The 57,671-nt window shown below is 70.4% G+C and carries 38 protein-coding genes and 1 pseudogene (1 of these 39 running past the window's edge); 27 read left to right on the top strand and 12 right to left on the bottom strand.

All coding sequences use genetic code 11. The features are described 5' to 3' along the window. Positions 1 to 801, bottom strand: partial view of an AMP-binding protein gene (locus tag ACFV9W_RS23350; RefSeq protein ID WP_385763915.1) — the 5' portion only. 831 nt of this gene lie to the left of the window's left edge; 801 of the gene's 1,632 nt are visible here — the first part of the coding sequence; it begins with the start codon at positions 799 to 801; the stop codon falls past the left edge of the window. A 166-nt stretch (positions 802 to 967) separates the two neighbouring features. On the opposite strand from ACFV9W_RS23350, the gene ACFV9W_RS23345 reads away from it, so the two are divergent. From ACFV9W_RS23345 to ACFV9W_RS23335, 3 genes are read left to right on the top strand one after another with little or no spacing between them, the layout of a single operon-like run. After that, positions 968 to 2,110 carry an acyl-CoA dehydrogenase family protein gene (locus tag ACFV9W_RS23345; protein WP_385763913.1) on the top strand — a complete coding sequence of 381 codons (1,143 nt, stop codon included), beginning with the start codon at positions 968 to 970 and terminating at the stop codon, positions 2,108 to 2,110. After that, a complete protein-coding gene (locus ACFV9W_RS23340) occupies positions 2,107 to 2,511 on the top strand; it encodes a RidA family protein (RefSeq protein WP_385763911.1) in 405 nt (134 codons plus the stop codon). The genes ACFV9W_RS23345 and ACFV9W_RS23340 overlap by 4 nt, the downstream gene beginning before the upstream one ends. Positions 2,512 to 2,538: 27 nt before the next feature. After that, on the top strand, positions 2,539 to 3,390 hold the full coding sequence (locus ACFV9W_RS23335; protein WP_385763909.1) for an alpha/beta fold hydrolase: 852 nt from the start codon (positions 2,539 to 2,541) through the stop codon (positions 3,388 to 3,390). Between the two features lie 18 nt (positions 3,391 to 3,408). Here the strand turns inward: ACFV9W_RS23335 and ACFV9W_RS23330 are convergent, their stop codons facing one another. From ACFV9W_RS23330 to ACFV9W_RS23320, 3 genes are all read right to left on the bottom strand, one after another. Beyond that, a complete protein-coding gene (locus ACFV9W_RS23330) occupies positions 3,409 to 4,896 on the bottom strand; it encodes an FG-GAP repeat domain-containing protein (protein WP_385763907.1) in 1,488 nt (495 codons plus the stop codon). 57 nt (positions 4,897 to 4,953) lie between these two features. After that, the gene (locus ACFV9W_RS23325) at positions 4,954 to 6,483 is read right to left on the bottom strand and encodes a helix-turn-helix domain-containing protein (protein WP_385763905.1); all 1,530 of its coding nucleotides are present in this window, start codon (positions 6,481 to 6,483) and stop codon (positions 4,954 to 4,956) included. A 72-nt stretch (positions 6,484 to 6,555) separates the two neighbouring features. Further along, positions 6,556 to 6,753, bottom strand: coding sequence for a DUF4236 domain-containing protein (locus tag ACFV9W_RS23320; protein ID WP_385763903.1), 198 nt, complete (start codon positions 6,751 to 6,753; stop codon positions 6,556 to 6,558). A gap of 326 nt (positions 6,754 to 7,079) precedes the next feature. Here ACFV9W_RS23320 and acnA point away from each other — a divergent pair, with 326 nt between their 5' ends. Beyond that, entirely contained in the window at positions 7,080 to 9,794 is a 2,715-nt protein-coding gene (acnA, locus tag ACFV9W_RS23315) for an aconitate hydratase AcnA (protein ID WP_385763901.1), read from the top strand. A gap of 64 nt (positions 9,795 to 9,858) precedes the next feature. On the opposite strand, the gene ACFV9W_RS23310 is transcribed toward acnA, so the two are convergent. The 3 genes from ACFV9W_RS23310 to ACFV9W_RS23300 all read right to left on the bottom strand — a co-directional run bounded on the left by ACFV9W_RS23310 (position 9,859) and on the right by ACFV9W_RS23300 (position 11,926). Next, positions 9,859 to 10,770 carry a phosphotransferase gene (locus ACFV9W_RS23310; protein ID WP_385763899.1) on the bottom strand — a complete coding sequence of 304 codons (912 nt, stop codon included), beginning with the start codon at positions 10,768 to 10,770 and terminating at the stop codon, positions 9,859 to 9,861. Positions 10,771 to 10,862: 92 nt separating this feature from the next. Further along, a complete protein-coding gene (locus ACFV9W_RS23305) occupies positions 10,863 to 11,105 on the bottom strand; it encodes a DUF397 domain-containing protein (RefSeq protein ID WP_385763897.1) in 243 nt (80 codons plus the stop codon). After that, positions 11,102 to 11,926 carry a Scr1 family TA system antitoxin-like transcriptional regulator gene (locus tag ACFV9W_RS23300; protein ID WP_385763895.1) on the bottom strand — a complete coding sequence of 275 codons (825 nt, stop codon included), beginning with the start codon at positions 11,924 to 11,926 and terminating at the stop codon, positions 11,102 to 11,104. Before ACFV9W_RS23300 ends, ACFV9W_RS23305 begins: the two co-directional genes overlap by 4 nt. Before the next feature lie 89 nt (positions 11,927 to 12,015). Here ACFV9W_RS23300 and ACFV9W_RS23295 point away from each other — a divergent pair. The 4 genes and pseudogenes from ACFV9W_RS23295 to ACFV9W_RS23280 all read left to right on the top strand — a co-directional run. Further along, positions 12,016 to 12,411 (top strand): annotated as a pseudogene (locus ACFV9W_RS23295) (ATP-binding protein); the annotation flags it as partial. A 76-nt stretch (positions 12,412 to 12,487) separates the two neighbouring features. Then, a complete protein-coding gene (locus ACFV9W_RS23290) occupies positions 12,488 to 15,676 on the top strand; it encodes an NACHT domain-containing protein (protein ID WP_385763893.1) in 3,189 nt (1,062 codons plus the stop codon). Between the two features lie 106 nt (positions 15,677 to 15,782). Then, entirely contained in the window at positions 15,783 to 17,942 is a 2,160-nt protein-coding gene (locus ACFV9W_RS23285) for an ATP-binding protein (protein ID WP_385763891.1), read from the top strand. Continuing rightward, positions 17,942 to 19,462 carry an ABC transporter substrate-binding protein gene (locus ACFV9W_RS23280; RefSeq protein ID WP_385763889.1) on the top strand — a complete coding sequence of 507 codons (1,521 nt, stop codon included), beginning with the start codon at positions 17,942 to 17,944 and terminating at the stop codon, positions 19,460 to 19,462. The genes ACFV9W_RS23285 and ACFV9W_RS23280 overlap by 1 nt, the downstream gene beginning before the upstream one ends. 31 nt (positions 19,463 to 19,493) lie before the next feature. Here ACFV9W_RS23280 and ACFV9W_RS23275 read toward each other — a convergent pair whose 3' ends face one another. After that, positions 19,494 to 23,351: a GH92 family glycosyl hydrolase gene (locus ACFV9W_RS23275; protein ID WP_385763887.1), complete on the bottom strand. Its 3,858-nt coding sequence runs from the start codon at positions 23,349 to 23,351 to the stop codon at positions 19,494 to 19,496. A 271-nt stretch (positions 23,352 to 23,622) separates the two neighbouring features. Between ACFV9W_RS23275 and ACFV9W_RS23270 the strand changes: the two genes are divergently transcribed. From ACFV9W_RS23270 to ACFV9W_RS23220, 11 genes are all read left to right on the top strand, one after another. Next, positions 23,623 to 24,690, top strand: coding sequence for a PP2C family protein-serine/threonine phosphatase (locus ACFV9W_RS23270; protein ID WP_385763885.1), 1,068 nt, complete (start codon positions 23,623 to 23,625; stop codon positions 24,688 to 24,690). A gap of 407 nt (positions 24,691 to 25,097) precedes the next feature. Next, on the top strand, positions 25,098 to 26,504 hold the full coding sequence (gene ngcE / locus ACFV9W_RS23265) for an N-acetylglucosamine/diacetylchitobiose ABC transporter substrate-binding protein (RefSeq protein ID WP_385763883.1): 1,407 nt from the start codon (positions 25,098 to 25,100) through the stop codon (positions 26,502 to 26,504). 7 nt (positions 26,505 to 26,511) lie between these two features. Then, the gene (locus ACFV9W_RS23260) at positions 26,512 to 27,576 is read left to right on the top strand and encodes a carbohydrate ABC transporter permease (protein ID WP_385763881.1); all 1,065 of its coding nucleotides are present in this window, start codon (positions 26,512 to 26,514) and stop codon (positions 27,574 to 27,576) included. After that, positions 27,573 to 28,463 carry a carbohydrate ABC transporter permease gene (locus ACFV9W_RS23255; RefSeq protein WP_385763879.1) on the top strand — a complete coding sequence of 297 codons (891 nt, stop codon included), beginning with the start codon at positions 27,573 to 27,575 and terminating at the stop codon, positions 28,461 to 28,463. Before ACFV9W_RS23260 ends, ACFV9W_RS23255 begins: the two co-directional genes overlap by 4 nt. Positions 28,464 to 28,660: 197 nt before the next feature. Continuing rightward, positions 28,661 to 29,872 (top strand): ROK family protein, encoded by a 1,212-nt coding sequence (locus ACFV9W_RS23250; protein ID WP_385763877.1) that lies wholly within the window; start codon positions 28,661 to 28,663, stop codon positions 29,870 to 29,872. Between the two features lie 121 nt (positions 29,873 to 29,993). Next, entirely contained in the window at positions 29,994 to 31,112 is a 1,119-nt protein-coding gene (locus tag ACFV9W_RS23245) for a sugar ABC transporter substrate-binding protein (RefSeq protein WP_385763875.1), read from the top strand. A 184-nt stretch (positions 31,113 to 31,296) separates the two neighbouring features. Further along, the gene (locus tag ACFV9W_RS23240) at positions 31,297 to 32,088 is read left to right on the top strand and encodes an ATP-binding cassette domain-containing protein (protein WP_385763873.1); all 792 of its coding nucleotides are present in this window, start codon (positions 31,297 to 31,299) and stop codon (positions 32,086 to 32,088) included. Then, positions 32,085 to 33,365 carry a sugar ABC transporter permease gene (locus tag ACFV9W_RS23235; protein ID WP_385763871.1) on the top strand — a complete coding sequence of 427 codons (1,281 nt, stop codon included), beginning with the start codon at positions 32,085 to 32,087 and terminating at the stop codon, positions 33,363 to 33,365. The genes ACFV9W_RS23240 and ACFV9W_RS23235 overlap by 4 nt, the downstream gene beginning before the upstream one ends. A gap of 412 nt (positions 33,366 to 33,777) precedes the next feature. Beyond that, a complete protein-coding gene (gene dxs / locus ACFV9W_RS23230) occupies positions 33,778 to 35,700 on the top strand; it encodes a 1-deoxy-D-xylulose-5-phosphate synthase (protein WP_385763869.1) in 1,923 nt (640 codons plus the stop codon). 195 nt (positions 35,701 to 35,895) lie between these two features. Continuing rightward, a complete protein-coding gene (locus ACFV9W_RS23225) occupies positions 35,896 to 37,413 on the top strand; it encodes an amino acid permease (RefSeq protein WP_385763867.1) in 1,518 nt (505 codons plus the stop codon). A 75-nt stretch (positions 37,414 to 37,488) separates the two neighbouring features. Then, positions 37,489 to 38,973 (top strand): ArnT family glycosyltransferase, encoded by a 1,485-nt coding sequence (locus ACFV9W_RS23220; protein ID WP_385763865.1) that lies wholly within the window; start codon positions 37,489 to 37,491, stop codon positions 38,971 to 38,973. A gap of 11 nt (positions 38,974 to 38,984) precedes the next feature. On the opposite strand, the gene ACFV9W_RS23215 is transcribed toward ACFV9W_RS23220, so the two are convergent. Further along, on the bottom strand, positions 38,985 to 40,079 hold the full coding sequence (locus ACFV9W_RS23215; RefSeq protein ID WP_385763863.1) for an LCP family protein: 1,095 nt from the start codon (positions 40,077 to 40,079) through the stop codon (positions 38,985 to 38,987). Positions 40,080 to 40,271: 192 nt separating this feature from the next. On the opposite strand from ACFV9W_RS23215, the gene galE reads away from it, so the two are divergent. The 7 genes from galE (at position 40,272) to ACFV9W_RS23180 (ending at position 51,791) form a co-directional block, all read left to right on the top strand. Then, a complete protein-coding gene (gene galE / locus ACFV9W_RS23210; protein ID WP_385763861.1) occupies positions 40,272 to 41,258 on the top strand; it encodes a UDP-glucose 4-epimerase GalE in 987 nt (328 codons plus the stop codon). A gap of 8 nt (positions 41,259 to 41,266) precedes the next feature. After that, the gene (locus ACFV9W_RS23205) at positions 41,267 to 42,379 is read left to right on the top strand and encodes a hypothetical protein (RefSeq protein WP_385763859.1); all 1,113 of its coding nucleotides are present in this window, start codon (positions 41,267 to 41,269) and stop codon (positions 42,377 to 42,379) included. A 211-nt stretch (positions 42,380 to 42,590) separates the two neighbouring features. Beyond that, a complete protein-coding gene (locus tag ACFV9W_RS23200; protein ID WP_385763857.1) occupies positions 42,591 to 44,480 on the top strand; it encodes a stealth family protein in 1,890 nt (629 codons plus the stop codon). After that, the gene (locus ACFV9W_RS23195) at positions 44,477 to 45,418 is read left to right on the top strand and encodes a hypothetical protein (RefSeq protein ID WP_385763856.1); all 942 of its coding nucleotides are present in this window, start codon (positions 44,477 to 44,479) and stop codon (positions 45,416 to 45,418) included. The genes ACFV9W_RS23200 and ACFV9W_RS23195 overlap by 4 nt, the downstream gene beginning before the upstream one ends. 9 nt (positions 45,419 to 45,427) lie before the next feature. Continuing rightward, positions 45,428 to 48,301 (top strand): stealth conserved region 3 domain-containing protein, encoded by a 2,874-nt coding sequence (locus ACFV9W_RS23190; protein ID WP_385763854.1) that lies wholly within the window; start codon positions 45,428 to 45,430, stop codon positions 48,299 to 48,301. Positions 48,302 to 48,344: 43 nt separating this feature from the next. Beyond that, positions 48,345 to 50,342, top strand: coding sequence for a PIG-L family deacetylase (locus ACFV9W_RS23185; protein ID WP_385763852.1), 1,998 nt, complete (start codon positions 48,345 to 48,347; stop codon positions 50,340 to 50,342). 60 nt (positions 50,343 to 50,402) lie between these two features. Further along, complete coding sequence (locus ACFV9W_RS23180; RefSeq protein ID WP_385763850.1) at positions 50,403 to 51,791, top strand: GDSL-type esterase/lipase family protein; 1,389 nt, start codon at positions 50,403 to 50,405, stop codon at positions 51,789 to 51,791. Between the two features lie 5 nt (positions 51,792 to 51,796). Here the strand turns inward: ACFV9W_RS23180 and ACFV9W_RS23175 are convergent, their stop codons facing one another. Continuing rightward, positions 51,797 to 52,153, bottom strand: coding sequence for an NTP pyrophosphohydrolase (locus ACFV9W_RS23175; RefSeq protein WP_385763848.1), 357 nt, complete (start codon positions 52,151 to 52,153; stop codon positions 51,797 to 51,799). A 51-nt stretch (positions 52,154 to 52,204) separates the two neighbouring features. Here ACFV9W_RS23175 and ACFV9W_RS23170 point away from each other — a divergent pair, with 51 nt between their 5' ends. Continuing rightward, entirely contained in the window at positions 52,205 to 53,242 is a 1,038-nt protein-coding gene (locus tag ACFV9W_RS23170) for a hypothetical protein (RefSeq protein WP_385763846.1), read from the top strand. Positions 53,243 to 53,332: 90 nt separating this feature from the next. On the opposite strand, the gene ACFV9W_RS23165 is transcribed toward ACFV9W_RS23170, so the two are convergent. Beyond that, positions 53,333 to 55,465, bottom strand: coding sequence for a 3-hydroxyacyl-CoA dehydrogenase NAD-binding domain-containing protein (locus tag ACFV9W_RS23165; protein ID WP_385763844.1), 2,133 nt, complete (start codon positions 55,463 to 55,465; stop codon positions 53,333 to 53,335). Further along, a complete protein-coding gene (locus ACFV9W_RS23160) occupies positions 55,462 to 56,688 on the bottom strand; it encodes a thiolase family protein (RefSeq protein ID WP_385763842.1) in 1,227 nt (408 codons plus the stop codon). Before ACFV9W_RS23160 ends, ACFV9W_RS23165 begins: the two co-directional genes overlap by 4 nt. Positions 56,689 to 57,671 lie beyond the last annotated feature (983 nt).

Raw genomic sequence — 57,671 nt, 5'->3', positions numbered from 1 at the left:
CGCCCGCAGCGGGAACAGCACGAGGCCGCCGAGCCCGAACGTGAAGCCCAGCGGCGGGCTCCCCGCGAACACGTCGTCCGGCCCGGCCCGCAGCACATGCTTCGCGAAGGTGTCCGCGACCGCGAGGACGTCCCGGTGGAAGTGCATGCACCCCTTGGGCCGCCCGGTGGTCCCCGAGGTGAAGGCGATCAGCGCGACGTCGTCGGCGGAGGTCTCCACGGCCTCGTACGCCGTCGGTTTCGGGGCCGCGCGGTGCAGCAGGTCGTCGGGCCCGTCCCCGCCGAACGTGGTGATGCGCAGGCCCGGCACCTCGGCCTTCGCCAGGTCGTCGACCGAGCGGATGTCGCACAGGGCGTGCCCCACCTGCGCGATCTCGCACACGGTGGCCAGCTCGCTCGCCCGCTGCTGCGCGAGCACGGTCACGGCGACGGCCCCCGCCTTCATCACGGCGAGCCAGCAGGCCGCGAGATGCCGGGTGGTGGGGCCGCGCAGCAGCACCCGGTTGCCGGGTACGACACCGAGGTCGTCGGTGAGGACGTGCGCGATCCGGTCGACGGTCGCCTTCAACTCACCGTACGACCAAGGCGCTTGGTCGGGGGAGTGGAAGGCCGGGCGGTCCGCGCCGTGCCGCTCCACGGTGGTGTCGAGGAGCTCGGTCCCGCAGTTGAGCCGCGGGGGGTAGTCGAGCTCGGGCAGGTCGAAGGTGAGGCCCGGCCACAGCTCGGCGGGCGGCAGATGCTCGCGGGCGAAGGTGTCGACGTGCCCGGAAGGAAGCAGTGGGCTGAGTGGGTGGTGGGTCATGGCCTGGCGCCCCCTCGTGGTGAGTGGCTCGCATGCCGTCGCCGGGTGAGGCGGCGCGCATCGAGCGTATCGTGATGGTGACGACAGTCAACGGGGCGCGATACGGTTCCTGTGTGCGGGCGGCGGGCAGTGTGGCCGGTAGGCAGTCGTGAGAGGAGCACCACGTATGGGGACATTCTCGCTCGAACCGGCGCAGCTCGCGTGGTGTGAGGAGCTGCGGGCCCTCGCGGCCGAGCGCCTGGCCCCGCTCGCCGAGAAGGGGGAACCGGGCAGCGTCAACCGCCCCCTCGTCGCCGAACTCGGCCAACTCGGCCTCCTTGAGCGCCTGTTCACGTCCGGCGCGCTCGATCTGTGCCTGCTGCGCGAGTCCCTGGCCCGCGTCAGTACGGAGGCCGAGACGGCGCTCGCGCTCCAGGGCCTCGGGGCGCATCCGATCCACGCGTACGGTGCCGATGCGATCCGTGAGCGGTGGATTCCGGAGGTGGGTGCGGGCCGGGCCGTGGCGGCGTTCGCACTGAGCGAGCCGGGGGCGGGGTCCGACGCGGCGGCGCTGTCGCTGCGCGCGGACCCGGACGGCGAGGGCTGGCGGCTCACCGGCGACAAGTGCTGGATCTCGAACGCGCCCGAGGCCGACGTCTACACCGTCTTCGCCCGCACCACCCAGGGCGCGGGCGCGCGCGGCGTGACGGCCTTCGCGGTCCCCGCCGACCGCGCGGGCCTCACCGGCGAACACCTCGACATGATCTCCCCGCACCCCATCGGGGCGCTCGCCTTCGACGGCGTCCCGGTCACCCGCGACGACCTGCTCGGCGAGGTCGACGCCGGGTTCCGCGTCGCGATGGGCACGCTGAACCTGTTCCGGCCCAGCGTCGGCGCCTTCGCCGTCGGCATGGCGCAGGCGGCCCTCGACGCGACGCTCGCGCACACCGCCGAGCGGGAGGCGTTCGGCGCCCCGCTGAAGGAGCTCCAGACCGTCGCGCACCAGGTCGCCGACATGTCGGTACGGGTCGAGTCCGCGCGCCTCATGGTCTACGCGGCGGCGTCCGCGTACGACGAGGGCGACCCGGACGTGCCGCGCCGCGCCGCCGCCGCGAAGCTCATCGCCACGGAGGCGGCCCAGCAAGTCGTCGACGCGGCGGTGCAGTTGCACGGAGCGCGGGCGCTGCGCCGAGGCCACGTCCTGGAGCACCTGTACCGCGAGGTCCGGGCGCCCCGCATCTACGAGGGTGCCTCCGAGGTCCAACGGGCCATCATCGCCCGGGAGTTGTACCGAAAGTTGTCCAAAGGGCAGACGAAGGAGTCCGTGTGAGCAGCGATCTGCGGCGCGTCAATCCGCCCGAACTCTCCCCGCCCACCGGCTTCTCCCACGCCGTCGTCGCCACCGGCGGCCGCATGGTGATGCTCGCCGGCCAGACGTCCCTGGACGCCGACGGCAAGGTCGTCGGCGACACCCTCCCCGCCCAGTTCACCCGCGCCCTGACGAATCTGCTCACCGCCCTGCGCGCGTCCGGCGGCACACCGGAACACCTGGCGCGCGTCACGGTCTACGCCACGGACGTCGCGGACTACCGGGAGAACGCCCGCGAACTGGGCCGTATCTGGCGGGAGTTGGCGGGCCGCGACTACCCGGCGATGGCCGTGATCGGAGTGAGCCGGCTGTGGGACGAACAAGCCATGGTGGAACTCGACGGGATCGCCGTCCTGCCCTGAGCGCCCACCGCGCCTAGGCTCGGCCGTATGACGCAGCAGACGGAACTCTCGGTGGACCTCTCCGTGGGCCCGATCGCGTACGAGGACTCCGGAGGCGACGGGCCGACCGTCGTCCTCCTCCACGGGCTCGCCCAGGACGGCACGGTGTGGCGGCACGTCGTCGACGAACTGGGCACGTCCGTACGGTGCATCGTGCCCACCCTCCCGTACGGGAGCAACCACGTGCCCGTGCGGCCCGGCGCCAAGATCACCCCGCACTCCGTGGCGCTGCTGATCGGCGAGTTCGCCGACGCGCTCAAGCTGGCCGACGACACGGTGTTCGTCGAGAACGACGGCGGGCGCCTCCAGCAGCTAGCCGCCGAGCGGCCCGACCGGGTGGGGCGCCTGGTCATCGCGGGCTGCGAGGCCTTCGACAACTATCCGCCGGGCCCGGCGGGCAAGCTCCTGGAGGTCATGTCCCGGGTCCCCGGCGGCATCACGATGCTCGCGCGCACGCTGTCCGTGCGGCCTCTGCGCCGCATGCCCGGCACGGGGTACGCGGTGATGTCGCAGCGCCCCGTCCCGCACGAGCTGATCGACCGCTGGATCGAGCCACTGCGCAAGGACCCGGCGGCCCGGAAGCTGCTGCTGCACTATCTCCGGTCCGGGGTGAAGACGGAGATGATGGAGGCGGCGGACGCGCTGCGGTCCTACGACCGGCCCGCGCTGGTGGTCTGGGGCAAGCAGGACCGCATGATGCCACTGGCCCACGGCCGCCGCCTGGCGGAACTGCTTCCGCAGGGGCGGCTGGTGGAACTGGACGACTGCGGCACGCTGATTCCGTTGGACCAGCCGCGTGCCCTGGCGGCGGCGATCCGGGAGTTCGTCGCGGCCACGTAGCGTTCTCGCTTGATCGGCTCAGGACGACGGCGACGCGTACGGGCGCCGCTTCAGCCACGCCGTCGCGTCGAAGGACGCCCGGTCCCGCCCCGATGTCCCCACCGTCACCCACCAGTGCGTCGGGTTGTTCCCGTACATCGCGAACATCGCGTCCGCGCTCCACGCGAGGACGAACTCGTCGCGCCCGTTCCCGTCGAAGTCGGCGGAGCCGTACGGCAGGGCGTGCCGGCGCTCCGAGCGGAGCTTCTTGCCGCGCACCCGCTCGGGGCCCCGCCGGTCGAACTCCACGACCTCGTCCGCCCCGTCGAGCAGCGCCACCCCACGGTCCGTGGGCACCAGGACCCCGTCCCGCCCGTCCCCGTCCGGGTCCCCGGCCGCGTACACGAGCGGGGTCTGGAAGCCCTGCCGGTGCCCGCTCGCCTCCGGCAGCTCGCGGCGGACGGGGGCGCCGCCGTCGCCGGGGTACATCGTCATGGCCCGGTGCACCTCGGGGGCCTCGGCCCCGGCCCCCGGTTCGTTGTTGCGGCTGCCGTTGTCGCCGACGACCACGTCCCGCCGCCCGTCCCCGTCGAAGTCGCCGAAGGCCTGTGCGCTGCCCGCGACGAGCTCCCGGCCGCTGCCGCCGCGCGCGGGCGCCGTGTAGAGCGTGTTGTGGGCCTGCTCGCCGTCGTCGCTCGCGCGCACGAGGAGCGGGGTCACCCGGGGCTTCTTCCCGGTCGGCTCGATGGCGTCGGCGTACAGCGTGCCGCCGCTGCCCGGCAGCGTCCCGGAGCGGGCGGGCGCCCCGGTGGCCCGGTCGAAGGGCCCGTAGAGCAGCCGCACGGTCTTGCCGGACTTCTCCAGTCCTGCCAGGTCGTGCCGTCCGTCGCCGTCGAAGTCGCCGCGCACCACCTTGTCGAGGCCGTGCACGGATGTGCCCGGGGGCATCCGTACCTTCGTCGGCCCGTGTTCCGCCGCGCCGAATCCGCTCGCCGAACCCCACACCACGTACAGCGCCGTCGGCCGGTCGTCGATCTGCCCGTCGGCCACGTTCTCGGCGCCGAGGACCGGTACGGCGAGGTCGGGGAAGCCGTCGCCGTCGAGGTCGGCGGCGGCCACCTGCCGGGCGTCGACGGCCTCGGGGCGGTCGACGCCCGAGCCGGACGGCCCGGCCTCGGCCAGCCCTAGGTCGCCGCGCCCGTACACGTGGCGGGTCACCGGGTCGAGGCCGCGCGCCGACCCGTACACCACGAGGAGCCGTTCGTCGGCGGGCTCCCACTGCGGCTCGCCGCCCGGCGTCTCGACGGGGAGCAGCAGGTCCCGGTGTCCGTCCCCGTTGAAGTCGTCCGGGTCCGCGGAGCCCTTGCCCGCGGCGGGGGAGCGGCTCGCGGTCGGCGCCCCCGAGGGCGCCGAACCTCCGTGCGGCGAGGGCGACTTGGGGTCCGGACCGGCTCCGCCCGTACCGCATCCGGAGAGCAGGACCAGAGCGGCGCACGTGGCGACCGCGACGCACGAGGAGCGCTTCATGCGCTCACTCTCACACCCTGCCCGCCCCTCGGGCAGGCAGGGTGCGAAGTCCCGCGATCAGATGTCCCGGAACGTCTCGATCTGCGCGCCCACGGAGTTGAGCCGCTCCGCCAGGTCCTCGTAGCCGCGGTTGATGACGTAGACGTTGCGGAGCACCGACGTGCCCTCGGCCGCCATCATCGCCAGCAGGACGACCACGGCGGGGCGCAGCGCCGGCGGGCACATCATCTCGGCGTGCCGCCAGCGGGTCGGGCCCTCGACCAGGACCCGGTGCGGGTCGAGGAGCTGGAGGCGCCCGCCGAGCCGGTTGAGGTCGGTCAGGTAGATCGCCCGGTTGTCGTAGACCCAGTCGTGGATCAGGGTCTTGCCCTGGGCGGACGCCGCGATGGCCGCGAAGAACGGCACGTTGTCGATGTTCAGGCCCGGGAACGGCATCGGGTGGATCTTGTCGATGGGCGCTTCGAGCTTCGACGGGCGGACCGTGAGGTCGATGAGGCGCGTGCGGCCGTTGTCGGCGGGGTACTCCGCCGAGCGGTCGTGGTCGAGGCCCATCTCCTCCAGGACCGCCAGCTCGATCTCCAGGAACTCGACCGGCACCCGCTTGACCGTCAGCTCGGACTGCGTGACGACGGCCGCGGTCAGCAGGCTCATCGCCTCGACCGGGTCCTCGGACGGCGAGTAGTCCACGTCGACGTCGATGTGCGGCACGCCGTGCACGGTGAGCGTGGTCGTGCCGACGCCCTCGACCTGGACGCCGAGCGCCTCAAGGAAGAAGCACAGGTCCTGGACCATGTAGTTGGAGGAGGCGTTGCGGATGATCGTCGTGCCGTCGGCGCGGGCCGCGGCGAGCAGCGCGTTCTCCGTCACGGTGTCGCCGCGCTCGGTCAGCACGATGGGGCGGTCCGGCGCGACGTCCGGGTGGACCTCCGCGTGGTACAGCCCCTCGGTCGCCGTGATGTCGAGGCCGAAGCGGCGCAGCGCGATCATGTGCGGCTCGATGGTGCGGGTGCCGAGGTCGCAGCCGCCCGCGTAGGGCAGCTTGAAGCGGTCCAGACGGTGCAGCAGCGGGCCGAGGAACATGATGATCGACCGGGTGCGGCGGGCGGCGTCCGCGTCGATGGCGTTCATGTCGAGCTCGGCGGGCGGCACGATCTCCAGGTCCGCGCCGTCGTTGATCCAGCGGGCGCGTACGCCGATCGAGCCGAGTACCTCCAGAAGGCGGTACACCTCCTCGATGCGCGCGACACGGCGGAGCACGGTGCGGCCCTTGTTGAGCAGCGAGGCGCACAGCAGTGCCACACACGCGTTCTTGCTGGTCTTCACTTCGATGGATCCCGACAGCCGGCGTCCGCCGACCACGCGCAGATGCATCGGTCCCGCGTACCCGAGGGAGACGATTTCACTGTCGAGAGCTTCGCCGATTCGGGCGATCATCTCAAGGCTGATGTTTTGGTTCCCGCGCTCGATGCGGTTCACCGCGCTCTGGCTGGTGCCGAGCGCCTCCGCAAGCTGCGACTGCGTCCAGCCCCGGTGCTGCCGGGCGTCGCGGATGAGCTTGCCGATGCGTTCGAGGTAGTCGTCTGCCATGGCGGCAGGTTATCTCAGATATGAGATGCCGCACGCCGGGGGGCCCGTTGGAGTGACGGGCCCGAAGCGGAGTCAGTGGCGCCTGTTCGTGCGCGTGCGGCGCCAGCCGAAGGGGCCGGGCAGATCCACCGATGTCGTGCGGCGTCCGGTGCTGCTGTGGGTGCGGCGCGGCCCGTGCCGGCCGCCCGTGGTGATGGACCAGGACCGGCGATTGATGTTGAGCCGGACCCCGGGGAGGATGCGGAAACTCTTACGGAATGTCAGCGGCATGCACTGCGTGTACCCGCAGGGCCCGCGATCAGGCGCGGCCCCGGCGGGTTCCGGCGGGTTCCGGCGGGTTCCGGGGCGTGCCGGGGCTCCGTGCGGCGGTCGCGGCGATGAGGGGGCACCATCGGGGGTACGCGCCCAGGCGTGAGCTCGGCGACACCGCTTGAAGGCATCGCGGGGCGATGTATTAGAGTTATCTCGACATCGAGATATCTGCCGAGGCGTGCCGCGGCGCACAGCTTCGACGGTCGGCTGATAAGGGTTACCTAACTAAGCCCTACCTTAGCTGATCGGCCGGTGGAACGCGCACATATATGAAGGAGACTGTCGTGTCGGCGAACAGCTTCGACGCCCGCAGCACGCTGCGCGTGGGCGACGAGTCGTACGAGATCTTCAGGCTGGACAAGGTCGAGGGCTCTGCTCGCCTTCCCTACAGCCTCAAGGTCCTTCTGGAGAACCTGCTCCGCACCGAGGACGGCGCGAACATCACCGCCGACCACATCCGTGCGCTCGGCAACTGGGACTCCCAGGCCCAGCCGGCGGAGGAGATCCAGTTCACGCCGGCCCGCGTGATCATGCAGGACTTCACCGGTGTGCCCTGTGTCGTGGACCTCGCCACCATGCGTGAGGCCGTGAAGGAGCTCGGCGGCGACCCGGCGAAGATCAACCCGCTGGCCCCGGCCGAGCTGGTCATCGACCACTCCGTCATCGCCGACAAGTTCGGCACGAAGGACGCCTTCGGCCAGAACGTCGAGCTGGAGTACGGCCGCAACAAGGAGCGCTACCAGTTCCTGCGCTGGGGCCAGACCGCGTTCGACGACTTCAAGGTCGTCCCCCCGGGCACCGGCATCGTGCACCAGGTCAACATCGAGAAGCTGGCCCGTACGGTCATGGTCCGCAATGGCCAGGCCTACCCCGACACGCTGGTCGGCACCGACTCGCACACCACGATGGTCAACGGCCTGGGCGTCCTGGGCTGGGGCGTCGGCGGCATCGAGGCCGAGGCCGCGATGCTCGGCCAGCCGGTCTCCATGCTGATCCCGCGCGTCGTCGGCTTCAAGCTGACCGGCGAGCTGCCGGCCGGCACGACCGCCACGGACCTCGTCCTCACGATCACCGAGATGCTGCGCAAGCACGGCGTCGTCGGCAAGTTCGTCGAGTTCTACGGCGAGGGCGTGGCCGCCACGTCGCTCGCCAACCGCGCCACCATCGGCAACATGTCGCCGGAGTTCGGCTCCACCGCCGCGATCTTCCCGATCGACGACGAGACGCTGAACTACCTGCGTCTGACCGGCCGTGACGCCCAGCAGGTCGCGCTCGTCGAGGCCTACGCCAAGGAGCAGGGCCTCTGGCTGGACCCGGCCGCCGAGCCCGACTTCTCCGAGAAGCTGGAGCTCGACCTCTCCACGGTCGTCCCGTCGATCGCCGGCCCGAAGCGCCCGCAGGACCGCATCGTCCTCGCGAACGCCGCCGAGCAGTTCAAGACGGACGTGCGCAACTACGTGGCGGACGACGAGGAGGCGGGCAAGGAGTCCTTCCCCGCGTCCGACGCCCCGGCCGCCACGAACGGCGTCCCGTCGAACCCGGTCACCGTGACCGCCCCCGACGGCTCGACGTACGAGCTGGACCACGGCGCCGTCACCGTCGCCGCGATCACCTCCTGCACCAACACCTCGAACCCCTACGTGATGGTGGCCGCCGCCCTCGTCGCGAAGAAGGCCGTCGAGAAGGGCCTGACCCGCAAGCCGTGGGTCAAGACCACCCTCGCGCCGGGCTCGAAGGTCGTCACCGACTACTTCGACAAGTCGGGCCTGACCCCGTACCTCGACAAGGTCGGCTTCAACCTCGTCGGCTACGGCTGCACCACCTGCATCGGCAACTCGGGCCCGCTGCCCGACGAGGTCTCGAAGGCCGTCAACGACCACGACCTGGCCGTGACGTCCGTCCTCTCCGGCAACCGGAACTTCGAGGGCCGCATCAACCCCGACGTCAAGATGAACTACCTGGCGTCCCCGCCGCTGGTCGTCGCGTACGCCATCGCCGGTTCGATGAAGGTCAACATCACCAAGGACGCCCTCGGCGTCGACCAGGACGGCAAGCCCGTCTTCCTGGCCGACATCTGGCCGACGGAGGCCGAGGTCAACGACGTCGTCGCCAACTCCATCGGCGAGGACATGTTCAACAAGTCCTACTCGGACGTCTTTGCAGGCGACGCCCAGTGGCAGGCCCTCTCGGTCCCCACCGGCAACACCTTCGAGTGGGACAGCGAGTCGACCTACGTCCGCAAGCCCCCGTACTTCGAGGGCATGGAGATGCAGCCGGCCCCGGTCGAGGACATCTCCGGCGCCCGCGTCCTGGCCAAGCTGGGCGACTCGGTCACCACCGACCACATCTCCCCGGCCGGTGCGATCAAGGCCGACACCCCCGCTGGCAAGTACCTGTCGGAGCACGGCGTCGAGCGCCGCGACTTCAACTCGTACGGCTCGCGCCGCGGCAACCACGAGATCATGATCCGTGGCACGTTCGCCAACATCCGCCTGCGCAACCAGATCGCGCCGGGCACCGAGGGCGGCTACACCCGCGACTTCACCCAGGCCGACGCGCCGGTGTCGTTCATCTACGACGCCTCGCAGAACTACCAGGCCCAGGGCACCCCGCTGGTCATCCTCGGCGGCAAGGAGTACGGCTCCGGTTCGTCCCGTGACTGGGCCGCCAAGGGCACCGCGCTCCTCGGCGTCAAGGCCGTCATCACCGAGTCGTACGAGCGCATCCACCGCTCGAACCTCATCGGCATGGGCGTCCTGCCGCTGCAGTTCCCGGAGGGCCAGTCGGCCGAGACGCTGGGTCTGACCGGCGAGGAGACCTTCTCGATCTCCGGCGTGACCGAGCTCAACAACGGCACCACGCCGTCCACGGTGAAGGTCACCACCGACACCGGTGTCGAGTTCGACGCGGTCGTCCGCATCGACACCCCCGGTGAGGCGGACTACTACCGCAACGGCGGCATCCTGCAGTACGTGCTGCGCAGCCTGATCAGCGAGTAAGCGATCCGGTAACGCAGTTGGGCCGCGACCCCCGGTGGGGTCGCGGCCCTTCGCCGTTGCCGCGTCAGGACCCGGGCGGCCGTTCCGCGGGCAGCGGGGCGAGCCCCGGCCAGCAGGTGAGCACGGCCGTACGCAGGTCCGCGGCCAGTCGCCCGAGAGCCGGAAGGCCGCCGCTCCCGTCGGCGACGATCCCCAGCCGGTGCGCGAGCCGCTGCCGCGCCGTCGCGGTGCCCCACTCCCAGTCGCCGTCCGGCACGCGGGCCAGGTGGTCGACGGTGCCGCGCTCCGCCCGCGGCACCAGCGCGTCGCCGCGCAGCAGCCATCCGGCGCACGCGTCCGTGACATCGCCCCGCACCTCGGTGCCGGTGGCCGCCCGCCACGCCTCCCGGTACGCGGCCTCCGCCTCGGCCAGTTCCTCCGGGGTCGCGGCCGTGGAGCACCAGCAGGTCGGGAAGCCGATCCGGAGGTAGGCGAGTTCGACGAGGCCGTCCCCGACGGCCGCCTGCTCGAAGTCGATGAACCGTACGCCGTCGGCGCCGTGCAGATCGTTGCCGGGACACGGGTCGCCGTGCAGCAGCGCCCGGTTGGCGGCCCCCGCGAGGCGGCCCACCAGAGCCTCCAACTCCGTTCGTACGCCGCCCGGTTCGGGCACGCCGAGCGTGGCGGCGAACCGGAGGAACGCGTCGACGTCCTCGCCGGTCGGCCCCGCCCACACCGGCAGCGCGCGGGCCTCGGCGTCCGTGGCGCTGTGCCCCGCCGCGTGCAGCCGCGCGAGCGCCGCCGCGTAGTCGACCCGCCAGTCCGGCCCCGGATGCCGGTGCTCCACGTACTCCAGGACCAGCACGCGTTCGTCCGCGTCGGTGTCGAGGAGGCGGGGGACGACGGGCGGGTCCACGCTCGCGGCGAGCCGCAGCGCCGCCACCTCGCGGGCGTACCGGTCGTCGGCCTCCGGGGCGTCGACCAGCTGCTTGACCATCACCGGGGTCCCGCGGAACTCGGCGCGCCAGAGCCGCGACCGGGGACCTTCCAGCTCCCGGACCCGCCGGACGGCGTCGAGCCCGAGCGGCTTCAGCCCCGGCCTCCGTCGAGGAACGCGGTCCACGCCTCGGGCGTGACAGTGAAGTGCGGCCCGCCGTCGGCGTTCTTGGAGTCGCGGATGTGGATGGCGGTGGGGTGGGCGGCGACCTCGACGCAGGCGCCACCTTCGTCGCCGCTGTAGCTCGACTTCCGCCAGTCGTAGGCGACTTCGAGGCACTGGCCACCTTCGCTGCCGCTATAGCTCGACTTGAACCAGTTCAGTGCGGTGCTCATCGTTCTCCTAGCAGCCGGTCCAGTAGGCCCATGGACTGCTCGGGCGTGAGGGCCTGTGATCGCAGCATCGCATACTTGCGCGCCAGCGAGGACACCTGGTCGGGGTCGGAAACCCACTGGCTGCCACGCTGGGATTCCGTGTAGGCGAGGTGCTGGTGCGTGGGGGTCTCCAGCAGGGTGAAGGCCCCATCGAGGCCCGCGTGAGTTGGGGAGTCCAGCGGCAGGAACTGGAGCGCCAGTCCCGGAAGTTCCGCGCACGCCCGCAGGTGCCGGAGCTGCTCCGCCCGTGCCAGCGGGGCGAGGTAAGCGAGCTTGAGCGCCGCTTCCCACACCACAAAGCTCAGCGTCGGCGGGCACTTGCGGTGCAGCACCTCCTGCCGCTGCACGCGCGCGGCCGTCTTCGTCTCGATCTCGTCCTCGTCGTACGCCGGGACGCGGTTGCGCAGCACCGTGCGGGCGCAGTCCTCGGTCTGGAGGATGCCGGGCACGGTCAGGACGTCGTACCAGGACAACGCGATGGCCTCGCGCTCGTGCGCCATGTACGACTCCGCCCACAACGGAAACTGGTCCACCTCCGGCATCGCCGCCACGGCCGTGACCAACGCCCCCTTGGTGTCCAGGAGTTGGTCCATCGACGCCGCCAGCTTCGGCACCAGCGGGCGCCGGGCCTGCTCGATCGCCGCGATCGTCGACTCGGCCACTATCAGCCGCTCCGCGAGTGCCGCCTGGGTGTAACCGGCGGCCTTCCGGAAGAGGGCGACGAGGTCGGCGACCAGCCTCATCGCCGACGGATTCTTCGGCGGATGTTGCGCAGGGCTCATGACGGGCAATCTCCCCGCCCCCGTTCCTTCTTGACCCCACTCGAACCCCGACAAAAAATCTGTCGGGGTCAGTTCACTGTCGTCAGTCAATCACTCTCCGCAACATTCCACTCGTGAACCACGAACCCCGCGAACGCTTCTTCCGTCGCGAACGCCAATCCGTCCCCGCCGCCCGGGGGTTCGCCCGCGCCGCGCTCGCCGACTGGGGCGTGGGCGGCGACCGGGCGGACGACATCACGCTGTGCGTCAGCGAACTCGCCACCAACGCCCTGCTGCACGGCGTGCCGCCCGGCCGCGGCTACCTGCTGTGTCTGCTGCCCTACGAGGACGGACTCCGCGTCGAGGTGCACGACAGCGGCAACGGTGTGCCACGGGTGGTGCGGCCGGACGAGGGGGGCCGCGGACTGATCCTCGTGACGGCGCTCGCGGACGCGTGGGGCGTGGGGGAGCGGGACCCCGGCAAGGTCGTGTGGTGCGAGTTCGGGCAGCTGTCGCCCCGGCCTCGTACACGTATGGTGGAGGACACGTGGGCGACGGGGGTGAGCGGTGGAACTGGGCGCAATGGGGCTGAGACTCGCGTCCTCGGTGGTGGTGCCGCTGCTGAAGCGGTTCGTGCTGCCGCCGGAGAAGGTGGCGGGCGCCGAGTTCCCCGGTGAAAAGCCCGTCCGCGTACGGTCGTTGCTGTCGTTCGTGGGCGATCATCCCGCTCTCAGCCGCGACGACATGCACCGGCTTTCGCGGGAGCTGGTGCGGCGTGCCGTGCGGGCCGCGCCGCCGCGCGAGGCCCGGCTGCCGGACGACGAGCACGACGCGGTGGGCCAGGCCCTGACCCGTACGCTCTTCGCGCTCGGCCAACTCGACATGAACGACGTGGACCTGGTGCTGCTCGGGCCGGAGGAGCTGGCCGCCACGCTGTCCAGCGCGGCGGAGCGGGACATCAAGGGGCTGCTCACCGCGGACGCGGCCCGCTTCCACGACGCGCTGCTCGTCACCGCCTGCGTGCACATCGTGCGGTTCTTCACCGAGCGGCCCGGGTTCGAGGCCCGCGCCCAGCTGTCGAACTCGCGCCAACTCCGTGAACAGAAGGAGCAGTTGGACCGCGTGCTGCGGATCGTCACGGGCGAGGACCATCAGGCCGCCGACCTCCGCTTCGAGGAGGCGTACGCCGACTATGTCGTCAAGCGGCACGGCCGGCTGACCATCTACGGCGTCGACCTGCGCGACCCCGCGGGCCCCGAATGGCCGCTGGACGACGCCTACTTGAGCCCCACCGCCGTACCGCTGACGGCGGCCGAGGAGGAGGACGGCGACTACGAGACCGTGCCCGAGGAGAGCGTCGAGACGGCGCTCGCCGGGCGCGGCAAGATCGTCCTGCACGGCCTCGCCGGTACCGGCAAGACGACGCTCGTGCAGTGGCTCGCCCTGACCACCGCACGCCAGGAGGCCGTGCCGGTCGCGCTGCCGCAGCTGATCGGGCGGGTCCCGTTCGTGCTGCCGCTGCGCACGCTCGCCCGGCAGGGCGCCGAACTGCCCATGCCGGAGCAGTTCCTGGAGTGGATGCGCTGCGGACTCAGCGGCAGCGAACCCGACGGCTGGGCCGTCCGCGTCCTCCAGAACGGCCGCGCGGTGCTGCTGGTCGACGGCCTGGACGAGATCCCCAAGGCGGACCGGCGCCGCGCCCGCCAGTGGCTGCGCGACCTCGTGAACGACTTCCCGGGCAACCTCTGGCTGTGCACCACCCGGCCCTCCGCCCTCGAACCGGGCTGGCTGCGCAGCGACGGCTTCTACGAGCTGAGCCTCAACCCGCTCAGCCCCGCCGATCTGCGCCGCTTCATCGCGCGCTGGCACATCGCGGCGGGGGCGCCCGAACGGCTCGCCGAGGAGCTCGTCGAATCCCTGCGCTCCAACCCCGAACTGAGCCGCCTCGCCACCAACCCGCTGATGTGCAGCCTCATCTGCGCCCTGCACCGCGAACGCCGCGGCTTCCTGCCGAACGGCCGGGCCTCCCTCTACCGGGCCGCCCTGTCCATGCTCCTGGAGCGGCGCGACGTGGAGCGCGATCTGTACGGGCGGGGCGACGACCGGCCCCGGCTCGACGAGGAGTCCGCGACCGAACCGCTCAAACGGCTCGCGTACCGGCTGATCCGCAACGACGACACGCAGATGGAGCGCGACGACGCCATCCACGAGCTGCGCAGGCTCCAGCCGCAGGTGCCGAGCCTGGAACGGCTCGGCGGGCCCGAGTACGCCCTTGAGTATCTGCTGGAGCGCTCCGGGCTGCTCCGCGAGCCCGCGCCGGGCGCCGTGGACTTCATTCATCGTACGTTTCAGGACTACCTGGGTGCCAAGGCTGTTCTTGAGGACCGTGACTTCGGCATGCTGGTGAAACACGCTCACATGGACCAGTGGGAGGACGTGGTGCAGATGGCCGTCGCGCAAGCCGATCACAATGGGCGGGCCGACCTGCTGATGCGCCTGAGCGACCGCGGAAAGCGCGAGAAGGACGTGACCGTCCAGGCCCGGATCCGGCTCCTGGCACTCGCCTCCCTCGAACAGGCCACCCGGCTCGAACCCGTCGTGCGCCAGACCATCGAGGCCGAGGCCGCGAGCATGCTCCCGCCGCGCAGCCTGCGCCAGGCCCGCGTCCTCGCCCGCACCGGGCCGCTGCTCCTCGGGCTGCTCCCGAGGGCCGACGAACTGGACGGGGACGCCGAGCTGGCGACCGCGCACGCCATCTGCCAGATCGGCGGCGACGCGGCCATCCCGCGGCTCCGCGAATTCCTCACCACCTCGCAGTCCACCGTCCGCGCCCAGCTCCTCGGGCACTGGGACCGCTTCGACACCGAGACGTACGCCCGCGAGATCATCGCCCCGCTCCTCGAAGCCGCGCCCGGCGAACCCGTCACCGTCCGCTCCCGCGCCGAACTCGATGCCCTGTCCCGGCTGCCCGGCTGCGAGCGCGTCGGCATCCACGGCGATTTCGACCCCGACGCCGTCCGTGCCGCACTGTCCCCCGAGCACCTGCGCGAGCTGCGGCTGCGCGGCGCGCTGGGGATCGACGACCTCTCGCTGCTGCACGACTTCCAGCACCTGGAGAGCCTCACCCTCCAGGGCTGCCGCAACGTCAAGGACCCGGAACCGCTCACGGGCCTGCCGCAGCTGCGCAGCCTCGTCCTGGAGAACGTGCCGCAGTTCGAACCGCTGGAGCAGCTCGACCAGTGCGCCCGGCTCGAAGCCCTGCACATCGGCGCGGGCGTCCCCTGGCGCGGCGTCGGCGAACTGCCCAGGCCCGGCCGGCTCAGGACCCTTTCGCTGCCGCCCGGCACCTCCGACCTCTCCGAGATCACCCGGTGCGTGGCCCTGGAGGAACTGCACCTCCAGGACGCGAGCAGCCGGCTGCTGCCCGACGGCTGGGGCGGACTGCTCGGCCGCCTTCCCGCGCTGCGCACGCTCTGCGTGTCCGCCGAGCAGCTCAGCACGCTCCTGTTCAACCCGGCCAGCCAGATCCCGCAGCTGACCAAGCTCTTCGTCTACGCCCAGCAGGGCACCCCGCTGCAACTGCGGCGCATGTCCCGTCGCCTGCAAGGCCTCGAGGAGCTGCATGTGACGCAGGGCGGCGACATCGACCTCTCCCCGCTCAAGGGGATCACGTCGCTGCGCCGGGTCCGGATCGCCTATCCGGGCGGTGTCGTCCAGGGCGTCGAAGAGCTGCCCGAGGGCGCCGAGCTGGAGATTTATCCGCAACCGTGAAGGGGTCCGCGGCCTTGCGGACCATCTGGCAAGAGATCGGCGCCACCGGTAAGTTCTAGGGTTCACGCAGAAGTTGACGATCCCTAGGGAAGCAGGACAGCCGAAGATGGCCAGGCCCAAGGCGCCCTTTCTGTACGGGCGCGAACCCCTGGTGGGATCGCTCGTTCCCTCGCTCACCGGGCTGGCGTTCCACGAACGCGCCCGTGCGAAGCGCGAGTTCGGGTCCGACGTACCCGTCGTGCTGCTCACCGGCGAGCACGGCACCGGACGCAGCGCCCTCCTCGACGCCCTCGCCCGCGGCTACCGGGGCCGCCTCCCGCTCGCCCACGTACGCGCCGTCGTGCCGGGCTCACCCGTCGCCTCCGGCCTCGCCGAGGAGGTCCCCGAGGGCAGCGTGCCGCCGCAGACCGCCGCGTCGCCCGCCGAGATCCTGGAGCGCCTCGTGTGCGCGCTCACCCCCACGTACGGCGTCTTCCGGACGCTGATGCCCGCCCTGTTCGCCGTGTCGGGCTGGCACCTGGGGCAGAGCGACGAACGCGACGAGGTGTGCCGTCGGCACGCCCGGATGCTCATCGCGAGCGGCCTGGCGCGCGGCACCGAGCGCGAGGTCGCCCGCGACTGGGCCACCCAGGTCGAGACCTCGCTCAGCGAGGCCGCCGCCCGCGACGGCGACCCCGACGACCCGGACGGGACACAGCCCGTCACCGCCGCCGTGCTGCGCCAGCTCGGCGCCCGGATGCCGCTCGCCGCCTCCCGCGCCTGGTTCCGGCAGCGGCACACCACGCCCGACGGCACCATCGCGGTGGAGGACCCGCTGTGGCTGCTGTCCCGCCGCTTCCACCGCGGCGGCGACTACCTGCACGCCGCGGAACAGGCCCTGACCGCCGCCTTCCTGGAGGAGACGGCGCACGCGCACGGCCTGGTGCGCCGGCTCAACCGCGAGCCCTGGCCGCTGATCCTGCTCGACGAGGCGCACACCCCGGCGGGCGCCCGCTTCCTGGAACTCCTCCTGGAGCAGCGGGCGGTGGGGGGCCGCAAGTACGACGACCGGATCGTGGTCGTCGCCACCCGGCTCGGCGACCTGCCGCACGAGGACGCGCCACACGCCGTGCGCCGGGAACTCGTCGACCTGCTGCCGCCCGGCGGCGTCAGACGCCCCGGACACGCCGCCACCCTGTGGAAACGGACCGGGCACGAGCCGTCCGAAGGCGTCCTCGTCCTCCCGCTCACCCCGCTGACCAGGGACGACATCCTGTCCATGCTGGACCGGGCGTCCTCGCGGCTGCTCCACCCGCACCTCGCCTCCGCGCTGCACGCGCTCACCGGCGGCCACCCCTCGGCCAGCACCGTCCTCGCCGACGCCGCCGTCGAGACCGCCCGGCAGAACCGCACCGTCGTCCCGCGCGACCTCCTCGACCTGCGCGTCGAGGGCGGCCGCGCCGTCACCGAGGTGCTGCTGCGGGACCTGCTGCCCGACCGCCGCCAGCGCGACCGCCTCGTCAAGCTGTGCCTCGCCCGGGACTCCAAGGCCGCCGAGGCGCTCGCCCAGGACCTCGGCCTGGTCGGCCCGGAGCAGCTGCCCGCGACGGCCGCCGCCCAGTACCTCGTCGAGCGCAAATGGCAGGAACTCCCGGACGCCGAGAGCCCGCTGGTCACCATCGGCCTGCTGCGCACCCTCCTCGTCCACGAGGCGCGGCGCACCCTGCCGCCGGGCGACGAGCCGCACAGCTGGCGCTCCATCCACGCCTTCCTGCACCTCCACCACGTCCAGCGCGCCGAGACCGAGGAGGCCGACGCCCTGCGCCACAATCTCGCCGCCGGAAACCCCCGGCAGGTCGTCGCGATGCTCGCCGACGAGTTCGACGCCGAGGAGGCCGAGCAGAGCGTCGAGCACTGGCTGCTGTGCCTCAAGCGGTGCGCGAGCGCGCCCGTGCCGCCCGCCGACGAGACCTGGCGCGACCAGCGCGTCGAGATCGCCGACGGCGAGCACGCCGCCCGCTACGCGGACCTCGACCCCTCGGGCCGCAGCATCAACCGCCTGCTGCACGCCCTGTGGTACCTCTCCGAGCCGTACGCGGACGCCGGCCTCGACCCGGACGCCGACCGGATGTGCCGGGCGGTGGGGGAGGAGCTCGGCTTCCTCGCGCGCCGCCACCCCACCTGGTACGCGGCCCTCGGGCAGGCGGCCCGCGACTGGCCGACGGCCGCCCGCAAGAGGCAGGAACTGCCCGTTCCCGCCAGCACCAACTCCGTGGAGGGAGGCTGATGTTCGGCAGCAGGATCAGGGAGTGGGGGCCGCTGGACTGGTGCGTCGCGGTGCTGGTCGTCCTCGCGCTCGTCGCGGGCGGGATCTACGGCGGCTCGAAGCTGCTGCGCAGATGCGACGACGGGCTCAGCGAGATCGGCGGCCAGTGCATCGGCGTGACCAGCCAGTCCTTCGAGGCGGACGACGACATCGGCTCGCTCCTCGACGCCATCGCCGACGAGAACGACCAGGTCGCCTCCGAGAGCGGCACCCCGTACGTCCGCGTCGCCCTGATGATGGCCTTCACCTCGGGCGACAAGAGCGCCATGACCGGCGACATGATCCGCCGCGCCCTCGCCGGCTCCCTCGCCGCGCTCAAGGAGGCGAACGCCGGGGCGGGCGGCCCGCAGGTCCAGCTGATGCTCGCGCCGGTCGGCCAACAACTCGACCAATGGAAGCCGGTCGTACGGCAGTTGGACGACCTGGCCGCCGACACCAAGCATCCACTCGTCGGCGTCACCGGCATCCCCAGCAGCCAGACGGACACCCAGGACGCGCTCACCGAACTGACCGCACGCAAGATCCCCACGGTGGGGCCGGTGATCAACGCCTCGTCGATGAACTTCGACTACTTCTTCAAGACCTCGCCGGACGACAAGGAGTTCGCGAACGCCCTGGAGCACTACCTCGACACCTACCCCCAGGGGAAGAAGAAGGGCCTGCTGCTCCTCGACCGGCACACCGGCGACGTGTACTCGAGGGACCTGACCAGCACCCTCAAGAAGCACTTCGGCAAGGACTACGGCCTCACCACCAGCTCGTCCCTCTTCACCGGCTCCTCCGGCAGCGACGAGGGCGAGCCGGGCATCTTCGTCGACGCGGTCAACAAGATCTGCAGCGAGGGCACCGACACGGTCTTCTTCGCGGGCCGCGACCAGGACCTCCCGGGCTTCATCGACGCCCTCTCCGACGCGGGAAGCTGCGACCGCGAAGGGCCGCTGCGCATCATGAAGACCGGCATCGGCCTGGAACCCACCCTCACCAGGCCTGAGGTCGAGCGGGACCTCGACAAGGCGCAGGCCACGATCGTCGACGCGGCCTCCTTTGACCCGCGCTGGGAGAAGCGGGGCTCCAGGGACCGGCCCGCGGGCGTCGACGACTTCCTCGACCAGTTCGACAAGCTCAGGACCGCGCACACGCTCGGCGAGAAGCCCCTGGCGGACGGCTACGCGGCCTCGTACTACGACGGCCTGCGGCTGCTCACCGAGGCGACGAAGCGGACCTTCGCCGAGATGAACCACGGCAAGAACACCGAGCTGCTCCCGACCCGGCAGGAGCTCTACACGACGCTGTCGCAGTCCACCGTCAACAGCGCGGGCATGCTCCAGGGTGCGACCGGCACGTACGGCTTCGCGGGCCAGGGCACCAACAACCGGTGGTCGACGTGCAAACCGGTCCCGGTCGTGGAGTTCCCCGCCCCGCGCCACGACCGCAAGCTGAAGCTGTACCGCACGTACGACAGCGGGGACTGCCCCGGGTGACGCGCCGCGAGGCACGCCACCCGGGACCGGGTCAGGACAGCAGCTCCACCTCCGCCACCGTCGCCGCCCCGCCGGTGAACACCAGCCGGTAGTGCTGGTGCGCCGCCGGGGACGGCACGGAGAACGCCCGGGTCTGCTTGTCCCAGGCGAACGACTCGCCGGAGCGTTCGTCGACGGTCTTCCAGTCCTTGCCGTCGTCCGAGGCTTCCAGGCGCCAGCCCTTCGGCGCCTTCGCCCTGTCCTCGGACGTCAGCGTGTACTGGACCGCCTTCGCGCCGTCCGCGCCGACCGGCAGCTCCACGGACTCCGCACTCGCGGACGTCGCAGAGGAGTTGTCGAACAGCGCGCCCGAGCCGGTGATCGCGTCGGAGCGCGGCGCGGGCACCTTGTCGTCGTTCGTGATCGACGTCGGCGCGGCGCCCGCACCCGTGCCCCACTTCGACGGCTTGTCGCCCATCGCGAACTCGATGACGCCGCCGTCGGCGATGGCCGAGTGCGGCAGCGACGTCTTGTTCCACGCCTTGCCGTTGACCTTCATGCCCTGCACGTAGATGTTCTTCGCGCTGTTCTTGGGCGCCTTGACGACGAGGTCCTTGCCGCCGTCGAGGTGCAGCGTCATCTTCGTGAACTGCGGGGAACCGATGGCGTATTCACCGCTGCCCATGACCAGCGGGTAGAAGCCCAGCGAGGAGAACAGGAACCAGGCGGACTGCTCGCCGTTGTCCTCGTCGCCGTGGTAGCCCTGCCCGATCTCGCTGCCGGTGTAGAGCCGCGACAGCACCTCGCGGACCTTCTCCTGCGTCTTCCACGGCTGACCCGCCGCGTCGTACATGTACGTGACGTGGTGCGCGACCTGGTTCGAGTGGCCGTACATGCCCATCCGCACATCGCGCGCCTCGGTCATCTCGTGGATGACGCCGCCGTAACTGCCCGCGACATCGGCGGAACCGGTCTCCGGCGTGTCGAAGTACGTGTCGAGCTTCTTGGCGAGACCGTTCCGGCCGCCGTACAGATTGGCGAGGCCGCGGCTGTCCTGGACGGCGGTGAACGCGTAGCCCCAGGCGTTGGTCTCCGTGTAGTCGTAGCCCCAGATCGCCGGGTCGAAGTCGGCCGACTTCACGCGCCAGTCGCCCTTCTTGTCCTTGCCCTGGAAGAAGCCGGGGCTCGAACTCCCGCCTGCCGCCTTGTCGTCGAACATGTTGACGTAGTCGCGGGCCCGGTTGAGGAAGTACTCGGACTCCTCCTTGTACTGCTTCTTCCCGGTCTTCTTGTAGAGCTTCTGTCCCATCTCCGCGATGCCGTAGTCGTTGAGGTAGCCCTCGAGCGCCCACGACATGCCCTCGTGCGTGTCCGAGGACGTGTAGCCGAGGAACGGGGACGTCTCCATGCCCTTGCGGCCGACACCCGCCGAGGGCGCCACCACGGTCGCGTTCTTCACGGCCGCCTTGTACGCCGACTCGACGTCGAAGTCGTCGACGCCCTTCACGTACGCGTCCGCGAACGCCACGTCGGACGAGGTGCCGGTCATCAGGTCGGCGTAGCCCGGCGAGGACCAGCGGGAGGTCCAGCCGCCGTCCCGGTACTGCTGCACGAACCCGTCGACCAGCTCACCGGCCTTCTTCGGCGTCAGCAGCGAGTAGGCGGGCCAGGTCGTGCGGTACGTGTCCCAGAAGCCGTTGTTCACGTACGGCTTGCCCTCGACGATCTTCGCGCCGGTGTGGGTGGGGCTGTCGGGGCCGGTCATCGGCGAGAACGGAGAGGCGTACTTGTACGTCGCCTTCCCCGCGCCGCCCTGCGAACGGACCTTCTCGAAGGCCGAGTTGGGGTACAGGTACAGCCGGTACAGCGAGGAGTAGAGGCTGGTGCGCTGGTCCTCCGTCGCCCCCTCGACCTCGACCTTCTTCATCAGCGCGTCCCACTGGGCGCGCGCGGCGTCCCGTACGTCACTGAAGGAGCGCTTGGCGGGAAGCTCCTGCGCCAGGTTGTCCTTCGCCTGGTCGACGCTGATCAGCGAGGTCGCCAGGCGCAGCGTGACCGTGCGGTCCTTGCCCGCGTCGAAGCTGAAGTGCCCCTTCACGCCGGAGGAGTCGGCGTCGGTCACCGGCTTGTCGAAGGTCCCGTAGACGAACAGCCGCGTGGCGCCCGCCGACAGACCGGACTTCACGTCCGAGTAGCCCGTGACGACCCCGTTCTCCTTGTCGAGCGTGAGGCCGCCCTGGTCGGAGACGTTGTCGAAGACCACGCTCGCGTCGTCGTCCGGATAGCTGAAGCGCAGCGCCGCCGCGTGGTCGGTCGGCGTCATCTCGGCCTTCACGCCGTTCTGGAACTTCACGCCGTAGTACGAGGGCGTCGCCGTCTCGTCGTCGTGCTTGAAGGGCAGCGCACGGCCGGAGCGAGAGGTGTCCAGCGCGTCGCCCGACTTCGCCGACGGCATCACCTGGAACGTCTGCCGGTCACCCATCCACGGGCTCGGCTCATGGCTCGCCGAGAACGCCTCAAGGGTGGGCAGGTTGTCCGCGTTGTTGTCGCGCGCGTAGTCGTACAGCCAGCTCAGCGAGCCCGCGTTGGTCACCGGCGTCCAGAAGTTGAAGCCGTGCGGGACGGCCGTCGCCGGGAAGGTGTTGCCGCGCGAGAAGCCGCCGGTGGAGTTCGTGCCGCGGGTCGTCGACGCGTAGTCGCTCAAGTGCGCCTTGGGCTTGGCGGGTCGGGCCTTCGCGATGCTGATGTCGTCGAGCCAGCCGCGGAACTTCGCCGGCCCCTTGGGGGAGTCGTATGCGACGAGCACCCGGTCGACGGTCTTGCCCGCGGCGACCGACCCGATGCCGGACTTCACGGCGTTCCACTGGTTCACGTAGAGCCGCTTGGCCGCGCCCTGCCCCTGCGGGGTGAGCAGCCCGCCGTAGGAGTCGACGGCCTTGAGGTCGCTCAGGTACGTGCCGTCGGTGAAGGCCAGGTCGACGGAGACGTTCGTGGCGTCGTAGTCGCGGTCGCGGTCCGCCATCGACGGGAAGATCTTGTACGCCAGCTCGGTGTCCTTGGCCACCGCCACGTCGACGTCGAAGACCTTGTTGTACGAGTACGCCCGGCCGTCGCCCTTGTGGCTGCCCGCGTAGCGCAGCGCACGCGTCCCCGTGAAGCCGACGCCCGCCTTGGCGGTGGGGGAGGCCGTCGGGCCGCGGTCCACCAGCGAGAGCATGTCCTCGGGGGCGGGCGTGGAGTCCTCGCCCGTCGAGAGCTGGAGGTCGGCGAGCTGCGTCGCGTCGCCCGCGCCGTTGTTCTTCGTGAACTCGACGCGGAAGTGGGCGTACTCCGCCGGGTTCTGGATGTCGTACGACTTCAGCTGCTGACGCTTGTCGAAGGTCTCGCCGGAGCGGGAGTCGAGCGTCGTCCACTCCTTGCCGTCCGTCGACCCCTTCAGCGTCCAGTCCTTCGGGTCGCGCTCGTCGTGGTCGTTCGCCGACGTGAGCGCGTACTTGGCGATCTTGACCGGCTCGTCGAGGTCGAACTCGACCCACGCGGTCGGCGTGAACGCCAGCCACTTCGTCGTCGGCTCGCCGTCGACGAGGTTCTCCTTGGTCTCCCCGCCGCCCTGGTTCTCGTCGCTGGCCCGGACCTCGGTGACATGGCCGTTCACATTGCCCGGCATGCCGCTGCTGTACGCGCCGTCGACGCCGCTCGCCCGCTTCTTGCCGTCGGCGCCGGTGTCGACGGTGTTCAGCCAGTCGGGGGCGGGCTGACCGGCCTCGAAGGAGGACCGGAACTCCGGCTTGCCCCCGGCGGCGTGGGCGGCCGTCGCGGGGGTGAGCCCCTGACCTGCCGCCGTGAGCACGAGTACGGCCGCGCCCAGCGCGGCCGTACCACCGAGTCTGTGTCTGGATCTGCCTCGCATAAAGGGGCTCACCCTCCCGCTACTGGACAACGTTGTCAGTTGCTGAGCAGAGTCCAGTAGGGGCTCAAGTGCCCGGTGGTGTCAAGGGTGTTGGACCCTTTGGGTGCTCCGGGTGGGGCGGGCGGGGCCGACACGCCGTGTGCACCCTGCCGGACGGGCTGTGAACGCCCGGCCGGGCGTCCGAATCGCCGATGTACAGTGGCAAATCTTGGCAAAAGAACCCAAAAGGCCCGATTCAGGAATCCTGCTTCAACGGCCCCCTGGAGGCGTCGTGCGCGCTCCCGCGTTCCCCGCGTGGTCCACCGCGATCTGTCCCGGCCTCGTCGCCGCGGTCGGTGTCGCGGCGCTCGACGTGGTGCTCGGCGCGGAGGTCGGACTGCTGCCCCTGTTCGCGGTCTGCCCCGCGCTCACCGCCTGCTGCGCGCCGGCCCGCAAGGTGATCACCTGCGGCTTCGTCGCGCTGCTGCTGTGCGCCGCCGTGGCCGCGTACGACGACCTGCTCTTCACGCGGCGCGGCGTGGTGGCCCTCATCAGCGTGGCCGCGGTGACCGGCGCCTCCGCCGTCGCCGCGCACGCGCGCGTGCGGCACGAGCGGCGGGCCACCCGGCACCGGCTCATCTCCGAGTTCGTGCAGAGCGTGATCCTCGCCCCGGTGCCGCAGGACACCGCCCCCGCCCGGATCGCCGCCTCCTACGTCTCCGCCACCGAGGACGCCCGGATCGGCGGCGACTTCTACGAGGTGGTCCCCGCGCACGACGGCCGGGTCCGCGCCGTCATCGGCGACGTACAGGGCAAGGGGCTCGGCGCCGTGCGCACGGCCACCGTCATGCTCAGCGCCTTTCGCATGAGCGCACACGACGCCGACGACCTGGAGGACGTCGCGGCCAGAATGTCCGGGGCGCTCGGCCGCAGAGGCGTCGACGAGCAGTTCGTCACCGCGGTCCTCGCCGAACTCGCCCCGTCGGGACGGCTGACGCTGCTCTCCTTCGGGCACCCGCCGCCGCTCGTCGTCCGGGCCGACGGCAGCCATGAACTGGCCCACCCGCCGAGCCCCGCCCTGCCGTTCGGCCTGGACTGGCTGGAGCAGGACCCGCCGGAGCCGAGCCGCGTCGACCTCGCGGACGGCGACCGCGTGCTGCTCTACACCGACGGGCTCGCCGAGGCGCGGGACGCGGAGGACGCCTTCTATCCGCTCGTCCAGCGCGTTTCCTTGCTGCGCGGGGAATCCCTCGACGGGTGTCTCGTGCGGTTGCGCGGAGATGTGCAGCTGCACACCGACTCCGGCGTCGACGACGATTCCGCGCTGCTGCTCATGGAATACGGCGCGGTTTCCGAGTAAGCGGCCCGAGCGGTTCCGCAAAGCCGTTGCTACACCCTTTGTAGACAAGGAAGTTGGAAAGATCGGTTCGTCGCTGGTGCGACGTATTTCCGGGAGGTCTCAACTCGGAAAAGACCGATGCCCAAACCTGCATTCGATCTTGCCCCCCTCGCGGGGAGTGGACTATACCTGTCGCCACCGCCCCGGCCTGTGCGAGATCCGGGCGGGTACCACCCAGCTCCACCTGCGTTGCGCAGCACATCACCGCGGTGCCGGGGAGGATCCCGTTCACCGCCTGAGTCCTGGAGAAGGCGAGGACTTGAGCATGGGATCCAACCTCGGCACAGGCCTTTTCCGCCATCTCAGCTGATCACCATCGGTGATGCAGCAAACCGGTAGAGATCCAATCGATCAGTGAGGATGCAGAGATGACCATTCGTGCCGGCTCTCTCGACAGGCGGACGCTCCTGCGCGGGGCGATCGCGACCGCGGCCATGGGTTCGTTCGCCGTCGCGTGTGGCTCCCCCTCCAGCGACGACAGTGACGACGGCGGCCCGAAGAACAAGGGCAGCGAGAAGAACCCGTTCGGTGTCGCCAAGAACTCCAAGATCGAGGCGGCCATCTTCGACGGCGGCTACGGCACCGACTACGTCGAGTACGTCAACAAGGTCATCGGCGCCCAGATCGCCGGGACGAAGGTCCAGGTCAAGCCGGTCGTCGACATCGCCCCGGAGCTCCAGCCCCGGTTCGTCGGCGGCAACCCGCCGGACCTCATCGACAACTCCGGTGAGGACCAGATCGGGTTCCTCGGCATCCTCGACCAGCTGGAGGAGCTGGACGACGTCCTCGAGGCCAAGAACTACGAGGGCAAGAAGATCGCCGACACGATCTACCCCGGCGTCAAGGACCCCGGCACCTTCAAGGACAAGTTCGTCGCGCTCAACTACGTCATGACGGTGTACGGAGTCTGGTACTCCAAGACGCTGTTCGAGGAGAACAGCTGGACGCCGCCGAAGACGTGGGACGAGGCGCTCGACCTCGGCCAGAAGGCGAAGAAGAAGGGCAAGTACCTCTTCGTCCACGGCAAGGAGGCGGCGACCTACTACTCGACGCTGCTCATGGACTCGGCGATCAAGGAGGGCGGCGACGAGGTCCGGCTCGCTCTGGAGAACCTGGAGAAGGACTGCTGGTCGCACCCGGCCATCCAGGGCGTTCTCAAGGTCATGGAGACCATGGTCAAGGAGAAGATGTTCGTCCCCGGTGGCTCCGGCACCCAGTTCCAGAAGGCGCAGGCGATCTGGAGCAACGACCAGAAGGCGCTGCTCTACCCGTCCGGTGGCTGGATCGAGAACGAGATGAAGGACGCCACCAAGAAGGACTTCCAGATGACCGGCATCCCGGAGATGACGCTCACCGACAAGCCGAAGATGCCCTACGAGTCGCTTCGCGCGGCCGCGGGCGAGCCGTTCATCGTCCCCAAGCAGGGAAAGAACGCGGCAGGCGGCAAGGAAGTCCTGCGAGCGATGCTGTCGGAGAAGGCGGCTGCCAACTTCTCCAGGACGAAGCTGGCCCCGACGATCGTCAAGGGCACGGTGCCCGCCGACGGTTACGGCTCTTCGGCCCTCGTCTCGCAGACGAAGATGCTCGAGGCCGCGGGCGAGAACATCTTCAACTACCTGTTCGTCGTCGCTTACGGCATGAACACCGACCAGCTGGTGCCGTGGAACTCGTTCCTCTCCGGTGACCTCGACGCCAAGGGTCTGACCAGGGCCCTGCAGAAGATCTCCGACAAGGTCAGGGAAGACGACTCCGTCGACAAGATCGAGGTCAGCTAGCACCGCCATGAGTGACACGATCTCCAAATCCGCAGCCGCGAGCGACCGGCCCACGCCGGCCGCTCGCGGCGGGCGTCCCCGACGCCGCAAGCTCACGTTCGACCGGGTGACGTTCTTCCTCGCGTTCCTCGGTGTCCCGCTGGCCGTCTTCGTGCTGTTCGTCCTGTACCCGTTCGTCCAGGCGATCTTCTGGGGGATGACGAACTGGCGTGGTTTCAGCCCGGATTACGACTTCGTCGGGCTCGACAACTTCGTCAAGATCTTCCAGGACGACATCTTCCTGAAGGCCTTGACCAACGTCGCGCTGCTGGCCGCCTTCGTACCGCTGATCACGTTGTCGCTCGCGCTCGCGGTCGCGGTGGCCATCACCCTGGGCGGACCCAGCATCGGCCCGGTCCGGGGGATCGGGTCCGCCTCCTTCTACCGGATCATCTCGTTCTTCCCGTACGTCGTGCCGGCGATCATCGTCGGCCTGATCTGGGCGCAGATGTTCGACCCGAACGCCGGTCTGGTCAACGGTCTCCTGACCTCGCTCGGCCTCGACGGCTTCAAGGAATTCGCCTGGCTGGGCGAGACGTCGACGGCCATGCCGGCCCTGATGTTCGTCTTCGTCTGGGGGCTCGTCGGGTTCTACGCGGTGCTCTTCATCGCCGCGATCAAGGGAGTCCCCGCCGAGCTGTACGAGGCGGCCAGGATCGACGGGGCCGGCCGGTTCCGGATGACGATCTCGATCACCCTGCCGGCGATCCGGGACAGCGTGCAGACGGCGTACATCTACCTGGGCATCGCCGCGCTCGACGCATTCGTCTACGTACAGGCGCTGTTGCCGAACGGTGGCCCCGCCAACTCGACCCTGACGATCAGTCAGCGGCTGTACCACATGGCCTTCACCAAGCAGCAGTTCGGCGTCGCCACCGCGATGGGCGTCGTCCTCGCCGTCGTCACCCTGGTGTTCGCGGCGCTGGTGTTCACCGTCAACCGCCTGACCGGCGGCGGCGAGAGCGAGGGCAAGCAGAAGGCGCCGCGTGGAACGAAGGCCCGGCGTGCCGGAGCAAAGGGAGGTGCCCGGTGAGCGCCATAGCCACCGCCCGGAAGCCGGCGAGCGACCGGAAGCTGACGAAGGCCGTCGTGAGCAGCGACCGCAGGTTCGCGGTGTTCTCGCACGGATTGCTGATCCTGTGGTCGGTGATCGTCATCGTGCCGATGCTGTGGGTGCTGATGTCGTCGTTCAAGTCGACCGGCGAGATCCTTTCGTCACCGTTCGAGCTGCCGGGTCACTGGCGGGTCGAGAACTACGTGAACGCGTGGACCGACGCGAACATCGGGAAGTTCTTCCTGAATTCGGTGATCGTCGTTGTCTCCGCGCTGTTCCTGGTGATGCTGCTGGGCGCGATGTGCGCCTACATCCTGGCCCGGTTCGAATTCCCCGGGCGCCGGGTGATCTATTACCTGATGCTGGCCGGACTGACCTTCCCGGTCTTCCTGGCGATCGTGCCGCTCTTCTTCCAGCTCCAGAACTTCGGGCTGCTGAACACCCGGCCGGGACTGATCCTCACCTATGTCGCGTTCGCGCTGCCGTTCACGGTGTTCTTCCTCTACGCGTTCTTCCGGTCGCTGCCGCACGACGTGTACGAGGCCGCGCTGATCGACGGTGCCGGGGACTGGCGGGCGTTCTTCCAGGTGATGCTGCCGATGGCCAGTCCGGGCATGGCCGCGGTGGCGATCTTCAACTTCCTGGGGCTCTGGAACCAGTTCCTGCTGCCGGTGGCGCTCAACACCGACCAGGACAAGTGGGTGCTGACCCAGGGGATGGCCGCCTACGCGTCCTCGCAGGTCTACGACATCGACTACGGCGCGCTGTTCGCGGCGATCGTGGTGACGGTCGTGCCTGTACTGGTCGTATACATCATCTTCCAGCGCCGGATCGCCGGATCGGTGTCGCAGGGCACCTTCCGCTGACGTTCGTCCGCCGCGCCGACAGGGGTCGGGACCCGGAGAGTGGCTTCTCCGGGGCCCGGCCCCTGCGGGCGTCGGGAAGAACCGATCTCCGTCAAGGGCTTGACGCCGGAGATACCTTCAGCGGAGTTTGGAGTTCATAACTTGTACAAGGTCTGGTCACATAGGGTGACGTGGGCCAAGGGACTAAGGGTGGGTCAATGGAGACTCCGGGGTCGCAGTCCTCGCTGCACCGGGCCAATCTCGAGCGGGTCGTGCGTGCCGTACGCCTTGCCGGGTCGCTCACGCAGGCGGAGATCGCGAGGGCGACGGGCCTGTCGGCCGCGACGGTCTCCAACATCGTCCGCGAGCTCAAGGACGGCGGAACGGTCGAGGTCACGCCCACGTCCGCCGGTGGCCGCAGGGCCCGCAGCGTCTCCCTGAGCGGCGACGCCGGCATCGTGATCGGCGTCGACTTCGGCCACACCCACCTGCGCGTGGCGGTCGGCAACCTCGCCCACCAGGTGCTCGCCGAGGAGTCCGAGCCGCTCGACGTGGACGCCTCCGCCGCCCAGGGCTTCGACCGGGCGGAAGAGCTGGTCGAGCGCCTCATCGTGGCCACCGGCGTGGACCGGGCGAAGGTCGCGGGCGTCGGGCTCGGCGTGCCGGGCCCCATCGACGTGGAGAGCGGCACGCTCGGCTCCACCTCGATCCTGCCGGGCTGGTCCGGCACCAAGCCCGCCGAGGAGCTGGCCCGGCGCCTCGGCGTCCCCGTGCACGTCGACAACGACGCCAACCTCGGCGCGCTCGGCGAGCTGGTGTGGGGCAGCGGCCGGGGCGTGAAGGACCTCGCGTACATCAAGGTGGCCAGCGGTGTCGGCGCGGGCCTCGTGATCAGCGGGAAGATCTACCGCGGGCCTGGCGGCACGGCGGGGGAGATCGGGCACATCACGCTCGACGAGTCGGGTCCCGTGTGCCGCTGCGGCAACCGCGGCTGCCTGGAGACCTTCACCGCGGCCCGCTACGTGCTGCCGCTGCTCACCTCCAGCCACGGCACGGACCTCACGATGGAGAAGGTCGTCCGGCTCGCGCGCGACGGGGACCCCGGCTGCCGCCGCGTCGTCGCCGACGTGGGCCGGCACATCGGCTCCGGCGTCGCGAACCTGTGCAACCTGCTCAACCCCAGCCGGGTCGTGCTCGGCGGCGATCTGGCGGAGGCCGGTGAGCTGGTCCTGGGGCCCATCAGGGAGTCCGTGGGGCGCTACGCGATCCCCAGCGCGGGACGCCAACTCTCGGTCCTCCCGGGGGCGTTGGGCGGCCGCGCGGAGGTGCTCGGAGCCCTGGCCCTCGCGCTCAGCGAGATGGGCGATTCGATGCTTTTGGACGGCTCCGGTGCAGGCTCTGTGCCCGCAGCCACACCTGCCTTCACTTAGAGAACGCATGACACCGTTGCCAACCCGTTAAGGATTTACTCCTTGACGCTGCGGTTGCGGCCGAGTTGACTTCCAGCCACCTCGGCCGCAACGACGCGGCCTCGTCAGGGAGGTTTCTGAAGTGAACACGCGTATGCGTCGTGCCGCCGTTGCTGTTTGTGCCACCGCCATGGCCGTGTCTCTCGCCGCCTGTGGAAGTGCCAAGGAGTCCAAGGACGAGGGCGACAAGACCGCCGGCAAGAAGACCGACGCGCTGAAGATAGGCCTGCTCCTTCCGGAGAACCAGACCGCGCGTTACGAGAAGTTCGACAAGCCCATCATCGAGCAGCAGGTCAAGAAGCTGACGAATGGCAAGGGCAAGGTCCAGTACCTCAACGCCAAGCAGGACGCGTCCGTCCAGTCGCAGCAGATCGACACGATGATCACCAACAAGGTGGACGTGCTGATCCTCGACGCGGTCGACTCCAAGGCCGTCGCCGGCGGTGTGAAGAAGGCCAAGGACGCCGACATCCCCGTCGTCGCCTACGACCGCCTGGCCGAGGGCCCGATCTCCGCCTACACCTCCTTCGACAACCAGGAGGTCGGCAAGGAGCAGGGCAAGGCGCTCCTGAAGGCCCTGGGCGACAAGGCCAAGCCGAGCAACAGCATCGTCATGATGAACGGTGCCGCCACGGACCCGAACGCCGGTGACTTCAAGAAGGGCGCCCACTCCGTCCTCGACGGCAAGGTGAAGGTCGCCAAGGAGTACGACACCAAGGAGTGGAAGCCGGAGAACGCCAACCAGAACATGGAAGGCGCGATCTCCGCGATCGGCAAGGACAAGATCGTCGGCGTCTACTCCGCCAACGACGGCCTCGCAGGCGGCATCATCACCGCGCTCAAGGGTGCGGGCGTCTCCAAGCTTCCCCCGGTCACCGGCCAGGACGCCGAGCTCGCCGGTGTGCAGCGCATCGTGACCGGCGACCAGTACATGTCGGTCTTCAAGTCGTACCCGCAGGAGGCCGAGACCGTCGCCAAGATGGCCGTCTCGATCGCCAAGGACGGCAAGCTCGACAGCTCGCTGCAGACCACCAAGGTCGACAGCGGCACCGAGAAGGGCATCCCCTCCGTGATCGTCCCGATCGTCTCCCTGACGCAGGACAACATCAAGGACACGGTCATCAAGGAGGGTTACTACACGGTCAACGACATCTGCACGGCCAAGTACAAGAAGGCCTGCGACAAGATCGGCCTGAAGTAACCCGAGCGAACCGGGAGCGCGCAACCGCCTCCCCCGCGGCCCTGACGGGCCCCTGATGCACGTCCGGCGCCCCGCCGCCAACAGCCCCGCAAGCTCAACGGCCGGGCGCCGGACGGAACACCAACACCCCCCTCATTCTTCTGAGTTCAACCTCCCGCCGGGTCAGGCCTTGGCGGTGAAGGAGATGGTTCACGTGTCCGCTACGCCCGTGCTGGCGTTGCGCGGGGTCTCCAAGCGATTCGGTGCCGTGCAGGCGCTCACCGACGTAGAGCTTGAAGTCCACGCCGGTGAGGTGGTCGCCCTGGTCGGCGACAACGGTGCCGGAAAGTCCACCCTGGTCAAGACGATCGCCGGCGTGCACCCCATCGATGACGGTGTCATCGAGTGGGACGGCAAGGCCGTCGCGGTCAACCGGCCGCACGACGCCCAGGACCTGGGCATCGCGACGGTCTACCAGGACCTCTCGCTGTGCGACAACATCGATGTCGTCGGCAACCTGTTCCTGGGCCGCGAGATCAAGAAGCGCGGCATCCTCGACGAGGTCGAGATGGAGCGCCGCGCAAAGGATCTGCTGGAGACCCTGTCGATCCGGATACCCAGTGTGCGGATCCCGGTCGCCTCGCTCTCCGGCGGTCAGCGCCAGGTCGTCGCCATCGCCCGCTCCATGCTCGGCGAGCCCAAGCTGGTGATCCTCGACGAGCCGACCGCCGCCCTCGGCGTCGAGCAGACCGCACAGGTCCTCGACCTCGTCGAGCGGCTGCGCGAGCGCGGTCACGCGGTCATCCTCATCAGCCACAACATGGCCGATGTGCAGGCCGTCGCCGACAAGGTCGCGGTCCTCCGGCTCGGCCGCAACAACGGCGTGTTCGAGGTCAAGAGCACGTCCCAGGAAGAAGTCATCTCCGCCATCACCGGCGCCACGGACAACGCCGTGACCCGACGTGCGGCGCGCGCGAACGGGGAGGCTCAGAAGTGAGCATCGACAAGACCAACGCCCCCGTGGACGCCCCCGAAGCGGCCGCCGGCGCCGCCGTGGCCGCCGTCGACCCCCGCCTCCTCGTGCGCGAGCAGGGCTTCGCCGGCTACGTCGGCGAGTTCAAGCGCAAGATCAAGGGCGGCGACCTCGGCGCCATCCCGGTCGTCATCGGCCTGATCGTCATCGGCGCGATCTTCCAGAGCCTGAACTCCGCGTTCCTGGGCGCGGAGAACATCAACAACATCCTCGTGGCGATGGTCGCCACGGGCATGATGTCGGTCGGCATCATCTTCGTGCTGATGCTCGGCGAGATCGACCTGTCGGTCGGCTCCGTCTCCGGTGTCTCCTCGGCGATCACCGCGGTGCTCAGCGTCACGCACGGGATGAACGAGTGGCTCGCGGTCCTCGTCTCGCTCGCCGCGGGCGCGGTCATCGGCGCCCTGCACGGCTTCTTCTTCGCACGGCTCGGCGCCCCCGCGTTCGCCGTCACGCTGTCGGGCCTGCTGTTCTGGAACGGCTTCATGCTCCAGATCCTGGGCTCCAACGGCACGATCAACATCGACGGCGACGGCGTGGTCGGCAAGCTCACCACGTACTACTTCTCCGACGTCGCCGCCGCCTACGGCCTCGCCGTCGTCGCGGTCCTCGGCTACTTCGTGCCGACCTTCCTCGGCAACAAGCGCCGCGAGGCCGCGGGCATCCCGTCCCGGCCGCTCAGCGACATCGTGCTGCGCACGGTGCTGCTCGCGATCGCCGTCTTCGGCGTCGCGATCATCTTCAACCAGTACAAGGGCCTGCCGCTCGCGGTGCTGCTGTTCGGCATCGTCCTCGTCGGCACCGACTTCATGCTGCGCCGCACCTCGTACGGCCGAAAGATCAACGCGCTCGGCGGCAGCGTCGAGGCCTCCCGGCGTGCCGGTATCAACGTCACGGCGATCCGGATCTCGGTCTTCTCCCTGGCGGGCCTGTTCGCGGCGGTCGGCGGCCTCTTCTGGGCCTCCAAGATCGCGGCGGCCAACCAGAGCGCCGGCGCCGGTGACCTCCTGATGAACGTCATCGCCGCGGCCGTCATCGGCGGCACCAGCCTCTTCGGCGGCCGGGGCCGCACCTGGAACGCGCTGCTCGGTGTGCTGGTGATCACGTCGATCCAGTACGGCCTCGCCCTTGAGGGCATCGCCACCCCGATCCAGTACATGATCACCGGCGGTGTGCTCCTCGCCACGGTCGTCATCGACTCGATCACCCGTAAGACCCAGAAGACGGCCGGCCGCGCCTAGGGCCCTTCCGGCGGGTCTGGCTGGACCGGGTGGCCACACCCATTCGGTCCAGCCAAGCGGGGTCTGGTGCGTGCAGCTGCAAGGCGGAGGAGGGCGTCGACGCGGAGCGTCGGCAACCGACGACAATGCCGCAGATGTGCGTGCCAGGGCCCGCGGCTCCGGCAAGGGCCGCCGGACAGGCCCTGACGGCTGTCGGACCCCTTCTGGCCAGGACCGACTGTGCCCGGCGTCAATGGTGACGCCGGGCACAGTCCTGCGTACGGGCCGTGCACCTGGTTCCGTTTCGTGACGAGGGCGTGACGAGGAACGCACGGCCCGGCCGCCGCTTTCAGTGACGGAACATTAGACTCGACAGGCCCGACAAGCTCGACAGCTCAACCAGCTACTCACAGCTCTACGCAAGGAGGCACGGGTGCCGCTGCTGACCCGCATCACGGGACCGCGCGATCTGGACCGGCTCAGCCTGGAGCAGCTGGACCAGCTGGCAGGCGAGATCCGGACCTTCCTCGTCGACGCGGTTTCCAAGACCGGCGGCCACCTCGGCCCGAACCTCGGCGTCGTCGAGCTGACGATCGCCCTGCACCGCGTCTTCGAGTCCCCCCAGGACAAGGTCCTGTGGGACACCGGCCACCAGTCCTACGTGCACAAGCTGCTCACCGGCCGCCAGGACTTCGCCAAGCTGAAGCAGAAGGGCGGCCTGTCCGGCTACCCGTCGCAGGCCGAGTCCGAGCACGACGTGATCGAGAACAGCCACGCCTCGACGGTCCTCGGCTGGGCCGACGGCCTGGCGAAGGCGAACGAGATCCAGGAGCGCGACGACCACGTCGTCGCGGTCATCGGCGACGGCGCCCTCACCGGCGGCATGGCCTGGGAGGCGCTGAACAACATCGCCGCGGCCAAGGACCGCCCGCTGGTGATCGTCGTGAACGACAACGAGCGCTCCTACGCGCCCACGATCGGCGGCCTCGCCAACCACCTGGCGACCCTGCGCACCACGGACGGCTACGAGCGCTTCCTGGCCCGCGGCAAGGACCTCCTGGAGCGCACCCCGGTCGTCGGCAAGCCCCTCTACGAGACGCTGCACGGCGCCAAGAAGGGCCTCAAGGACTTCATCGCCCCGCAGGGCATGTTCGAGGACCTCGGCCTGAAGTACGTGGGCCCGATCGACGGCCACGACATCGAGGCGCTCGAATCGGCCCTTACCCGCGCCAAGCGCTTCGGCGGCCCCGTCATCGTGCACTGCCTCACCGAGAAGGGCCGCGGCTACAAGCCCGCCCTCCAGGACGAGGCCGACCGCTTCCACGGCATCGGCCCCATCCACCCCGACACGGGCCTGCCCATCAAGGCCTCCGGCGCCGACTGGACCTCCGTATTCGGCGACGAGATGGTGAAGCTCGGCCGCGAGCGCGAGGACATCGTGGCGATCACCGCCGCGATGCTCCAGCCGGTCGGCCTGAAGAAGTTCGCCGAGGAGTTCCCCGAGCGGGTCTACGACGTCGGCATCGCCGAGCAGCACGCGGCGACCAGCGCGGCGGGCCTCGCCCAGGGCGGCCTGCACCCGGTCTTCGCGGTCTACGCGACGTTCCTCAACCGCGCCTTCGACCAGCTCCTGATGGACGTCGCCCTGCACAAGTGCGGCGTCACCTTCGTCCTGGACCGGGCGGGCATCACCGGCACCGACGGCGCCTCGCACAACGGCATGTGGGACATGTCCCTCCTCCAGGTCGTCCCCGGCGTCCGGATCGCCGCGCCGCGCGACGCCGACCAGGTCCGCGCGCAGCTCCGCGAAGCGGTGCAGGTGTCGGACGCCCCCACGGTCGTCCGCTACTCCAAGGGCGCGGTCGGCCCGGCCGTCGAGTCGGTCGGCAAGGTGGGCGGCATGGACGTGCTGCGTGAGCCGAAGTCCGAGAAGCCGGACGTGCTCCTGGTCTCCGTCGGCGCGCTCGCCCCGATGTGCCTGGAGATCGCCGACCTCCTCGACAAGCAGGGCATCACGACGACCGTCGTCGACCCCCGCTGGGTCAAGCCGGTCGACGAGGCGATGGCCCCGCTGGCCGAGCGCCACCGCGTGGTCGTCACGGTCGAGGACAACTCCCGCGTGGGCGGCGTCGGTTCGTCCATCGCGCAGGCGCTGCGCGACGCGGGCGTCGACGTCCCGCTGCGCGACTTCGGCATCCCGCCGCGCTTCCTGGAGCACGCCTCCCGCAAGGAGATCATGGCCGAGATCGGCCTCACGGCGCCCGACATCGCCCGCCAGGTCACGGGCCTCGTCTCCAAGCTGGACGGCCGCTACGAGGAGACTCCGTCGGCCACGGTGGAGCCGGCGCGGGACTGAGGCAAATTAAGCCCCTGCGCCTCAATCGCCGGCGGGGCTTGATTGGCTCAATCGCCGCAGGCGCCTGATATGGGGCCGACCGGTCCCCCATAAGGGGGCCCGCTCGGCCCCATTCGTATGAATAAGCAGGATTCACCCGCGCGCCGAAGGCCACTCGTCTCGATCATGGGACGAAGAAGCCTACGGAGGTAGCCGGTGAGCACCACGCCAGACACGGGCCCGGAGCGGAGCCGCAACGGCCTGTTCCGGACCAAGTCCATCGAGCAGTCCATCCAGGACACCGAGGAACCCGAGCACAAGCTCAAGAAGACCCTCTCCGCCCTCGACCTCACCGTCTTCGGCGTCGGCGTCGTCATCGGCTCGGGCATCTTCGTCATCACCGGCACGGCCGCCACGGACTACGCGGGCCCCGCCGTGACCATCTCCTTCGTCGTCGCCGCCGTGGTCTGCGCCCTCGCGGCACTCTGCTACGCGGAGTTCGCCTCGACGGTCCCGGTCGCCGGATCGGCGTACACCTTCGCCTTCGCCTCACTAGGCGAGTTCCCCGCGTGGATCATCGGCTGGGACCTGATCCTCGAACTCGCGCTCGGCTGCGCGACGGTCTCCGTCGGCTGGTCCGGCTACGTACAGTCCCTGCTGGACAGCTGGGGCATCCCGCTCCCCGCGGCGCTCCAGGGCCCGGGCTCGGGCCAGGACGGCTTCAGCTTCAACATCGCCGCGTTCCTGCTGGTCGTCGCGGTGATGCTGGTCGTCGTGGTCGGCATGAAGCTGTCCGCCTGGGTGACGTCGGTGGTCGTGGCCATCAAGGTCACGGTCGTCCTGATCGTGATCGCGGTGGGCGCCTTCTTCATCAAGTCCAGCAACTACACCCCGTACATCCCGCCCGCCCAGGACAACAAGAGCGGTTCAGGGTTGAGCGCCACGCTCCTCGAAGGCATCGCCGGCTTCACCCCCTCCAGCTTCGGCGTGATGGGCATCTTCACCGCCGCGGCCGTCGTCTTCTTCGCGTTCATCGGCTTCGACGTGGTGGCGACCGCGGCCGAGGAGACCCGCAACCCGCAGAAGGACGTCCCGCGCGGCATCCTCGGCTCCCTCGCGATCTGCACGGTGCTGTACGTGGCCGTGGCGGCGGTCGTCACCGGCATGCAGAACTACAAGGACCTGGACCCGGGCGCCCCGCTGGCGGAGGCGTTCAAGTCGGTCGGCCACCCGTTCTGGGCGGGCCTGATCTCGTTCGGCGCGGTGATCGGCCTGACGACCGTCTGCATGATCCTGCTGCTCGGCCAGAGCCGCGTCTTCTTCGCGATGAGCCGCGACGGACTGCTGCCGCCGGTCTTCAGCGCGGTCCACCCCAAGTTCCGCACCCCGTACCGCTCAACGATCATCCTCGGCCTCCTGACGGCCCTCGTCGCCGGCTTCATCTCCCTCGAAGAACTCTCCAAACTGGTCAACATCGGCACCCTGTTCGCCTTCGTCGTGGTGGCCCTCGGCGTCCTCATCCTGCGCCGCACCCGCCCCGACCTCCCGCGCGCCTTCAAGGCCCCGTGGGTGCCGCTCCTGCCCATCGCCTCGGTGGCGTGCTCGGTGTGGCTGATGCTGAACCTGTCGGTGGAGACGTGGCTGCGGTTCGCGGTGTGGATGGCGGTGGGCGTGGTGATCTACTTCGTCTACGGCCGCCGCCACAGCCGCGCGGCACGCGGCAACGCGCGGTAGTCCGTACTCCGCCGTCCCCTCCGCCCTCGCATGTCCTCCCCAAACGGGACATACGAGGGCGGATAGTTTTGCGCCATGCTCACCGAGGCGCCCCCGTCCCGACCGCCGTACGCACCCCGGCACCGCGCCCGCCCCTCGATACGCGGCTCCCGCTACTGGCCCCGCCTGCTCCTCACCCTCACGGCCCTGACCTGCGCCACCCGCGCCCCCTCCTTCACCCGCCCGCTCTGGAATCCGGACGAGGGCTACCTCGCCGTCCAGGCGCGGATACTGGCGCACGGCGGCACGCTCTACGAGACGGTCGTCGACCGCAAACCCCCACTCGTCCCCTGGCTCTACGAGGCGGTGTTCGCTCTCTTCGGCTCCGACTCGCTCACGCCGGTGCGGGTGTGCGCGGTGGCGGCGCACGTGGTGACGGCGGCGTTCCTGGCGTCGCTGGCGCGCGGCCGCTGGGGCGACAGGGCGGGCGTCACGGCGGGTGTCCTGTACGTCGTGCTGTCCATCGGCCTCAACCCGGAGGACACGCAGGCCGCGACCTTCGAGGTCTTCATGCTGCCGTGGACGGCGGCGGCGATGTGGTGCGCGGACCGCCGCAGATGGGTCTTGTGCGGGATCGCGATCGCGGGCGCGTTCCTGGCGAAGCAGACCGGGGGAGCGGTGCTGGTGCCGGCGCTGTGGATGCTGTGGCGGGCGGGCCGGCCACGAACTGGCCTGCTGCGCTGCACCCTTGGCGTCTTCGCACCGATCGCGGCCGCCGCACTGGCGACGAACCCCACGGGCTTCCTCTTCTGGACGGTGACGGGCTCGGGCGCGTACGCCTCGATCACCGGCTCCGAACTCCACGTACTCCTACGGGGTTTGACGAACGCGGCGATCCTGTCGTTCGCCTGCGCGGGCGTGCTCCCGCCGATCGCCCGGGTGCTGCGCATCGCGCGGACGGGCTGCGCCGACCTGTGGCTGTGGCTCGCGTCATCGTCCGTGGCGGTAGCGACCGGCTTCCACTTCTTCGGCCACTACTACCTCCAACTGCTGCCGCCCCTGGCCCTGTTGGCGACGCTGGCGCTCCACGTCCTCCCCCGGGAACACCTGCGCCGCTCCCTCCTCGCCACGGCATGCTGCGGCACCCTGTTCCTCACCTGGGGCCTGCTGGCACCCCGCACCGAACTGACCCACGCGCAACGGGTGGCCGCGACCGTGCGCGAGCACACGTCCCCGGACGACCGGGTCCTGATCTGGGGCATGCACCCGGAAACGTACTGGCTCTCCCACCGCACCCCGGCATCCCGCTTCCTGACGGCGGGCCTGCTGACCAACTACAGCGGGGGCCGGGACGGCGGCAAGGTGGGGGAGCGGTACGGGGTCCCGGGGGGCTGGCCCACGTTCCGGGCGGAGCTCCGGGGCCGGCCACCGGCGGTGATCGTCGATGATTCGCGGGGGGAGGGGTATGGGCCGGGGCGGGTGGGGTCGCTGAGGCGCATCCTGGGTGGGTATCGCGAAGTGGGCCGGGTGGACGGGGCGGTGGTGTACGAACGCGCCCACGCGGGCCGGGGCCGGATGTAGTCGGCTCTCGCTCAGCCGCCCTGCGCCGGGGACTTCTTCGCCGACTCGGGGATCTCGCGGTCACCGCGGATCGCCTTCCACAACGTGTCGGCCTGCGGCTGCGCGGCCACGACCCGGTTGGGGTCGGCCTTGTCGTACGCGACCGGAAGCATGATCGTCTCCATGCTCGCCGGGTCGACGCCCCGCATGCTCCGCCCGAACGTGGCGAGCTTGGTGAGCGAGGCGAGCCCGTCGTCGGTCGTGAGCGACGCGGTGAGGCTGTCCGCGATCTTGTACGTCTTGGTGGGGCTGCCCAGCAGGTCCTGCTGCTTGATCTCGCTCAACAGGGCGATCATGAACTGCTGCTGCAGCCCGATGCGCCCGAGGTCGGAACCGTCGCCGACGCCGTGCCGGGTCCGCACGAAGGCCAACGACTCGGTGCCGTCCAGCTTATGCGTACCGGCCTCGAGGTCGAGCCCGCTGGACTTGTCGTGGATCGCCTTGTCGACGGTGACGCTCACCCCGCCGATGGCGTCGACGAGGCCCTTGAACCCGGCGAAGTCGATCTCCACGAAGTGGTCCATGCGCACGCCCGACATCGCCTCGACGGTCTTCACGACACAGGCCGGACCGGCGAGCGAGTACACGGAGTTGAACATCACGCGGTCCGCCGACGGAGTCTTCGTCCCGTCCGCCTTGGTGCACCCCGGCCGGGTCACAAGGGTGTCGCGCGGAATGCTCACGGCGGTCGCCCGGGACCGCCCCTCGGGGATGTGCAGCACCATCGCGGTGTCGGACCGGGCCCCGGCGACCTTGCCGGTCCCGAGCGAGGCGTTGGCCCCGGACCGCGAGTCGGACCCGAGCACCAGAATGTTCTGCCCCGACGTCGGAAGCTTCTCGGGCCGGTCCCCGCCGATCGCCTTGTCGAGGTCGACGCCGTCGATGTTGCCGTTGAGGTCGCTGTAGAGCCAGTAGCCGGTGCCGCCTGCGGCGAGCACGAGAACCAGCAGGGTCCACAGGATGATCCTGCGCACGCGCTTGCCGCGGGTCTTCGCCTTCTTCGGTTTGCGACGATCACGTGGTGCGGGAGCCGGGCTGCGGCGCGGAGTGGTGGAGGCGTGGCTCATCGTGCCTGAGTCCTTGTAAGTCGTGCCCGTGGGGCGGGCGTTCGGTGTGAGGACTCGGGTGGGGGGAGAGCCGGTCCGCAAGGTGCTGGGGGCTGCCGCAGCACTATAGACGTGAATTCGCCCGAAAGTGCTAGAGATGTGACCACATCGTGGCCAAGTTCAGAAGTTTGAGTGAAGGAATAGTATGCACGCATGACATGGTTGATCGCTGGTGGTGCGGGGTTCATCGGGGCGCATGTGGTCCGTGCCATGACTGGGGCCGGTGAGCAGGTCGTTGTCTATGACGACCTGTCGACGGGGGACGTTTCCCGGGTCCCCGACGATGTGCCCTTCGTCAAGGCGTCCACGCTCGACGGGGGTTCGCTGCGCAGGGCGCTTGACGAGTACGGGGTGACCGGCGTGGTCCACCTCGCCGCGAAGAAGCAGGTCGCCGAGTCCGTGGAGCACCCCCTGTACTACTACGAGGAGAACGTGCACGGCCTGCAGACTCTGCTGGGGGCCGCAGCCGATCGCGGCGTACGGAACTTCCTCTTCTCTTCCTCCGCTGCCGTCTACGGCATGCCCGACGTCGCACTCGTCACGGAGGACACTCCCTGCGCGCCCATCAATCCCTACGGCGAGACCAAACTGGCCGGCGAGTGGATGGTGCGGGCGGCGGGCCGAGCCCACGGGATGGCCACGGCCTCGCTGCGCTACTTCAACGTCGCGGGCGCCGCCGACGTGCAACTCGCCGACACCGGCGTGTTCAACCTGGTTCCGATGGTCTTCGAGAAGCTCACGCAGGGAGAGGCGCCGGTGATCTTCGGCGACGACTACGCCACGGAGGACGGCACCTGCGTACGGGACTTCATCCACGTCGTCGACATCGCATCGGCCCACCTGGCCGCTGCCCGCGCCCTGGCCGCCCGCGCTCCCGGCACGGACCTGACGGTCAACATCGGCCGCGGCGAGGGCGTTTCGGTGCGCCAGATGATCGAGCTGATCGGTGAGGTGACCGGATACGGGGCCGACGCCACGCCGGTGAGCGCCCCGCGCCGCCCAGGCGACCCGACCCGCGTCGTGGCCACCGCCGGCCGCGTTCGTGCGGAGCTCGGCTGGAGCGCACGACACGACGCGCGCTCGATGGTCGCGTCGGCGTGGGAGGGCTGGTGTGCCCGACATCCGCAGGCGAGGAGGTGACGAGCGGCATGGGACGAAGAACCGCACGCACGGAGGTCGTTGACCGGCCCATGGGCTCGGCCGAGACGGAACCCCGGCCTTCCGGGACGCCGCGGGGCCGGTGGCTGACCGTCGGCAAGGACGGCAGGCTCACCCTGTACGCGACTGCCCGCGACGGTCTGTTGCGATGGACGGAGGAGCGCCCGGGCGGGCCGGAGTGGACAGGTCCCGACTTCTTCCGGGTCGAGGACTTGACCGATCTGACGATCGTGCAGGGCGCCGACTCGTACGTGCACTTCCTCGGCCGCCGGGACCGGCCGGACGCCGAGGGCCCCGGCGTGGACATCGTGCACGCCATCCAGTACCAGACGGGCCGCCCGGTCACCGAGTGGCGATCCCTCGGCAACCCGTACCGGGGTGCCGAGCGCGGCCGGCTGGTCGGAGTCCCGGCCGGAGTCGTGGACGCGCGTGGGACGGTCTTCGTGTTCGTGCGCAACGCGGGCGGCGGACTGCAGCTGCGCCGCGAGCGGCCGGACGGCGGCTGGGGTGCCTGGCAGGACCTCAAGGGTGCAAGGCTCGCCGACGGGCCCGTGCCCGCTGCGACGTCGAACGGGTTCGTGGAGGTCCTGGTCCCCACCGAGCGTGGCGTGCTGCAGTGGCGGCAGGAGGCGCCCGACGGGCCGTTCGGGCCGGGGCAACTGCTGCAGATCTACGCGGTGGAGGGCTCCGGTGCGACGTTGGAGACGGCGCCGGGACGGCTGACGTACTTCTGGACAGACCCCAACACGGGAGGAGTCGTCGCCTTCAGGGCCGGCGCCTGGCCGGTGCCGCTGGGCGGAGCACCCGGTGCGGGAGCCGTCGCGGCCGTGCGGGCTCCGCTGGACGGCTACGACTGCACGGTTCTCGCGCACCGTGGCACGGGCGGCACGCTCCTCATGGGCGCCTGCGGCACCGAGGGCGAGCACCAGGGTGTGTGGTGGCAGGACACCGGCGTGAACTGCGCGGCGAACCCCGCCCTCGCACTGGACGCCTTCGGCCGGATCGTCGTTGCCGTCCTCGGCGCCGACGGCGTCCTGCGGGTCGCCCGACAGGACGCCGGACCGGGGCTCTCGCTGTCCCCGCACTGGCAGTCCGTCGGCTGAGCGACGAAAAGGTTGTACTGGGGTCCGGTCGGATACATCACAGGCCAAGTAGCGATTTGTCCCAACCTTTGTCTGGACTTTAAATGGTCAACATGTGAAAGTTTTGTGACTTGTTCGGGTAGGGGGGCAGGTCGGACCGTCGGTGTCGGCGGTTCGTTTGGGACAGGGGGCGGTCTGGCCTGACCGCGGTGGCATGGATGGTGGATGCCTGGTGGTCGGTTCCGGTAATCCAGAGGCGGCGTCGTTGGTCTCGGCGTACCGGGCGGTGGTACCGAACGGGGCGCGAAGACGCATCGTGCGCTCGGTTCCCACACCGCTGCGCTCAGCCGTGAAGTCCTCGCTCACCTCGGTCGACGCCGCACGCTCCGCGACCGTCGTCTGGGCGATGGGCGGCCGCCGCAAGGCGCCCCGGCACAGCGCGGCAGCCGTGTACCGCGTGGTGCGCGTCGGGCGACGGCACATGCGGGCCCTGCTCGTCGAGGGCGCCACGGCGTGGGCGGCCCGCGCCCGCAACCTGCACATCCTGGTCGCGGCCCTGGAGGCCGGGCAGATCGACCACTTCTGCGTGCGCGGCGCCGCCCAGGACGTGCCGACGGTCGCGGTCCCCGCGAAGCTGCGCAAGGCCGCGGAAGACATCCTCAAGCTCGCCTTCGAGGAGACCCCGGGCTACATCGGAGGCGCCACGGCGTCCGCGTCCGCCATGCAGCCCGGAGACGAGGGCAAGTCCTGGCGCCAACTGCGCAAGGAACGGACGTTGCGCGTCGCCTGGTACGTCACCGACCCCACGCAGGAACTCGTCTTCGGTGCCGACCAGGGCTGCGAACTGGAGTTCTGGACCGAGCGCGATGGTCTGCTCGAGGCTCCGCGCGCCAACCGGGTCGTCGAACAGGTGCCGGCCGACGCACCCCGCCACACCGTGCCGCAGGCACTGTTCGCCCTCATCCCCGGCGCCTACTCGACCGGTGTCACGCGCACCGTGTCCGAGTTCACGCAGCCGCTGCCGGAGGATCACCTCTTCCCCGTCGACGTCGTCTACACCTGGGTCGACGACTCCGACCCGGTGTGGTCGGCCGAGCGTGATGCCGTCCGCTCGGGACGCCTGGGCGGAGTCCCGGCCCAGCGCCTGCACTCCCAGGCCGCGAACGACGCCCGCTTCACCAGCCGTGACGAACTGCGCTACTCCCTGCGGTCGTTGCACCAGTACGCACCGTGGGTGCGCACCGTGTACCTGGTCACCGCGGGGCAGGTGCCGGCGTGGCTCGACACCGACGTGCCGGGGCTGCGGGTCGTCGACCACCGTGAGATCTTCTCCGAGCCCTCGGCGCTGCCGACCTTCAATTCGCACGCCATCGAGAGCCAGTTGCACCACATCGACGGCCTGTCCGAGCACTTCCTCTACCTCAACGACGACGTGTTCCTCGGACGCCCGCTCTCCGTCGGTCACTTCTTCCACCCCAACGGACTGAGCAAGTTCTTCCAGTCCAAGGCGCTCGTGCCGAGTGGTCCCACGGACGGCGACGACCTGCCGGTGAACGCCGCGGGCAAGAACAGCCGGGCTCTCATCGAGCGGTCCTTCGGCACTCGTATCGCCCAGAAGATGAAGCACACGCCGCACCCGCTGCGCCGCAGCGTCCTGGCCGACATCGAGTTGGTGTACGGGCACGAGCACCGCCACACCCAGTACTCCCGGTTCCGTTCCCCCCAGGACGTCCCGATCGCCTCGTCCCTGCACCACTACTACGGCTTCCATACGGGCCGAGCGACCACGGGAAGCCTGCGGTACCAGTACATCGACCTCGCGGCCGAGTTGGCGGGGCGCCGCCTCGACGGGCTGCTCGCCCGCCGCAACTTCGACAGCTTCTGCCTGAACGACACTGTCGGGCACGCGGACCCCGAGGCGCAGGAGCTCATGGTGCGTTCGTTCCTGGAGCGCTACTTCCCGGTACCGAGCAGGTTCGAGCTGCCGCCCGGCACGACGGGCCCGAACCGCCTCACGGACCGCCGGGCGACGGGACCCGCGCCGCTCGACGCGCCGCCCGGCACGGATGGCTACGCCCAGGCCGAACCGTATGTCCCCGCTGTCGACGGAGCCGTTCGGTGAAGCGCCCCCGTCCCCTGCGCACGGCCCGGCGCAGGCTGAGCGCACTGCGCCGCCGGGCGCGGTCCGCCCTGCTGCGCAGGCTCTTCCTGCCCTGGCGCGGGCAGCGCGCGGCCGTTCTCCGGTACGCAGCGGTCCTCGACGGCCAGACCGTCAACCTGCATGCCCGACTGCCGCGTTGGGCCGGGCCGGACGACGGCGCCCGCATCGAACTCCTCCGCAAGGGCGTCCGGCGCACCGCCCCCGCCCGTGTCTACACCGACCACGACGGCGCCGTCGCGATGGACGCGGCGATCCTTCTCGGCCAGGAGGTCGGAGGCCTAGCGGTCGACACGGGGCACTGGGACATCCGCCTGCGCCTGTCGGAGGGGGCCCGCCGCAAGAGCCTCTCCCTCCTCCTGGTGGACATGCCCAAGCCCTACGGGGGGCCCACCCGCCCCATGCAGGTGTCCGGCGTCACCGGCGCCCGCTACCGGCTCGGCCGCACCGTGACCGGCAGTGCCCGGCTCGAGTGCAGCCCGCCGAGCCCCATGGCGGAGGTGGTCCGTATCGCCGTCTCGCACAGCGAGGTCGAGGTCTTCTTCCGGGTCGTCGGAGCGGAACCGCGGGGCACGCGCGTCGAGTTCGTCGCCTCCGGGAGGCGACTCGAGGAACCCGTCGACCGGCTCGACGACGGCCTCTTCCGGGTGGCCGCGCCGCTCCACCGTATGACACCGCGCGGCGACCGGCCCGAGCAGTGGGACGTCGTCCTGCGCGCGGACGGGCTGCCCGCCATGCGGCTCGGCCGCCGCCTGCACGACGTGCGCAACCCGACCCGTGTCTTCGCCGTGCGCGAGAGCGCCGTCACGGGCCGCGACCGCACCCCCCTCCTCGTACAGCCCCGCTACACGCCTGCGGGCAACTTCCGCATCAAGTGCAGCCCGATGACGGAAGCCGCCTGACCGGACACCATGAAGATCACTTTCCTTCTGCTCACCGCCGACGCGGTGGGCGGCACCGAGCGAGCCGTGTTCAACCAGGCCGCCGAACTCGTCGCGCACCACGACGTGCGGGTCCTGAGCATCCTCAAGACCCAGCCGCAGCTGTTCTTCCCCATCGACGAGCGCATCCGCGTCGACTACCTCATCGACCAGACCGGGACCGCGCCCGTTCCCACCCGCGCCACCACCCTCGCCCCCGAGGCGTGGGCACAGGTCGCCGACCGGCCGAGCGGCCTGGTCGACCCGTCCTGGGAAGCCGCCTTCAACCGGCTCACCGACCTGGAGCTCGAGTACGCCCTCGAACACACCGACACCGACCTGCTGATCACCACCACACCGGCGCTGATGGCGCTCGCGGTGCAGCTCGCCCCCTCGCACGTGATGACGCTCCACCAGGAACACCGCGTCTCCGAACTGCGCGGCCCCAGCGCCGAACCCCTGCTGCGCTACGCGTCCCGGCTCGACGCCCTCGCCGTGCTCAGCAACCGCACCCGCGACTGGTTCGCGGAGACCCTCGGCGCGAGCGCGCCCCGTATCGACGTCGTGCCCAACGCGCTGCCGCGCGGCTTCCGACCGCGCTCCACCCTGGAGACCAGGACCGTCGTGATCGCGGGCCGGCTCGTGGGGGAGAAGCAGATCGACCACGCGATCAACATCTGGGACCTCGTCGCCCGCGTGCACCCGACCTGGACGCTGCGGGTCTTCGGCGACGGCCCGCTCGCCGGACAGCTGCGACGCCAGATCGACGTGCTCGGCCTGCACGACTGCGTCCAGCTCAACGGCAACTCACCGCACCTCGCAGAGGAGTGGGCCAAGGCCAGCATCGCTCTGATGACCTCACGCAACGAGGCGTTCCCCCTCGTCCTCACCGAGGCCCAGGCGGCCGGCGTCCCCGTCGTCTCCTACGACTGCCCCAACGGCCCCCGTGAGGTCATCCTCGACGGGCGCACCGGCATCCTCGTACCCGCCGACGACACCACCGCAGCCGCGCAGGCGATCATCCGGCTCATCGAGGACCCAGCTCTGCGCCACCACATGGGCGCCGAGGCCGCCGCCTCCGTCGAACGCCTCGCCCCGCCGGTCGTCACCGCCAAGTGGGAGAAGATCTTCGCCGAGCTGGAGGCTGAACGCTCTTCCGGGGCCCGCGCCTCCCGCAAGGCGGAGCGGCAGGCCGTGCACTCCCTGATGAGCGGCCAGGAGGGCATGCTCAGGCCCGCGGCCCCCGCGCCGGCCACCACCGTGGCCACCCGGGAACAGCGCGCACTGGAGGACCGGCTGCTGCGCGGCGACCGCGGCCTCGTGCGCGACGGCGGCCAACTCTGCCGGTGGCTGGAGAGCGAATCCCCCTGGGACGTCGTCCAGCACAACCTGGCGCTCACCGCGAACGCCCTGGAGTACGCGCAGATCCCGTACTTCGTCACCCGGGACAGCAACGTGCGGCACGCGGTCGCCGTCCACACCTCGCACCGGGAAGCCGTCTTCAAGGCCCTGACCGCCGTGCACGGCGGATCCGGCATCTACGTAGCGCTGCTCAACGAGCAGCAGAAACCCACCGCCACCGTGCTCGCCGCCTTCGCGGAACGGTACGGCGACCAGCCGTGCGCCGCCGTGCGCGTCTACCAAAACGCCGTCAGCCGAAGCCGCACCCTGCGCCTCGCCGGTGTCTACGGATGCACCGTCAACTTCTGGGAGGGCGATCCGGACGACCCGCGGACGATGGTCTCCCCGGCCCGCACCATGGTCGGTGACCGGATCCCCACCAGCGCCATGCGGCTGCACGACATGGTGCTCGGCGGCCGCACCTATCCCACCGTCGAGGCCTTCGCCCACACCCTCCACGGCGACGTCACTTTCCCCGTCGATGCCGTCTACACCTGGGTCAACGGCGGCGACATCAACTGGCTGGAGCGCAAGCACGCCGTGATGCACGCCCTCGGCATGCACACCGAGGACGCCGCGAGCAGCGCCGCCCGCTTCCGCAACCGCGACGAGCTGCGCTACTCGCTGCGCTCCATCGACATGTACGCACCGTGGATCCGCACCATCCACATCGTCACCGACCAGCAGGTCCCGGACTGGCTCGACCTGCGGCACCCGCGGATCCGGATCGTCGACCACCAGGAGATCTTCGCCGACCCCTCGATGCTGCCGACGTACAACTCGCACGCCATCGAGAGCCAGCTCCACCGCATCGACGGACTCGCCGAACACTTCCTCTACTTCAACGACGACGTGTTCGTCGGCCGGGTGCTGCAACCCAGCATGTTCTTCCACGGCAACGGCGTGGCCAAGCACTTCATGTCCCCGACGACCGTGCCGATGGGCCCGGTCACCGCCGACGACGAGTTCAACATGAGCGCGGCCAAGAACAACCGGAGCCTGGTCGCCCGCACCTTCGGACAGGTCCTCGCCCACTCGTTCCTGCACGCCCCGCACCCGCTGCGGCGCAGCGTCCTCGCCGACATCGAGCAGTACTTCACCGAGGCCGTCGCCGCCACCGCCGCCGCCCGCTTCCGCAGCCACACCGACCTGGCCATCGCGTCGTCGCTGCACCACTACGTCGGGTACCACACGCAGCGCTCGGCCCCCGGCACCATCAACTGCGGCTTCGTCAACGTCGGCCTGAGCGAGCACAAGCAACGCCTGGCCCGCATCCAACTGGGGCGCCCCCACGACGTGTTCTGCCTCAACGACTTCCACGACGGTGATGTCAGCGAGGACGAACAGGACGCCGTCCTGGCCGCCTTCCTGCCGTCGTACTTCCCCGTGGCCAGCCAGTTCGAGGCCGGCTCCGTACGCAATCAGCGTTTCCACGCCGGCTACCTGGCGGGGTGGCCGCTGTGACCGCACGCCGCCGACGTCCCATCGACCGGAGGGTTCGCCGCCCATGACCCAGCCCGCAGGAGCGCAGCCAGCCGCTCTGTTCCAGGTGTTCGCCCACCCCGACGACGACCTGTACTTCGTCAACCCCGACCTGCAACGGCTTCTCGCCGCGGGACACCGCGTCACTAGCGTGTACCTCACGGCCGCCGAGGCGGACGGCCGCAATGTCGACACCCGCGACGCCCGCCGCGACCAGTACCCGGTCGACTTCGAGGGCTACATGGAGGCCCGGCAGAACGGCCTGCGCGCCGCCTACGCCACCATGGTCCTCGGTAAGCGGGAGGCCCCCTGGGTCCGCGAGGCCGTCGAGCTGCTCCCCGGCGTGGCCGCGGAACGCTGCTATCTGTCCGAGGCACCCGACGTACAGCTCTTCTTCCTCGGACTGCGGATGGTGGACGCCGCCCACGGCTACCCCGGCGACCAGCCACAGGCCCGCCTGACGAGCCTGTGGGACGGCCGGGCCACGCGCCAGCCCACCCTCGTCGCCGCCGAGTCCCCGCTGCGCCGGGCCCAACTCCTGGGCAGGGAAGAGGTCATCACGGCCCTCACCCAGCTGATCGGCTACGTACGGCCCACGCTGATGTGGACCATGGACCCGGACCCGCTGCACGAGGCGTACGACGAGTCCCGCGGCATCACCTCCAGCGACCACGCCGACCACACCGCGACCGCCCAGTTCGCCGTCGAGGCGCTCCGCCGCCACCTGCGCGCGGGCGGTCACCCGCCGCTCGTCGAGCACTTCACCGGCTACGGCAACAAGACCTGGCCGAGCAACCTCAGCGAGCGCTCGCACGCCCTGAAGAAGTCCGTCCTCGACGTGTACGCGGGCGCCGACGGCCACCCCTGCTCGCACCGCTACTGCGGCGACCTCCAGCTCGGCGACGGCTCCGACATCCGGCGCTACGGCTGGAGCACCCGCAGCCGCTACCCGCAGGGCACCGACTGGCTGCACCGGCAGACCGACGGCAGGCTCGCCGCCTACGCCGTCCTCGGAGACCAGGTCGCCGTATGGACGGAGACCGCGCCGGGCGCCGGACGCTTCGAGGGGCCGTTGCTACTGAACGGCGACGGGCTGTTGCCGTGCCTCTCCGTCGCGCCCGACCGCACCGGCGGCGTCCACCTCGTGGGCTTGCGCCGCACGGCGGGCGACGGCGGTCGCGTCGACATCGAGGTCGTCCGCATGTGGCGTGACAGCAGCTCGGGCGCGGTGCGACCCTGGCAGTCCCTCGGCAACCCCGACGAGGCGACGGGGGACTGGCGCCGCTGCCGCGAGGTCGGTGTGCCGGCTGCGGTCGCGGACCCGGCGGGCCACCTGCACGTCTTCGTGCGGAATTTCTCCGTCGGTGTCAGCATGCGCCGCGAGACGAAGGACGGGCTCGCCGCGTGGGAGGCCTTCGGCGGGCGCTGGATGCAGGACGCGCTGGCCACCGTGCTGCGCACCACCGGTCGCGTCGACGTGTACGCCACGAACCGTACGGGCGGCGTGCGGTGGCGCCAGGAAACGGTCTTCGGCCCCTTCAAGCTGGAGGACCAGCTCGTCACCGGCGTGCCGGAGACCTGGCGCCCCGCCTCCGGCCTGACGCCCGTGCAGATCGGCCGGGGCCGCGTCGCCCTGCTCTACCGGGAGGAGGACACCGGCGCCGTCATGCGCCACCAGCAGAGACCCAATGGGACGTGGGAGCAGCGGGTGGAGCGGCTCAGCGAGGACGGCGGCACCGGTGCCGTCGCCGCCGTGCGGCTCCAGTCGGCGGACCACGACTACCTCGTCGTCGCCCGCAGGGACGAGCTGAACCGCCCGGCGGTCACGATGCTCACCGAACGGTACGGCGGCGCCACCGAATGGGCCCGCCACCCCGTCCAGATGATCGGCGCCCCGGCCGTCGCGGCCGACGCGCACGGCCGCGCGGTCGTCACCGTGCTCGGCGCCGACGGGCGGCTGCACTGGGCGCGCCAGGAGGACCCGGGACCACGCGCGGGCCTCGGCCCGTGGCAGGCGTGCTGACGCACGAACGAAGGCAAGAGGCATGTCACCAGAGCCCGAAGCTGGAAGCTGGAAGAGACCATGAGAAAGATCTGTGTCATCGGCAACTCGGTCGCCGCCACCCGGACCGAGGAAGAGGCACCGCTGGCCGGCTGGGGGCAGTACCTCGCCGAGTTCCTCGGTGCCGACTGCGACGTCCGCAACTACGCGCGCGACGCGATGACCTTGCGCGGCTACTACACGGAACGCTTCGCCGCGCTGCTCACTCTCGTCGGCCCGGGCGACCTCGTGCTCATCTCGTTCGGCCACGTGGAACAGCGCATCAATCAGCTCAATCGACACCACGGGCCGAGGGAGTTCAAGGAGTACTTGCGGCTGTACGCCGAGACCATCCGGGCCGAGGGAGCCGTCCCGGTCCTGGTGACGCCCTCGGCCCGGTGCGTCTTCGATGCCGCCGGCCACCCGGTGGACACCCACGACGGTTACGCCAGGCTGACCCTGGAGGCCGCCGCGGAGATCGGCTGCCCGGCCGTCGACCTCACGGCCTCCACCACGCGGCTGCTCACCGAACTGGGGCCGACCCGGGCGCGCGGCCTGTTCCGCTGGCTGGACCCCGGAGAACACCCCGGCCACCCGCAGGGGATCATCGACTCCACGCACTTCAACCACCTGGGCGCGCGCGAGACGGCCCGTCTGGTGGCGAGCGACCTGGCGGCCTTGCCGGGACTGCCGCCGGGGACGGTGGACACACGGACCCTGACGCCGGGACAGGCCCCGCCGATACAGATGGAGTTCACGGTCCAGAACCCGCACCTGGTCCTGACGTCCCACCCCGAGACGGCCGCCGCGCCATCGGTCCTGACGCCGGGGCCCGGAGAACCTGTGGGAGTGGGACGCAAGTTGACGGGCACCGCCCCCGCAGGAGCCGAGTACCTGTTCTTCTTCGAGGAAGGCCAGTACCTCGGCGGTACGCGGGTCGCGGCGGACGCCACCTGGCAGTGGCGGCGCGCGGTGCAGTGGCCGGAGGGCCGGCACAAGGTGAGTGTCGTCGCACTCGCGGGCAACACAGTGTCCGCAGCAGCGGAGTGCGAGTTCGAGGTCGTCGACCGCCTTGCGCCGCCCGAGCCGATCGGCCCGCGTCCGGGGGCGTGGAGCGGCCCACGGCCCCGCTTCTCCGGAACGGCGCACCGCCCCGCCGAGAAGGTCATGGTTCTGGAACGGGGCCGCCTGATCGCCGAGGCCTCCGTCCAGGACGACGGCACTTGGCGCGTCACCCACCCGCACGACTGGCGTCCGGGCACCTACACGGTGGACCTCGTGGCAGTCTTCAGCGCGATCCACTCCCCACCGGCCCGCCTGGAACTCAAGGTGCACGGCGTCCCGGAGGACAGCTGGCTGCACTCATCAATGTCGGCGCGCCGCGCGTGCGGCCCGAACTGTGAACACGCTCCGGAGATGCCGAGGTGGTGAGCGGCCTACCGCTCTCCGCGGACGGTGCGCGGACCCACACACCGCGCGCCCAACTCCGCGACGCGTCCTCGGAGTTCGCGATCAGCGGTCACGACGGTGCACGGCTGCCCACTTAGCCCCGCCACGATCTCCACGATGCGGTCGTCCCCACTCCCGTCCGCCGACTCCACCCGCACCCCCGGCACCGATTCCACGCCCCGCGCCGCACCTTCGACGACGAGGATCACCTCGGAGCCGGTCCGTTCCGCGTGCTCCACCAGCCGATCCCGCAACCGCTCGGCCGCGCCCCGTCGGTCCCGCCACCAGCCGTCGGGAACGGAACCCACGACGTTGGCGCCGTCGACCACCAGTACTTCGTTCATGGGGGCCAGGGTCGCACGCCGCGGTCGTGGGGCGCGGCATAGGCTGGAGCGGTGAACGGCGACTGGCTGATCGGTGGGCGCGGCGGCGTCCTCGGTGCATACGCGTACGACCCCGAAGAAGGCGCGGTCGTCTGCCGCGCCGAGGAGTACCCCGAAGGGCCCTGGTCACCGCCCCGCGTGGTCGGTGGCGAGCAGCGTGTGCATCCGGGCGGGGCCGTCGCCCGGAGTGGGCAGGGGTACGCGCACCTCGTCGCCTGGCGGCCGACCGTTCCCGGTGAGGCCGGGCTCGTGCACTCGACGCACTACCAGCCGCACCTGGCCGCCCTCGACTGGCTGCCCATCGGTCACCCGAACAAGAAGGGCGACCGCACCGGGCCGCCCGCCGTCGCCGTCGACGCGCAGGGCCGTGCCCACGTCTTCGTACGCAACAACGGCGGCGGGGTGAGCCTGCGGATGCAGGAGGAGAAGGGCGGCTGGGGGCCGTGGCGGGACCTCAAAGGGGAGGGCGTGGACGGGGAACTCGCCGTCGTGGCGGGGGAGTCGGGGCTGATCACCCTGTACGCGGTCACCGGTGACGGGGGCATTCTGCGGTGGCGTCAGGAGAAGGCGGGGCAGCCCCTCGTACGGGACGAGAAGCCGCAGCCCGCTGCCGCCAGGCCCGGCACGCTGTCCGCCCTCGCCACGTCCGCCGAGCACACCACCCTGTTCTTCACGGACGAGGACGGTGCCGTGTGTGCCTGGCGCGGGAGCGAGGCGCCCGTGCGGGTGCTCGACGCGGCCGGGCCCGGGGCCGTGTCCGTTGTGCGGTGTCAACTGGACGGTGTGGACTGTACGTTGCTGGCTCAGCGCACGGACGGCGGGCGGGTCGCCTTCGCCGCGTATCCCACCGAGACGGAGTCGGCGGGGGCCTGGTGGGCGGAGTCGGGGGCGGAGCTGCCGGCGGATGCGTGGGTCGCGTTCGCGCAGGGCAGGGACGGCCGGGTCGTGGCGGGGAGTTGGGCATCGGGGAGCCCCGGGCGGCTCCGTCTCTCACGGAGGAAGAGTGGCGAGCCCGGGCTTGCGTTCGAGGCTTGGCGGGAGGTGGGCTGAGACCCCCGCCACCCGCACCAAGAACTGTGACGGCTGCCGACGAGATACTCGTCGGCAGCCGTCACAGTCACGTTTGGCAGAAGCGCACCGTTACGCGGGGACCGAAGCCACCCCGGCCTCCAGGAACTTCTTCCCGATGACCCGCTCGGAGACGCCCGCCCGGTCCAGGTACGGCGTGATGCCGCCCAGGTGGAAGGGCCAGCCGGCGCCGGTGATCAGGCAGAGGTCGATGTCCTGGGCCTCGGCGACGACGTTCTCGTCGAGCATCAGGCCGATCTCCTGGGCCACCGCGTCGAGGACGCGGTCGCGGACCTGCTCCTCGGAGAGGACCACGTCGCCCTGCTTCAGGAGCGCGGCGACCTCCGGGTCCAGCTCCGGCTTGCCGGAGTCGTAGACGTAGAAGCCGCGCTTGCCGGCCTTCACGACGGCCGCCAGGTTCGGGGACACCGTGAAGCGGTCCGGGAAGGCGGTGTGAAGGGTCTCGGACACGTGCAGGCCGATGGCCGGGCCGACCAGCTCCAGGAGGACCAGCGGGGACATCGGGAGGCCGAGGGGCTCGACGGCCTTCTCCGCCACGGCCACCGGGGTGCCCTCGTCGATGACGTTCTGGATCTCGCCCATGAAGCGGGTCAGGATGCGGTTGACGACGAACGCCGGGGCGTCCTTGACCAGCACCGCGGTCTTCTTCAGCTTCTTGGCGACGCCGAACGCCGTGGCCAGCGCCGCGTCGTCCGTCTGCTCGCCGCGGACGATCTCCAGGAGCGGGAGGATCGCGACCGGGTTGAAGAAGTGGAAGCCGACCACGCGCTCGGGGTGCTTCAGCTTCGACGCCATCTCCGTGATGGAGAGGGAGGAGGTGTTCGTCGCCAGGATCGCGTGCGCCGGGGCGACCGCCTCGACCTCGGCGAACACCTGCTGCTTGACGCCGATCTCCTCGAAGACCGCCTCGATGATGAAGTCGGCGTCCGCGAAGCCGTCCGCCTTGTTCAGGACACCGGAGACCAGGCCCTTCAGGCGGTTGGCCTTGTCCTGGTTGATGCGGCCCTTGCCGAGCAGCTTCTCGATCTCGGCGTGGACGTAGCCGACGCCCTTGTCCACGCGCTCCTGGTCGATGTCCGTGAGGACGACCGGGACCTCCAGGCGGCGGAGGAAGAGGAGGGCGAGCTGGCTGGCCATCAGGCCCGCGCCGACGACGCCGACCTTCGTGACCGGGCGCGCCAGGTTCTTGTCCGGGGCGCCGGCCGGGCGCTTGGCGCGCTTCTGGACGAGGTTGAACGCGTAGATGCCCGAGCGGAGTTCGCCGCCCATGATCAGGTCCGCGAGGGCCTGGTCCTCGGCGTCGAAACCGGCCTGCAGGTCACCGGACTTCGCGTTCGCGATGATGTCAAGGGCGCGGTACGCGGCCGGGGCCGCGCCGTGCACCTTGCTGTCGGCGATGAACTTGCCGCGCGCCACGGCCTGGTCCCAGGCCTCGCCGCGGTCGACGTCGGGGCGCTCGACCTTGACGTTCCCCTTGAGGACGTCAGCGGTCCAGAGCAGGGACTGCTCCAGGAAGTCGGCGCCCTCGAACAGGGCGTCCGCGATGCCGAGCTCGTAGACCTGCTTGCCCTTGAGCTGCTTGTTCTGGTTGAGGCTGTTCTCGATGATCACCGAGACGGCCTTGTCCGCGCCGATCAGGTTCGGGAGCAGGGCGCAGCCGCCCCAGCCGGGAACCAGGCCGAGGAAGACCTCGGGGAGCGAGAAGGCCGGGAGGGCCTTCGAGACGGTGCGGTACGAGCAGTGGAGACCCACCTCGACGCCGCCGCCCATCGCCGCGCCGTTGTAGTACGCGAACGTGGGAACGGCGAGGGCCGAGAGGCGCTTGAAGACCTCGTGGCCGCCCTTGCCGATGGCGAGCGCGTCGTCGTGCTTCTTCAGCAGCTCGACGCCCTTGAGGTCGGCGCCGACCGCGAAGATGAACGGCTTGCCGGTGACGCCGACACCGACGATGTCGCCCTCGGCGGCCTCCTTCTCGACCTGGTCGATCGCCGCGTTCAGGTTGGCGAGCGAGGCCGGGCCGAAGGTGGTCGGCTTGGTGTGGTCCAGGCCGTTGTCCAGCGTGATGAGGGCGAACTTGCCCGCGCCGTACGGCAGGTCGAGGTGGCGTACGTGCGCCGACGTGACGACCTCGTCGGGGAAGAGCGCGGACGCGCCCTTCAGGAGCTCAGCGGTGGTGGTGCTCACTTGTCGCCTCCGGCGTCCTTGTGGTGCGGGTTCTCCCAGATGACCGTGGCGCCCATGCCGAAGCCGACGCACATGGTCGTGAGGCCGTAGCGGACCTCCGGCTGCTCCTCGAACTGGCGGGCCAGCTGCGTCATCAGACGGACGCCGGAGGAGGCGAGCGGGTGGCCGTACGCGATGGCGCCGCCGTACTGGTTGACGCGCGCGTCGTCGTCGGCGATGCCGTAGTGGTCCAGGAAGGCCAGGACCTGGACGGCGAACGCCTCGTTGATCTCGAAGAGGTTGATGTCCTCGATGGAGAGGTCCGCCTTCGCGAGGGCCTTCTCCGTGGCCGGGATCGGGCCGTAGCCCATGACCTCCGGCTCCACGCCCGCGAAGGCGTAGGAGACGAGGCGCATCTTGACCGGGAGGTTGTTCTCGCGGGCGAAGTCCTCGGAGGCGATGATCGAGGCCGTCGCGCCGTCGTTGAGACCGGCCGCGTTGCCGGCCGTGACGCGGCCGTGCGTACGGAACGGGGTCTTGAGGCCCGCGAGGCTCTCCAGGGTGGTGCCCGGGCGCATCGGCTCGTCGGCCGTGACCAGGCCCCAGCCGGTCTCGCCGACCTCGGAGTTGGTGTTGCGCACGGAGATCGGGACGAGGTCCTGCTGGATCTTCCCGTTCGCGTACGCCTTGGCCGCCTTCTCCTGCGAGCGCACGGCGTACTCGTCGGCGCGCTGCTTGGTGATGTGCGGGTAGCGGTCGTGCAGGTTCTCGGCAGTCATGCCCATGAACAGGGCGGACTCGTCGACCAGCTTCTCCGATACGAAGCGGGGGTTGGGGTCGACGCCCTCCCCCATGGGGTGGCGGCCCATGTGCTCGACACCGCCCGCGATGACGGCGTCGTACGCGCCGAAGGCGATGGAGCCCGCGGTGGTGGTGACGGCCGTGAGCGCGCCCGCGCACATGCGGTCGATGGAGTAGCCGGGGACCGACTGCGGCAGGCCCGCGAGGATGCCCGCGGTGCGGCCGATGGTCAGGCCCTGGTCACCGATCTGCGTGGTCGCGGCGACGGCGACCTCGTCGATCTTCGCGGGGTCCAGGTTCGGGTTGCGGCGCAGCAGCTCCCGGATGGACTTGACGACCAGGTCGTCGGCGCGGGTCTCGTGGTAGATGCCCTTCGGGCCCGCCTTGCCGAACGGGGTGCGGACGCCGTCGACGAAGACGACGTCCCTGACGGTACGAGGCACGATGGCTCTCCTCCTGGTGCGGGAATGCGCTGCCGCGCGGCGCGGGTCCGGGGTCCCGGTGTTTCGGGTACGCGGACGGCGCGCTGCGAATACCGTCATGCTACTTGCGGGTAACCAAGTCTTGAAGCCCCCTCGGCCGGAGCGGCGAAGGTCACATTTGCGGTGGGGCGGGGTGGGGGTGTTGGTGCGGGTGGGCGGGGTCGGGTGTTGTGGTTGCGCGGGGCCGGGGGTGGGGCGGTTGCCGGGGGTGGCGTCTGCGGCCATGGGCGCGCGGCGCCGGGGTTGGGCTTGCCGCGGTCGGCGCCCGTAGGCGTGAGCGCGCGGTACCGGGGAGCCGGGGCTCTTGCCGGGGCGAGGGCCCGTCGTTCCTGTCGCGCGGCACCGGGGGCCGCCTTGCCCACCCTGCCGCCCAAGGCGGCAGATTGCCCAAGGCGGTGGCGGTCGGCCGATGTGGGTGGGGAGCCGTACGGGCGGAGGAGGCCCACGGCGGTGGCGGTCGGTCGTCGCGGGTCGGGAGCCGTGCGGGTGGAGGGGCGTCCAGGCGGTGGCGGTCGACCGCTATGGGTGGGGTGTCGTGTGGGTGGAGGGGTGCTCGAGGCGGTGGTGCTCGGCCGTTGTGGGTGGGGAGCCGTGTGGGCGGAGGGGGCCCGAGGTGGTGGCGGTCGACCGCTAGGGGCGGGGTGTCGTGTGGAGGTTCAAGGTGATGGTCGGTGGCCATGGGTGGGGGGGGAGCCCGGTCTGGTGGCGGGTTGCCTGTGGCGGGGTGTGGTGCCCCGTGGGGCCGACGCCCCCGGAGGGGGCGGGTGGGTGGGAGATAGGCGGGGGTACGGGCACGGGCCCGTGGTGCCGGTGCCGGTGCCGGTGAATCGAGCCCCGCTCCGGGGCTACGCCGTAACGCCGGTGCGGCGAGCCCCGTCCCGCGAGGCTGGGCAATGTCAGCCCCGCCGGCGATTGAGGCGCGGGGTCCGGGGCAGAGCCCCGCG

The sequence above is a fragment of the Streptomyces sp. NPDC059897 genome (genome assembly GCF_042730865.1).
Classification (GTDB): Bacteria; Actinomycetota; Actinomycetes; order Streptomycetales; family Streptomycetaceae; genus Streptomyces.
This window is presented reverse-complemented; position numbering and strand designations above follow the sequence as displayed.

Bases quoted from the DNA above. Each gene is read 5' to 3' on its own strand.
- ACFV9W_RS23345 (WP_385763913.1), top strand. From the start codon at position 968: ATGGGGACATTCTCGCTCGAACCGGCGCAGCTCGCGTGGTGTGAGGAG.
- ACFV9W_RS23335 (WP_385763909.1), top strand. From the start codon at position 2,539: ATGACGCAGCAGACGGAACTCTCGGTGGACCTCTCCGTGGGCCCGATC.
- ACFV9W_RS23330 (WP_385763907.1), bottom strand. From the start codon at position 4,896: ATGAAGCGCTCCTCGTGCGTCGCGGTCGCCACGTGCGCCGCTCTGGTC.
- ACFV9W_RS23325 (WP_385763905.1), bottom strand. From the start codon at position 6,483: ATGGCAGACGACTACCTCGAACGCATCGGCAAGCTCATCCGCGACGCC.
- ACFV9W_RS23320 (WP_385763903.1), bottom strand. From the start codon at position 6,753: ATGCCGCTGACATTCCGTAAGAGTTTCCGCATCCTCCCCGGGGTCCGG.
- ACFV9W_RS23310 (WP_385763899.1), bottom strand. From the start codon at position 10,770: ATGGTCAAGCAGCTGGTCGACGCCCCGGAGGCCGACGACCGGTACGCC.
- ACFV9W_RS23305 (WP_385763897.1), bottom strand. From the start codon at position 11,105: ATGAGCACCGCACTGAACTGGTTCAAGTCGAGCTATAGCGGCAGCGAA.
- ACFV9W_RS23300 (WP_385763895.1), bottom strand. From the start codon at position 11,926: ATGAGCCCTGCGCAACATCCGCCGAAGAATCCGTCGGCGATGAGGCTG.
- ACFV9W_RS23290 (WP_385763893.1), top strand. From the start codon at position 12,488: ATGGGGCTGAGACTCGCGTCCTCGGTGGTGGTGCCGCTGCTGAAGCGG.
- ACFV9W_RS23285 (WP_385763891.1), top strand. From the start codon at position 15,783: ATGGCCAGGCCCAAGGCGCCCTTTCTGTACGGGCGCGAACCCCTGGTG.
- ACFV9W_RS23280 (WP_385763889.1), top strand. From the start codon at position 17,942: ATGTTCGGCAGCAGGATCAGGGAGTGGGGGCCGCTGGACTGGTGCGTC.
- ACFV9W_RS23275 (WP_385763887.1), bottom strand. From the start codon at position 23,351: ATGCGAGGCAGATCCAGACACAGACTCGGTGGTACGGCCGCGCTGGGC.
- ngcE (WP_385763883.1), top strand. From the start codon at position 25,098: ATGACCATTCGTGCCGGCTCTCTCGACAGGCGGACGCTCCTGCGCGGG.
- ACFV9W_RS23260 (WP_385763881.1), top strand. From the start codon at position 26,512: ATGAGTGACACGATCTCCAAATCCGCAGCCGCGAGCGACCGGCCCACG.
- ACFV9W_RS23250 (WP_385763877.1), top strand. From the start codon at position 28,661: ATGGAGACTCCGGGGTCGCAGTCCTCGCTGCACCGGGCCAATCTCGAG.
- ACFV9W_RS23240 (WP_385763873.1), top strand. From the start codon at position 31,297: ATGGTTCACGTGTCCGCTACGCCCGTGCTGGCGTTGCGCGGGGTCTCC.
- ACFV9W_RS23220 (WP_385763865.1), top strand. From the start codon at position 37,489: ATGCTCACCGAGGCGCCCCCGTCCCGACCGCCGTACGCACCCCGGCAC.
- ACFV9W_RS23215 (WP_385763863.1), bottom strand. From the start codon at position 40,079: ATGAGCCACGCCTCCACCACTCCGCGCCGCAGCCCGGCTCCCGCACCA.
- galE (WP_385763861.1), top strand. From the start codon at position 40,272: ATGACATGGTTGATCGCTGGTGGTGCGGGGTTCATCGGGGCGCATGTG.
- ACFV9W_RS23205 (WP_385763859.1), top strand. From the start codon at position 41,267: ATGGGACGAAGAACCGCACGCACGGAGGTCGTTGACCGGCCCATGGGC.
- ACFV9W_RS23190 (WP_385763854.1), top strand. From the start codon at position 45,428: ATGAAGATCACTTTCCTTCTGCTCACCGCCGACGCGGTGGGCGGCACC.
- ACFV9W_RS23185 (WP_385763852.1), top strand. From the start codon at position 48,345: ATGACCCAGCCCGCAGGAGCGCAGCCAGCCGCTCTGTTCCAGGTGTTC.
- ACFV9W_RS23180 (WP_385763850.1), top strand. From the start codon at position 50,403: ATGAGAAAGATCTGTGTCATCGGCAACTCGGTCGCCGCCACCCGGACC.
- ACFV9W_RS23175 (WP_385763848.1), bottom strand. From the start codon at position 52,153: ATGAACGAAGTACTGGTGGTCGACGGCGCCAACGTCGTGGGTTCCGTT.